This is a genomic window from Paenibacillus sp. sgz302190, from assembly GCF_059820445.1.
The window spans coordinates 1-57,671 of sequence record NZ_JBZYAO010000048.1; the positions used below are offsets into that span (position 1 = coordinate 1).

Here is a 57,671-nt window from a genome sequence, read left to right on the forward strand (position 1 = left end):
ACTTCCGCTGAAAATACCCGCGCCTTTCCCATCCGCCTCATCGAATTGATTCGCTTTTTTCGTGGTGAAGTCCTGGATTTGCTGCAGTTCGTAGCGCAGGTCCCGCAGCATCCGGTCAATCGATTGGTAGCCGCTATCCACATCGGACCGCTGCCGGCTGGACATCGTGAGCCCGTTCATCGCACTGCGGAGCTGGCTTTGGATGCGCTCCAGCGTCCCGATCGTCGCATGAAGCTCGCTTGCCGTGGCCCGCAGCGTCGACGTGTCTACACGTATTTGCACCTAGGTTCCCCTTTCGTTAGTGGATCGTAAACTCGTTTAATGCGTCACCCTGGCGCCAAAATCGTCATAACTGGATAAATCCCCATGATAGAACGCCACATCGCCGTCCATCAACGTGAACGTGTTGCCGTACTTATCCATCGTCGTATTGCTGAATCCTTCCATCTGCCACTGGTTGTCCAGCGGGACGCTCTCCCCGGGCAGCCGGTAATAGCGCAGAAAGGGATTGGCATAATCGGCGTTCTTGATGCTCTCCAAGTTGAAATTCACAATGATGTAGCCATCCTTCAAAAAGATCGGTGAATGATCGTCCAACCCGCCATGCGTTCTCCCGTATTCCGCGATGTTCGTACCCGCTGCTACCACATAAGGAGCCGCCGGCAAGCTGTACTCGCCATACCAATGCTGGATCGATGCCAGCGCCCGCTGCGGATCTACCGAACCGGGCACGCCGGTTTTCGGTCCGATCATCGTCCGCGTCAGCCATGGCGACGTGAACCATGCGTACGCATTGCCAACCCAAGACTTGCGCTTAGCCCGGTACAAAAAGTCGCTTACGCCATAGTTGTCGGCCACATACGCGGCCGTATCGGTAAGCTCTTCGCCCGGCACATTACGCATCGTGTCGTTCAGCAGCACATGCCGCTGCTGCTTGTCGTCCGCGGAGCCGATTTTTACAAAATACCTCACCGGTTTCTCCGAGTAGGCGTGGTAGTACAAATCCACCGGAATGCGCCCCGTGCCATCCTTATTCACAAAATAAAACGATGGCGTGATCCGAATCCCATCCCGGCGTCCGAACATATTTCCCTTCGTCTTCAAGTCGAATTTAAAATGATACCCGGTCTTGATCGACACGGTATGGTCATAGCCCGGAAACGGGTGGCTTCCCGGGTGAATCGGCAGCACATACGGATAGCTGTTGCCCCGCGGGCTTCCGTCGATATCGTTCGTGCCGGTCCAGTACGAAACGCCTGTCGGCGAGATGCCGTCGCTCGTGCGGAACACGTACTGCCAGTCGTAGTCGCCGATATCCGTGATATGAAAATCGTACAGCCTGCCGATCACCTCTACCGGGATCGTGTTCGTCGCTACGTGATTCGGCCAATCGAAATTGGCGCTCGTTTGTGTCGTAAAGTTCGTAGGCGCATTGATCGCAATCGACCGAAAATGAACTGTATAAAACCCTTCGTCGATCCACGTCGGCATGATGAACGTCATGTCCGGTTGATTCACCGGAATGTCGACCCATGTCCCCGCCACGATGTACGCCGACTTGTCCGCATTCCAGACGTCGAACTCGAAGCGGACTTGCTTGTTGGCGGTGTACTTGGCATAATCGCCGTAACCGCCCGTGACCCCGTACCCGCCGAAGCCGGGGTACGCGTCATGCTGGCCGGTCGTCGGCACGAACACCGTGAACGGCCGGTCCAAAATGACCGCCGCCCGGCCTGCGGTGGGCACGACTTTTTCGTTGTGCGCCTGATCGTCGGTCACAGACGGGTACATGACCACCGGTGTATGCACCGTCACCGGATTAATCCCGTCGATCGGATACGTTTTATCCGATCCGCCTTTGACATTCCCCGGGATCAGCGGGTAATAGATCGTGCCGGTCGTCGGCTGGTCCGCCCGGTTGACAAGCGAATTGCTGACGACGTAGCCATTGCCGTACAGCACATCCCGGCCGATCATCGTCGGCTGCGGGATCGTTCCCGGCGTCTGTCCCTGATCGGGGTGCCGGGCATTTTCCATAATCGTAACGCCGTTAAAAACGACCAGATCGTTGTTCACCTGGTTGCGACCCACGGCGTTCTCCGCCGCCGATTGAAACTCCGGCGGCGTACCTCCCGGTGGAGGGCCACCGCCTGTACCGAGATCGACGCTGTTACAGGAGGCCGGATGCACGTGCGTGGCTACATCGTCGTTGTTGCCGGACTGCAAAGTCGGCCCTGTATAGCCGGTGGCATCCAGCGTTACGGTCCCGCCGTACCCGCCTAGCGCATAATTGCTGACTGTGGCTTTTTCCAGTTCGTACACTTCCAGATTGTCGATTCGCCAGTACGAATACGGACGTGTCACGGTCATCGTTTGATTCACGGTTTGAGTCATGGTGACGGGTGGGGCCATCGGTCCCCCTGAAACCGTCCATACATATGTTTTCTTCACAGGAACAGAGTAGGTCACTTCACCGGTCATATTCGCGAATTGATTTTGAAATAAATAATTCAGCCCCAATGCGTTCGCATAGAGGCTTTCCGAAGTCGGGATGCCTTTTAATACATCAAATCTTTCTACATCCCGCATATCCGCGCGAAGCACGCCGCTGGCCGCAGGGTCCATGACGGCGTCCTGGTTGATCGTTCCTTTGATCGGGGGGCCGATCATGAAGGAACAGCTGTTGGGCGGTGTTGTCGGCGGTGCCCCATCTTCATCGTAATAAATAGAAAGATCTGGCACGTACCACAAAGAACCATGAAAAGTGATTTTCCAACCATCGTACCATTTAATAACCAAGCCATCAGGCCCATTTGAATCCTCTTGGTACTTGTTATTATCAAAAGAAGCCTTAATATGGAAGTTGAACGTACCAGAACTAAGATCAATAAAATCTGGCCCCTTATCAATAATACTAGATTCAGGTATCGCATGGTTTTGCCATGTTGGGTCTATCATTACAGAAGGGTCATAAACAATGTCCGATGGTCCCACCCTAACATTTACTGCCTTGTCAGAATCGATTATTACTGACTGATCTTCATCCATAACCAGCGAGGAGACTGAAATGTTTGCAGAATGATGTATAGTCGCAGTTGCACTATTAATATCTTTAGAGCGGACACCTGGATGTACCCCCGGTATATAATGGTAAGCACTATCCGTTGGATACATTTCTGGAACAGGACGATCAGTAATTAATGGGTAAGTTGAATAATAGGTACGTGAATTGTTATCATCATACATCCAGACATACCCTAATGTTTGTCCTGGATTTTGCGGATCAGGCCAACCCGGATCGCGGAACCATCCAAAGTAAGCACTCCATGGAATAGCCGAAGTGGTGAACGACTTCTCAATCCCTGTAATCGTTGGTATGTGCCAATTGTTCCCACTCGACTTTGTTAGATATTCATAAACATTCCCGTTTTTATCCTGCAACCAAGCGCTTTGCACGGTTTTTCCTGGTGATGGAATAATGGTCACGTCTGAATAATTGAAGTGATCATATGTAACAAGTTCTCCCGCTGGTTTCCCTGGCGGTGTATAAGCTTGCACAACACTAGTAGAGTAATCAATGTCACCTAGTTTTATTGGAGCTGCTGTAGCTATCTGTGGTAATATCGGAACCACTAAAAATGCAATAGTCAAAATTGCAACAAAGTGTAAACATAGTTTTTTCAATAACCTCACCCTACAGTTAGTTTAATCAGATAAAATGCCAGTGTAGATTAATGTTGGAGAATTAGCATTGATACTATTAAAGACAACTCTGGTTTGCCCGCCTGCCGCTGTAGGAGTTAGATTCCCTCTAGGTACGGCCTCAAAGAAATATCGTGTTTCGTTAATCATATCGCCTGTATTTCCTCTATAAGTGCTATCGTAAGTAATAAATGTAGCCTCATGACCTGCTTTTTTAAAGGGAATATTGATACCTGCAATTCTACTCAATGCCCCTTTTGAATTTAAGTCCCCAGTTGCATCATAAGCGCGATCCGGAATACCTGCGCTGCATCCAGTTACACTTGTTATATTAGCTGGAAAGCTATTAATCTTCATCGTAGCTTCAGTAACAATGATGTAATTATTACCTTTCAATTGCACCCATTCCCCCGTTTTAAAGTCCTTCCATTGAAACTCGCTTACATCACTTGGAACAAGATTTCGGTTCGGATCATTCGGATCGTCCAAATCGACTACAACGTATCTATTAACGCTGCATGACATATTTCCATCGGCAGTTGTCGTTGTAAGTAATTCATCATGAAATTTCTCGTCTTTCAACGTCTTTGCAAAATAACGGGGAAGCATCGTAATAACGTTGGTTTTATGCCATACAATCTCAGCCCTCGATACGGCATGTTTGTCAACAGAAAGCGTCTGGCCGCCCTTAATGGAAAGGATGCGCTCAATGGTTGCCGCCGCTTGGGCGCGGGTTGTCGTTTGATCCTCCCCTAGCGTGCCGGTGTCATCCATGCCTGTGATCAGACCGGCTTTGGTCCCAAGATACATCCACTTCTTGTCCTCCGTGTTCTTGTCGCCGGTTGCCGCCCGAACCGCTATGCGCGCCATTTCTTGGCGGGTCATCGGCGTATTCCAGTCCCCGATCGTAAAGTCGCTCCACTCATGAATCCCCGCGCTGACCGCCGCGTTAACGTAAGGCAAATACCAATCACTGCCGACGGTGGCACCCGAAACTGAAATATGAAGCGCGGAATCCGCCATTTTGATAAATTCTGCCCGCGTTACTTGTTCGTCCGGTTTGAAGGTATGATCCTGATAGCCGTCCACGTACCCTTTTTGAACCGCACCGGCGATGGTCGCCTCCGCCCAGTGCCCTTTCGTATCGCTGAAGCTGCCCGCAGAAACCGTGCCGGCAATATTCGTTGACTTTGTTGCCGGTGCGGCGGCGGTTGTATCGGCTTTGACATCGTGAATTGAACTTCCGAGCAGCACGATAACCGCTATTGTTGTAACTAATTGAACTTTCATTTTTATACCTCCACAGTAAAAAAGTTACTTTTTTCAAAACAAAAAAACCAACTGGTTTCGGTGACCCGGCTGCCGTTTCCTTGAGGGATGCCTTACGACATATCCCCGCAGAAGTAGGCCCGTGGCTTTGCGTCCCTGTCTTTCGAACAGGTTTGCCTTTTCATTTTCATTTGGTCATTTAGGTATTTGAAACTACAAATATAGTACATTGGATTCAATACAAGTTCCATATTAACCCATAATCTAACAGATTTCCACAAAAAACACACATCCCTCACAATATTGATTGCAAAACAACACATATATCATTAAAAAATGCAATTTAAACCCGCTTGTTTTGATCAATCTTATTTCATCCGATTTGCACAATCACGCAACACCATTTGCACAAACACGCAAAATATTTACGATGAAAACAAGCACAATTTTTCCATATAATAGTAGAATAAAACGGAATTTCAGGGTGTGTGTGGGATGGATGAAAAGCAATTTGAGCGACTGCTGATTGACACTATTAGGGCGCATTTCGCAGATGTGCCTACGCCTCCTGCTCCTGTCATTCATGCATCTTGGGAGAAGATGAAGCTAGTGCTTATGGAAGAATCCAAGCAGGTCTCGATTGATGTATCCAAACTCCCTCAATATGGCAACTGACTTATTATAATGGGGATCGAGACCAGGAGGATGTATGCTTAACTACTACAAAGACCTATTATTGAATGTATTCCTCGTTTTCCTCCCGATAGCGTTATATGTCCATGTCTTCAAAGCCGAACGTACGCATTTGTATAACCGGGTTGCCGTTTATATTATTTTTGGCTCCGCACTGGTTGCAACAATGTTTTTTCCTGCTATGATCCAAAAACTCACCTTCGATTTCCGCGGTATTCCGCTTATCATAGGCTCTTTATATGGAGGCGCTTACGTCTCCCTGCTGCTATTTGTCACCTTGATTGTTTGCCGGTTCTTCATGGGGAGCCCTCATCAAATCGAGTACATTCTTGCACTCATCCCCGCGTTTTGCGTGATGTTATTGTATATCAAAAATTTCCAAACGTTCTCGTTGTTGAAGAAAATCATTTCCTCAGTCGTTGTCTACTTCATCATTAGAATGCTGGCTCAAACCGTTTATTTGTATTTGATACAAAATAATCAGGCGTGGGCGGATTACGTGGCTCCGGGCGGTTATAGAACCATTTTGCTGCAATGTTTCGTTGCAGGGCTTTACGTCTACATGCTGGAAATTTTCAAAAAAAATGTGCGCCAGCGCGATGAAATTACGAATAATGAGAAATTCAAAGTCGCCAGCGAAATGGCCGCTTCCGTCGCCCATGAAGTCAGGAATCCGCTTACTTCGGTCAGGGGCTTCATTCAATTGATGGGGAGCGAAAAAATCAGCAACGAAAGCAGGCAGTATTATCAAAAAATTTGTCTGGATGAGCTGGATCGGGCCCAGCAAATTATTTCAGATTATTTGACTTTTGCCAAACCGGAGTCGGACAACGTCGAACTTATCGATTTGAAAAGCGAGATCGACTACATCACGAACGTTCTTGCCTCTTTTGCCAATTTTCAAAACGTACGCATACTGACGCAATCGCCGGATGGACAGCTGCTCGTTCACGGGGATAAAACCAAACTGCGCCAAGCTTTCTTGAATATCGGAAAAAACAGCATTGAAGCGATGCCGAGCGGCGGGCAATTAACGATTCATTTGCAAAAAATGAAGCGGCATGCCGTCATCTCCATTATCGATACCGGAACGGGGATGACAAAAGAGCAGGTCGACCGCCTGGGAACCCCTTATTATTCGACGAAAGAAAAAGGAACCGGGCTAGGGACCATGGTTTCTTTTAGCATTATTCGGAAAATGCAAGGTACGATAGAAGTCAAAAGCGAAAAAGGAAAAGGCACCACCTGTACGATTTCGCTGGACCTGGCTATTTGAAGGGTAGCAAAAAGACGCCTCCATCCCGTATACACGGTTGTTCGGGAGGCGTCTGTTCGTATTTTACTTTTGAACAGATAGTTGCTATGATAATTATAATTTTGTTTTGACCGGGTATTTATAACGAATGACAGGGAGCGAATTTCTATGATGGACCCGTTTCACCTAGATTTCAGTCGAATGCATCATGGCCGTTAAACTTCCGGATTCTAAGGCGGCCCGCTTTCTCTTGACCTGCCTCGTCTCCGCAGCCGGGGGATGCTTGTTCACGATTATTCGCATGCCGATTCCGTGGCTGCTGGGGCCGATGATAGCCGTGCTGCTGGCTTCCAAATGGGCCAAGCTGCCGCTCTACTGGCCTTCTTACGTGCGCGACGCAGGGATTGTGATCGTCGGCTATTCCATCGGATTGTCGCTGACGAAAGCGGCGCTCATCGAAATCGTGCATCAACTGCCTTCCATGCTGATGATGACCGTCGCATTGATTGCGCTATGCGCGATCATCGCCTTTTTTATATCCAAACTGTCGGGGATCGACTTCCCGACGATGATGACCGCGAGTATCCCCGGCGGGCTCACGCAGATGATTACGCTCGCAGAGGAGTTCAAGCAGATCGATTTGACCATCGTCACTTTTTTTCAAGTGACGCGGTTGATGATGATCGTTTTTTTCGTTCCGCTGCTGCTTTTCAGTCCGGTGCTGGGAGGCAACCATACAGGCGCCTCGGGCGCTGCTGCTACTTCGGAAGCTGCTTGGGCCGCACTATTCCCCAACATCTGGATATATGTGGCGGTATGCCTGATCTGCGCATGGGTAGGCAGTAAAATCAAACTGCCCACCGCGTATATGCTGGGGCCGATGGTCGGCACCGCAGTCGTTCACCTTGCGGGAGTTTACGGTCCCGAGCTGCCTTCCGCCCTGCTTAACATCTCCCAGTTTATGATCGGGAGCTATGTGGGATTGCTGCTGAAGCCGAACCAACTGGAGCGAAAAGTCCGGACGATCTCGCTGGCGATCGCCAGCGGAGCCATTCTGGTGCTCGGCTCGCTTGGCCTGAGCATGCTTCTGACCCGGCTGCACTCGGTATCCAGAGCAACCGGCTTTCTCAGCATGGCGCCCGGCGGCATGGACCAGATGGGCATCATGGCCCATGAGATCGGCGCCGAGCTGTCGGTCGTATCCGGCTATCAAACCTTCCGGATTTTGTTCATTTACTTCGTCGTTTCGTCCGTGCTTAAAGCGGCGTTCCGCTTCGCCGCCCAAAGGAAAACGAACCGCGCGGAACTGCAAAAATAACAAAACGGAGCCTGCCGCTGTGAGCGGGCTCCGTTTTTTTTCAATCCTATTTTTGAATCAGCTTAAAATCGTCATAGTGAAACCCCGGAGCGACCACGCAGGATACGAATACAGGCTCGCTGCCCAAAGGCTTTGCCGTTTGCCATACTTTGGCCGGCACGAGCGCTTGCGGCCGCTGCCCGTTCAACACGTCGGGGCCGAGAATGATTTCCTGCTGCGCTTGCGGCTGATCGGCGTCTCCGCCCAAAGAAAGCAGCAGCGGACTGCCCGAATGCCACAGCCACAGCTCATCCGACAAAACCGTATGCCATTCCGAAAACTCCTCCGGATGAAGCACAAAATAAATCGAACTCGCGGCAAAGCGCGGCCCGGAATAAGACTCGCCCAGAACAGGCTGCGGAATTTCAAAAGCAGCTTTCCAAAGCTCCTTATACCATCCTCCTTCCGGATGGGGCTTAAGGTCTAATGCCTGGACGAGCGGAGATAACTGCTTGGTAATCATATGGTTTCCCTCTCTCTCGGTAGTTCTTATTCTCTATTTTTATCTCTATGAAACAGTAATCTAGTGATAAATATGTCGCATATTTGTCGAAAAATCAAGCCCTTGGCCCGGGAGCGTCTGAGAGGCAAAAAGCAGCTGCCACAGGGCAGGTGGTAAAAAAAAGACCACAATACGGGCGGAACCTCGCATTGTGGTGTGCCGGACGTTCTCTCTCTTTGTCAGATTTTTGAATACTTTTAATCATTAATTATTTTTTTGACTACAGAGCCCTTTTTTATTTTCTCAACGTTCACTCTATCCTTAATATTTATTCCTATGAGAGGGCTATTTGAAATAGAAAAAGATACGCTGACATCTACTACCTCAAATTCGGAATCAGTTCCATCTACGTTACTAACAGTTATTTTCGAACCAACTAATTTCTTTAATTGAGCATTGTGTTGGGTATTATCTGAATCAACATTACTTCCAATTAGCACCATTCCGCGACCTGGTATATCAATTACATCATCTAGCTTCATGATCTCCAAAAAATTCTTCTCCCTTCTATCGCTGATCTATGAAAAGTGTTAGATAATTTTCCTACCGCACATACAAAAAAGGCTCATTCCTCCTTTTGTTCGAGTTGGAATAGGCCTATGAAAATTTATCAAGTGGTAAAATTCTTAGTCTCTACCATTGCTATATACTATCGAGCCATATTTTAAAAAGTCTACGTTTTCTGGGAATCCTACACAAATCCCAATATTTTTTTTATCAATTATTGAAGTGGATATTTGCGATGAAACCACATTGTAAATATGTTTGTTCCCTTCCAAATCAATAACTAAAATAGATTCCCCAATCAACTCCCTAATTTCCCCATGATTCAGTTTATCTAATTCTGGATTAGCCCCACCTATAATAATACCTTTATTCTTTATTTCAAAAGTTCCGCTAATTTTAAATAACTCCAAGGTAACCATTCCTTTCTACCTTTGGTCTGTATACAACAACTCTTTGACATCCTTTAATTTAATATTAGCATTTCGTAATCTGTTAATTGCATCTCTCAGAAGCATCATTCTTTCTGAATTTGTTAAATCAGGTGCAAACCTCGCTGCTCGAATACTAGTACAGCATCAGTCTTTAAATTGTGGATAGTGACGTTTTAATTTGATCCGGGCGTCAGAGGTAGTAAATTGCCAATCGACTCCCTTTTGACTCGCGTTGCGACCTTGCTCCCAGGCAGACAGCTCCCCGGATAATTTGTCGATAGAAGGAAAACGACGGCCTAGACACTGGCGGGTCATGACGCTGAGTTCAGTCTCCGCAATGTTGAGCCAACTTCCATGCTTGGGGGTGTAGTGAATCTCCAGTCGTTTCGCTAAACGACGTGCCGTTTCCGGCTCAAACGCCTGATACAGGAGTTAATTGGACGGTATACTCTCGTTTTTTCATAGTCGATTCCTCTTCTTTTCTTCGACTATATCATAGTTTCCATATCTTAACTATTTTAAATCTGATGCTGTACTAGCCTGAAACGTATCCTTTCCTTTTATGTTAACTGGTCGTCACCAGATTGCTCTTGCCAAGGTAATCATCGTTACAATAGTCAGTTTGGTTGCGGACAAAATGTCTGTCATTTGCCGCCCACAGTATAAAAAGTCGGGGTATCCCGCCGAACAGTTGCGGCACAGACGCCCATCGTCTATATCTCGCGGCGAGCGGTGGGGCGATTGCAGGGAATTTTACAGATTTCGATTCTTTCAGCGAAGCCGCGAGAAAACAAAGACAACAAAAAACAGGTCAATCATGGTGGTAACTGACCATAATCGACCTGTTCAATGTAACGGAATAGCGTTATTTAGGTTATAAATTCAAGCATTGACGTACGTACAACCGAATTGACGAAATCTTTATACGGGTATTACATAGGTTATATGTGTTATTGGTTGAATGATGGGTTCATTCGGCACTGGGTAGCCCCACCCCCAAAGTAAAAACCTTGAGAGGCAAGAAGCCGATCAAGGTTAATTTTGTTCATAGATATAAATAAGGTTTTTCCTCGATAAGTTTTGCCAAGACGCTACGCTTCTCCGATTCGATATTAAATACAATTTCCTCAAATTTTTTAACTGAGTGTTCCGTATCTAGCCAACTTAATGCTGCCAAAGCAAAGAAGGCATTATTGTATTGTCCTAAAACCTTAGGTTCTTCATCCGTCCTTTTAGCTAGTTGAACCAATTTTTCTAAAGCGATTTCATCATGTATTTTCAACTTAACTATTTGGAAAATAGCATTAGCTTTAATTAAAATATTTGAATTATCAAGGCAATTAATTAAGTCTTTTTTGGTAATGTCATTCTTTTTTATATTATTAATTATCTGTTGTACGTCATCCATGCTTTTACCTCCCAAGTATTTCTTGTCTCCTGGCCCTCATTTCTTGCAAGATGAATCTACCTGCATCAAAATCACGAATTTCCCTAGCTAATTTTATTTCTTCCATATAACCTCTGTATTCAAGACGCCAAAATAAGTCGCTATCCGCAATCACTCTCATGCCTGGATGACCTAAATCAAAATCGTCTAGCATATGCCTGTATTCATGTCGAACTGCACCGATTGAAGCCTCAGGGTCAAGAATCAATCGTCCTGGGCTACCGAAGGAAGGTTCATAAGCAAGTGTACCTGAACGATAATCAACTTTGACTCCTGATTCTTCTGCATGTCTTAAGATATTATTATACTCGTCTGCATGTGAATTGACGGCTGAACCAAGATTTTTACGAAGAGCATCACCAAAAGTATTAAGCCTACCTTCACCCATCCCTTCAGCTTGCTTCGTCAATGGAGCAAGCGGGCTCTCCGCCTCCACTGCAGTAGTTGCCTTACCTGCACTCGACGTGAGGACACTCAGTTCCTCCGCTCCCTTTGCACTTCGTACAACGGCTCCTAACGGTACAAAGACTTCTGCCGTTTTCTCGATGCCGTAGCCCAGCATTTCCGCTTTCCGGTTCGGATTCGCTTTTTCAAATTCCTTTATCGTACTCACGACTGCTTTCGTTACTTGCCCCGGCAGTTGCTTCACGTTCGCAATCCCGTTCTTGGCATCTTCTTGCAATGTATATAGCGGTTTTTCGTTGCGGATCGTCTTCAAGGCGTATTGTGTACTTCGCACTGCCGAGCTAAACGAATTGCCCTTCAGAGCTAATGATACCACACCAGATAGTGTCCCTATAACTCCTTTGGCCACTCCGGTTTTAAAATGCTCTTCCAGTTGAATGCGTTGGTCTACGGCGTCCAGTACGCTTGTTATGTAGCGGTTATCCAGTTTGCTTCCTTCGAGCAGCTTCTGGATGATTTCTCTTCCTTGTCCATTATAGGTGCTTGCATCCAGTGCTGCATAGACCCACTCTTCCCCTTGCTTGACTTTGTTGTCCAGCCAAGTGATTCCTGTCTCTACCGCATCCAGCCCACTTTCGAGAAAATCGAGTAACCTCGCTCCACTTCGTCCCGTCCACGTTGTACTCATGGTTTTTACTGCCGCTGCGTTTTTGACTTGAGGTAGGAAACTCCGCCCGGTCAGGACATCCTTCACCCATGATTTCCAACTTCCGCTGAAAATACCCGCGCCTTTCCCATCCGCCTCATCGAATTGATTCGCTTTTTTCGTGGTGAAGTCCTGGATTTGCTGCAGTTCGTAGCGCAGGTCCTGCAGCATCCGGTCAATCGATTGGTAGCCGCTGTCCACATCGGACCGCTGCCGGCTGGACATCGCGAGACCGTTCATCGCGCTGCGAAGCTGGCTTTGGATGCGCTCCAGCGTCCCGATCGTCGCATGAAGCTCGCTGGCCGTGGCTCGCAGCGTCGACGTGTCTACACGTATTTGCACCCAGGTTCCCCCTTTCGTTGTTAGTGGATCGCATGTTCTTTTAATGCGTTACCCTTGCACCAAAATCATCGTAACTGGATAAATCCCCGTGATAGAACGCCACGTCGCCGTCCATTAGCGTGAACGTGTTGCCGTACTTATCCATCGTCGTATTGCTGAATCCTTCCATCTGCCACTGGTTGTCCAGCGGGACGCTCTCCCCGGGCAGCCGGTAATAGCGCAAAAAGGGATTCGCATAGTCCGCGTTCTTAATGCTCTCCAGGTTGAAATTCACGATGATGTAGCCATCCTTCAAAAAGATCGGAGAATGATCGTCCAGCCCGCCATGCGTTCTCCCGTATTCCGGGATGTTCGTGCCCGCCGCTACCACATAAGGAGCGGCCGGCAAGCTGTACTCGCCGTACCAGTGCTGGATCGAAGCCAGCGCCCGCTGCGGATCCACCGAACTGGGCACGCCGGTTTTCGGCCCGATCATCGTCCGGGTCAGCCATGGCGACGTGAACCATGCGTACGCATTGCCAACCCAAGACTTGCGCTTAGCCCGGTACAAAAAGTCGCTGACCCCATAGTTGTCCGCCACATACGCGGCCGTATCGGTGAGCTCTTCGCCCGGCACATTGCGCATCGTGTCGTTCAGCAGTACATGCCGCTGCTGCTTGTCGTCCGCGGAGCCGATTTTCACAAAATACCTCACCGGTTTCTCCGAGTAGGCGTGGTAGTACAAATCCACCGGGATGCGCCCCGTTCCATCCTTGTTCACAAAATAAAAGGTCGGCGTGATCCGAATCCCATCCCGTCGTCCGAACATATTCCCCTTCGTCTTCAAATCGAATTTGAAATGATACCCGGTCTTGATCGACACGGTATGGTCATAGCCTGGGAACGGATGGCTTCCCGGGTGAATCGGCAGCACATACGGATAGCTGTTGCCCCGCGGGTTTCCGTCGATATCGTTCGTGCCGGTCCAGTACGAAACGCCTGTCGGCGAGATGCCGTCGCTCGTGCGGAACACGTACTGCCAGTCGTAGTCGCCGATATCCGTGATATGAAAATCGTACAGCCTGCCGATCACTTCCACCGGGATCGTGTTCGTCGCTACGTGATTCGGCCAATTGAAGTTGGCGCTCGTTTGCGTTGTAAAGTCCGTAGGCGCATTGATCGCAATCGACCGAAAATGAACCGTATAGAAGCCTTCGTCGATCCACGTCGGCATGATGAACGTCATGTCCGGCTGATTCACCGGAATGTCGACCCAGATGCCGGCCGTGATGTACGCCGACTTGTCCGCATTCCAGACGTCGAACTCGAAGCGGACTTGCTTGTTGGCGGTATACTTGGCGTAATCGCCGTAACCGCCCGTGACCCCGTACCCGCCAAAGCCGGGGTACGCGTCATGCTGGCCGGTCGTCGGCACGAACACCGTGAACGGCTGGTCCAAAATGACCGCCGCCCGGCCTGCGGTGGGCACGACTTTTTCGTTGTGCGCCTGATCGTCGGTCACAGACGGGTACATGACCACCGGTGTATGCACCGTCACCGGGTTGATGCCATTGATCGGATAATCTTTATCCGATCCGCCTTTGACATTCCCCGGGATCAGCGGGTAATAGATCGTGCCGGTCGTCGGCTGGTCCGCCCGGTTGACGAGTGAATTGCTGACGACGTAACCATTGCCGTACAGCACATCCCGGCCGATTTGCGTCGGCTGCGGAATCGTTCCCGGCGTCTGTCCCTGATCAGGGTGCCGGGAATTTTCCATAACGGTTACGCCGTTAAACACGACCAGGTCGTTGTTCACCTGGTTGCGGCCCACGGCGTTCTCCGCTGCCGATTGAAACTCCGGCGGCGTACCTCCGGGTGGCGGGCCGCCACCTGTCCCAAGGTCAACGGGATTACAAGCAGCTGGGTGTACGTGTGTATTGACATCATCTCTATTGTCAGATTGCAGGGTCGGCCCTGTATAGCCGGTGGCATCCAGCGTCACGGTCCCGCCGTATCCGCCCAGCGCATAATTGCTGACCGTAGCTTTTTCCAGTTCGTACACTTCCAGATTGTCGATTTGCCAGTACGAATACGGACGTGTCACGGTCATCGTTTGATTTACGGTTTCAGTCTTGGTAACAGGCGGAGCCATTGGACCTCCTGAGACCGTCCATACATACGTTTTCTTGACGGAAACGGAGTAGGTCACTTCCCCGGTCATATTCGCGAATTGATTTTGAAATAAATAATTCAGCCCCAACACGTTCGCATAGAGGCTTTCCGAAGTCGGGATCCCTTTTAACACATCGAATCTTTCCGCATCCCGCATATCCGCGAGAAGCACGCCGCTGGCCGCAGGATCTATGACGGCGTCCTGATTGATCGTTCCTTTAGTCGGTGGGCCGATTGTATAGGAGCAATTCCCTGTCGGCGGCGCCTCATCTTCGTCGTAATAAATTGACAGATCACGAACATACCAAAGTGATGCATGGAAGGTAAACTTCCAGCCATCATACCATTTCAAAACTAACCCGTTAGGCCCGTTAGATTCTTCTTGGCCTCCCGCATTATCGAAGGATGCCGTTACATGGAAATTAAAGGTTCCTGAAGCGAGATCAATTGAATCTGCTCCCTTGTCAATGATGTTAGATTCCAAAATTGGATGTCTGGTCCGTTGTTCACCTGACAATGCAGTAAGATCATAACGAATGTCAGAAGGATCAATATGTACATTAACCACCTTATCAGACGTAAGTATTACGGAATCATTTTCATCCATTTTAAACGACGGGATCGAAACGTTAGCGCTATGATGAATTGTCGCGACGGCACTATTGCTATCTGCCGAACCAACGCCCGGATCGACTCCGGGCTTATAATGATACGGACTATCTGTCGTATACATGCCGGATACCGGATAATTTGTAACTGACGGGTAGGTTGAATAATAAGTACGCGACCCGTTGTCATCATACATCCACACATACCCTAGCGTTTTCCCTGGATTTTGCGGATCAGGCCAACCCGGATCTCGGAACCAAGCAAAGTATCCGCTATAAGGAACTGCAGTTGCAGAAAATGGCTTCTCTTCACCCGTAATGGTTGGAATCTTCCATTTGTTACCTCCCGAATTTGTTAATACCCCTGCCTCATTTCCGTCTTTGTCTTGCAACCATACTCTCTGAACAGTCTTCCCCGGCGAGGGAGTGATCGTCACATCACTAAAATTAAAATGCTCCATGTTTACAAGCTCACCTGCAAGTCCGTTCGGAGGCGTATAGGCTTGCACGATACTGCTGCCATAATCGATATCTCCAAGCTTAATCGGCGCCGCTTGGGCAGTCTGCGGAATTAAGGGAATCATTAAAGATGCTATAGTCAAAATAATGAGGAAGCGAAAATATATACTTTTCAACAAAACCACCTACTGTTGATTGATTTGATCCTTTAAAAATCCTGTATATATTAAAGTTGGTGAACTGGTATCAATTCCGTTAAAGACAATACGGGTTTGCCGCATCCCATCAACAGGTGTCAAATTGCCTTTGGGGACAGCCTCAAAGGAATACCTCGTTTCATTAATCGAATCCCCTGCGTTACCGTAATAAGAATCTGAGTAAGTGATATACGTATATACGGATCCGGGCTTTTTATAGGGAATATTTACGCCGGACATTCTTGGAAGCATATTCTTGGCTTTCAATGTACCGCTTGCATCATAAGCCTTATCCGTAATACCCGCGCCACAACCAGTAATACTAGTTGCATCTGCAGGAAAACTTTTAATTTTCATCGTTTGTTCTGAAACAACGATATAGTTGTCACCTTTCAATGGCACAGATGCACCTGTATTAAAGTCCAACCACTCGAACTTGCTTACATCATCTGGAACAAGATTTCGGTAAGGATCATTAGGATCGTCCAAATCGACTACAACATATTTATTGACGCTGCAAGACATGTTGCCGTCGGCGGTTGTGGCGGTCAGTAACTCGTCGTGAAATCTCTCGCCGTTCGCTGTTTTTTCAAAGTAGCGCGGAAGCATTGTGATCACATTGGTCTTATGCCAAGCAACTTCCGCCCTCGATACGGCATGTTTGTCAACAGAAAGCGTCTGGCCGCCCTTCGAAGAAAGGATGCGTTCAATGGTTGCCGCCGCTTGGGCGCGGGTTGTCGTTTGGTCCTCTCCTAGCGTTCCGGTGTCATCCATGCCTGTGATCAGACCGGCTTTGGTCGCCAAGTACATCCACTTCTTGTCCTCCGTGTTCTTGTCGCCGGTTGCAGCCCGAACCGCTATGCGCGCCATTTCTTGGCGGGTCATCGGCGTATTCCAGTCCCCGCCCGTAAAATCGCTCCACTCATGAATCCCCGCGCTGACTGCCGCGTTAACGTAAGGCAGATACCAATCACTGCCTGTGGTGGCACCCGAAACTGAAATATGAAGCGCGGAATCCGCCATTTTGATAAACTCCGCCCGCGTTACTTGTTCGTCCGGTTTGAAAGTATGATCCTGGTAGCCGTCCACGTACCCTTTTTGAACCGCACCGGCGATGGTCGCCTCCGCCCAGTGCCCTTTCGTATCGCTGAAGCTGCCCGCAGAAACCGGGCCGGCAATATTCGTTGACTTCGTTGCTGGCGCAGCGGCGGTTGTATCGGCTTTGACATCGTGAATTGAACTTCCGAGCAGCACGATAACCGCTAGTGATGTAACTAATTGAACCCTCATTTATATACCTCCATAGTAAAAAAGTTACTTTTTCCAAAACAAAAAAACCAACTGCTTTCGGCAACCCGGCTGCCGTTTCCTTGAGGGATGTCTTACGACTTATCCCCGCAGAAGTAGGCCCGTGGCTTTGCGTCCCTGTCTTTCGAACAGGTTTGCCTTTTCGTGTTCAGTTGGTTCGTAGGTATTTAAAACTACAGGTATAGTACATTAGATATAATACAAAATCCATATTAACCCATAATCTAACATTTTTCCACAAGTATTTATTCAGCAACAGGCTCACCCAAACGCTTCAAACGGGCATGGACAACGAATCTTCCGGCCACCGGGTCGAGTGCATAATCGCAGGTCGATAGGGTAATAATCCGGTCTCCGGGAGCAACCTCCATATCAGTTGCATAAAGCGATTTTTGTTGAATTTTTTGTAAAAATGCGGCATAATCCTCATCGTCGGAAAATTCCGTCTCGATATAGTTAAACTCAGTTGTCGTATAATACGCTGAAAAAACTTCAGCGATGTAAGAAGCGTTCAAGGTGTCCAGCCGAAATTGCCGGTGCTTGTCGTAGTACGTCTGATTCACATACTGTTTCAAGTCGCCAAACATGGTGCCGTCCTTCATCCGATGGCCGTAAATAATCGTATGCCGCTGCTCCAGGTTTTTCGCATTGCGGTAATCCATAAAAATGCTGCCGGCGCGGGAATCTTCTCCTTTATAATTGCGGCTCAAATACTGCTCATTGTCGATTCCCTGCACTACGGGATAGTCGATGCGGCTGCCCTCCAGACGGATCCAACCGACTATATCCGGACCCAGCTCCAGCAAGGGGCGAAACAAATCGCGAGGCCGGCAGCCAAACATGTGTTCCCTATCGTAAGTAACAGCAGTCACTGACAGGGTTTGACCCATGTCCTTGAGCTGATCCTCCTTGAATAGTTTGCTTGCCTCAGCCAGATCTCTGCGGTTTTCATAGTATCCCCATCCGATCGCCGCCAAACGAAATGCCGCATACAGAAACACGGCTGCCGCCAAAACGGTCCAAACCCGACGCATAAGTCCCATAGGCAACGACTTCCTTTTCAACATATCTATCACGCTTAAAATACATTGCAAAACGAGGATGCTATCCAGCATCCTCGCTTGTTCCAACTGCAAGTTTATTTAGCTTCCTCGTACAAAGCAAGAATTAAAGCGATAGCTTCCGCCCGCGTGGTGCTCTCATTTGGCGCGAATTGATTGTTATCCCGCCCGTTTATGATGCCTCGTTTGTTGGCTGCCGCCACTTCCGCCTGCGCCCACGCCGGAATGCTTTCCGCGTCTTCGAAGATTGGCTTCGCATGCGCGTCGACATCCAGCTTGAGCGCCCGCGCCACGATCACCGCCACTTCCGACCGGCTGATGTTGCGGTCGGCGCGAAACGTCCCGTCTTCATAGCCGTTCATGATACCGGCTTTGCTGACAGCTCCCAGCTGCGGCTTCGCCCAATCCGGCATATCTCCCGCATCGCTGAAGCTTAGCTCTCCTTGGCCCGCGTCCAGCTTCAGCGCCCGACTCAGCAGCGCCGCAAATTCCGCGCGCGTGATCAGGTTATCCGGGCGGAATGTCCCGTCTTCATGCCCATTCGCCAAGCCTAGTTTAGCTGCACGCTCGATCAGCGCTTTTGCCCAGTGCTTATCCAGATCCGTGAACCGGTTTGCGGCCGTAGTCGGCTTCTCGTCAGGCTGCTTGCCGTCCGACTCCGTCTTAGGCTGCTCCTTGTAAGGCTTGAAGGTCGAGTCATCGAGCACAAATTCGACGTTATATTCACCGTTGTATTTGCCCGGCACCGCCATTACGAATTGAGCCAGCACTTTCGTCTTCGCGTCGTTGATCAAAAACTGCAGCGTTCTCTCATTGCCTTTTTCGTTCGTCGATACGATCTCCGCATCGGTTAAGTTGCCTTTGGCGTCTTCAATTTTCAGAGCCGTCACTTCTTTATTCGATACTGTTATTTGCAAGTAACTTTTGCCGTCTTTGATCACCACTTTTGCCGGGTGCAACACAAACTCGTCGGTCACCGACTTGTTCGAAGTCCCGCGAACGTTGAGCTCATAATCAATTACGTACTCGCCCGGTTCGTAGACTAGAGCGAGCGGCTTCACCGGCGCGGTAAGCCCCGCCTTCGTTCCGCTTGCTATAGATACCAGCGAGGACCTGTCAAATACCAAATGAACATCATAATTATGAACATAGCTCATTTCCGGCCAGTTGACATCGACCCACCCGTGCAGCTTCGCATCCAGGTTGTTAACCATGAATTTATAAGTCCGGGTATTGTTTGTGTCGTCAGTCTCCGATACTGAAGGAGTCGACAAACCGCTGCCGGTGTCTGCCTGGAAATCAGGAATTTGTTTGCTATGTTTCAGCGTGAATTCAAAATACATCTTGCCGCCGCTCACCGTAAGTTTGCCTGGCGTAATGACATACTCTTGCATAACGGAGGTCGTACTGGCATTATATTTCAAAAACTTATACGCGATACTGTAGGACCCGTCGGCGATGCCATGGACATTCACCGGCACCGTACCCGGCAATCCGGTTCCCGGGTCCGCTTTTACGGGCTGCAATTGCGCAAACGCGATTTCGAATGCCCGCTCCGCTTCATCGCTTCCGACCAATGTCAGCAGGTAACTGGCCGCGCGATCCAACTCGAAGCTGAACGAATTGTCTGCGCTCAGGATTGCAACCAAGTCCTCCCGCTTAGCGGCAGCCGCTACTTGCAGTTGTACGTCTTCCAGGCTGCCGTCGGCTTTTTTCTTTTGAAGCTTTTTGAGCGTGACGCCCGCATACGGTTCGAACGTCGCTATCTGCTGGTCGCCATTCACATTCAGCTTAACTTCGCTGGAAACGAAGTCGGTAATCGGCGCTCCCGTACTATCTGTAATCGTGGCCGGCAGGGTAAAGATATAGCCGGCGTCTTCCAAAATGACGGAAGCGTGAAATACGCTCAGCGCTTTTTGCAAAACGAGGACAGCCGCATCAACGGATTGCTGGGAAGCTGCCGCACTGGCTGCCGAAACTTTGGCCGCATCGATCGCCGCCTGCAGAGCCGTTTTGGCCGCCGCAGGGTATTGTCCGGCCTCCGTTCCTTCCGCCGCCGCATCCAAATTGCTTTGAGCCGAAGCTATTAACGCATTCAAGCTCGTTTTATCCGTCGCGGACAGCTTCAATCGGATCGCGTAGTCCATTTCATACGGCGTTCCGTTATAACTCGTCGACACATGCACTTGACCGTTCAGCAGCGTTGTCAGGTCCGCCGTCTCAAATTGTACGACCCGCGTGTTCTCTGCGGTATCCGTGCTGACAACCGTCGTTTCCTTCAGTACGCCGTTTTGCTCGACTTTAAAGCTCGGTATGGTCGTGCTGTCCTTCAGCGTAACGGTTACTTTTATTTTTCCATCCGCCACGCTGTACTTGCCCGGCTTCACGAAATATTTGTCCATCGCCGACAATTCCTCTTTGGTTGCATGAAGAACGCTGAAGTTCAGATCTTGCTTTTCCTCCGGAATGACCGGTTGGCCAAATCCCAGCTCCACTTCATACTCATGATCATACAAATTGATCGGTGGCGGGAGCAGCCAATAAATTTTTACCCATCCATTCAAACGGGCGTTCAGATCGCCGACCGGAAAACGGACAACGCGCGTATTGGCAGCCGTATCTTCGCTAACTTTATCCGTTTCCACCAGTACTCCGCCCCGCTCCGTCTTGAAGGACAAAATTTCCGCATTTTGTTTGAGGGTAAACGAAACGTATTTATGGCCGCCTTCCACAATCAGCTTGCCGCTGCTCTTATCTACGTAGTCATACATGACGGACGGGTCGGAAGCTCCTTTTTTGTAAATATAAAATGGGATAGGGTATTCACCGTCCTTAATCTGCCCGTCTCCTGAACCCGGATTCTCAACGATAGCTGTTGCCTTGAATGCAGCCACCGCCTGCGCCAATACGCTGCCGGCTGCGGCAATCTGCGGCCGGGTCGCTGCCAGATTGGCTGCCGTTTCCTTGGCTGCGGCGATCTTCGCTTGCAGCGCGGTCTTGGCAGCCGCAAAAGCTTGCTCGCTGCCGGTCAGAGCCGTTGCTTGATCGTACAGCCTCTGCGCCGTTTCAACCGCCGTGTTCAGCGCATCAAGCTGTTCTCCGTTGTAGCTGATGTAAACTTCTTTCGTTACACCGTTCAGCTTGTAGCGAAGATAGGAGCGGCCCTCCCATTTGGTATTGTCAACGGCGGCTCCGCGGATGAGCACCTGATACACTTTCTTTTGCGCATCGGAACTTTTGCTCAGCAGAAGTGCTTGATTGGCTTCATTCGCATAATCCAAGCCTTCGGCCAGGAAGCCGGCGCCATTGTTCTGGCTCGACTTCTGGGGAGTGGACTGCACCACCTCGGCAGGAGCCGCTCCGTTGAATGTAATATTCGCTCTTACGTACTCGTTGTTGTTGTTCCTCGGTTCAACGAGCACAGCCGTTCCGGCAATCTCCGGAGCGTTCTGCGACAGCCTCGTTGTCGGATTCAGCGAATCGAGGACGATGATCTTAACCGGAGCTGAGGCAACGAACTGATTGTCTGTGTATCCTTTAAGCTGATTGATCGCTTTGGTCACGTTGCTGGATGTCGCATAGACGTTCTGCAGCACGGTTTGCGCTCTGCCCAAATACAGCTGCAAGCTTTCTTTGGAGCCCTTGGTATATTCTCCGGGCGTAACGGGAGGATAATTATAACCTTCTTTACACTCCGCGTACCCAAGCTCATACATTGTTTCCTGATCTTTCATTGCCGTATCGACAAGCGAACGCAGAGCGGTTTTATCGACTTGCGAAATGACCCCGTACTGATACGTGTTCAATGCGGCTGTCAGTGAATGGTAGACGGACTTAATCAACTCGGGAGCCGTACTGCCCATAGCGATAAAATTGTCCGCAAGCACAATGTTTGTATACAACGGCTGCTTGGAGCCTGCCGGATAATTTCCATAATCGGTTCCTTCATACGTACTTGCATATACGGACTTGGAAACAGTAATCAAATCTTGCAGTTGTTGTATAGTAATCGGCTGCTCGGCATTCGTGCAGTTGCTGCCGCCGTCATTGCCCGGCAATCCGCTCGTGTCGATTTCCAACTGAACGTTATACCAGTTATCGTATACAAATCCCGGAGGATATTCAGGGTCGTTTTTGATGACCACATGCATAAGCACGTCCGGTTTCTTGGCAATATCTTCGATATCGATTGTCGTAATCCAGTTGCCCGACCCGTCGTTAGAGGCGCGGACCGGATAGTTTTGATAACCGTCCAAGCCTTGAACTTGCTGAGTGCCGGAATCGATTACCGCTTTGTCGGCTCCTGCTTTGCGAAAGCCGATGTATTGAAAATAGCTGTAGTACTTTGGCGTAATTTGATGCTCGAGCTTCATTTTCCCATCTTTCACGATGAGCTTGCCGGAGCCCTGTACGGACAAATAAATATTCGCAGCGGACGAATCGGCGGTCCCGTCTTTCAAGTACCTGTAGTTCACCGCGTACTCATTATCGGGAATCGCGCCGGCGGCCTCGGCCGTACCGGTATGGATATGCAATGCGGACAAAAGCGAGGATAGAAATACGGCCAGAGAAAGCCATATGGCCATGGATTGTTTCAATCGGCTCTTCAACTTTATGTACACTCCTTCTTTTTCGATCCTGGAGCAAACGCAAACGCCAAAGCGAAAAGCGGTCGTGGAGACCGGCTTTTCACCTCGGCAGATTGACTTTTCAGCGTGTCGCAGACACGATATTATTTCCAGTGAATGGTAAGATTGTAAGTCTGCGAATGAGGTCCGGCATTCACATAAAGCTGTGTGTCAATGTCTTCCGACGGATCGGAGTTAGTGAAAGTGAACACCGAGTTGCCGCTGGCATTAATCGTTTTAGAAGCAGTGACAAACGTGCCGGAGCCATTGTCAGCTTTCAAATCCCCATAGTTGTCGCCCGACAGCGTGATGGTAACTGTCGTTCCTGTTACGTCTGCAGAACCGACGATATATCCATCTACATGGGAATTATAAGGAGATGTGGCGCTTCCGTTGTAGTAGAATTGATACGATTTACTTGCAGCGAAAGCAGGAACTGCAAAAGCCAGCACTAGAACAAATACCAACATCATCATCGAGAAAGATTTTTTAATGGACAAATTCATTTAACAAACACTCCTTCATCATTTTATTATGTTTACTGCGGAATGACCCCGTGCAATTCTGTCGTTGCAAATCTCTTTCAAGCAATGTGGTTAACCAAGCCCCCTTCCACCGGGTACTCGTGAATGCCACGAAAACACTCGCTATCCAAAGATAATGATAATCATTATCAGTGATGTTGTAAAAAAAAAGCTTCTGTGGCTGAGACGATCCGATCAGGCCAATAATCGCTGTCTCTTCACTGTCAGAGCATCGAAGATGTGTGCACCATCTGCCGACACCCCTATATTACTATATACGACCCAAAACTTGTCAACCTCTTTTTATCATTTCTTCAAAATAATCCTATGTTAAATTTTACCTTAAATACCTATAGGGATGACGTTGAGCCCGGCTTCCTCATCCGCCCTGACGACAGACCTCACCCCATAGACAGACCGGATCGTTTCTGCCGTAATAATATCGCGAGGAGCGCCTTGCAAATGGACACGACCTTCCTTCATCACTACGATATCGTCGCTATACCGGATAGCCTGATTAATATCATGCAGCACCATCACGATCGTCAATCCGTGCGACGCGTTTAAACTCCGAATAAGCTCCAACACCTCGAGCTGGTAGTAAATGTCCAGAAATGTAGTGGGTTCGTCCAGAAATAAAACGGGTGTTTGCTGGGCGAGCGCCATCGCAATCCACACCCGCTGCTTCTCGCCGCCTGACAGCTGATCCAGGGCAGCTTCCCGCTTCTCAAGCAAATTGGTGCAGTGCAGCGCCCAGTCCACGGCCTTTTCATCCTCTTCCCCATGCATCGAGAACAGCCCTTTATGCGCACTACGGCCCAAATGAACCAGCTTCTCCACAGTCAAGTCGAGAGGCGCTTCATTTTGCTGATGGACCACAGCAAGCTTCCGGGCAAGTTCCCGTGGCTTATAGCCGGCAATCGCCTTGCCGTCCAAAATAACTTCTCCGCTGCACGGCTTATAGTTTTGGGACATCACGCCAAGCAGTGTCGATTTGCCGCAGCCGTTAGGTCCGATGATCGTCGTAATTTTGCCGTGCCGAAAACTGCAATTGATCTCTCGGAGTTGAAGCCGCCCAAGCTTCGGCTCATACGAGAAGCTTAGCTGCTTAATGTCCATAGACGCGATCACTCTTCCTGAGTAAAAATATTAAAAACGGCCCTCCGATAACGGCCATAATAATCGAGGCCGGAATTTCCGCAGGGGCAAGTACGGTGCGGCCCAGCGTGTCCGCCGTCAATATCAGAAGCGCTCCCGCCATTGCCGAAAACGGGATCAGCAGCTTATGATCCGAGCCGACGAGCAGACGGGCGATGTGAGGGACAAGCAAACCGACAAACACGATTAAACCGCCGATCGCGGTTGCAACAGCAGCGAGCAGCACAGCGACGGCTGATATCCACAGACGGGCTTTGGACACGTTGAGTCCCGCATTTTTGGCGGATTTGTCCTGCAAAGCGAGCAAATTGCACCAAGGGCTCACGATCCACGCTAACAAGAGCCCGATTACGCCATAAAACAGCATAATCCGGACATCTCCCCAATTTTTCATCGTGAAGATGGAGGTCACCGCCTGATTAATGCTGGTAACCGCATAGCTGCCACGATAGTTGAATGACTGCCCCAACCCGCTGAAAGTAGCATTAATGGCAATGCCGACGAGAATGATGCGAATCGGGTTCAAGCCGGACTTCCACGCGAATGAATAGACGAGAAAGCAAGCCAGAGCTCCACCCAAACAAGCGAATAAAGGCATCCAAAAAAACAGATTCGGAAAAATGGATACGGTGAGAATGGAAACAAAACCCGCTCCCGAGGAAATTCCGATCACGCCGGCATCCGCCAGTGAGCTGCGCATGACCGCCTGAAGCAGTACGCCGGAGACGGCCAGCGCCGCCCCTACAAGCGATGCCACAATTATGCGAGGCAGCCGCAGATCGCGTATGACCTCCACCTGCTTGTCAGTTCCCGTCAACAATCCATGGAGCAGCCGTGACCCGCTCACCTGAATGCTGCCCGTGCAGGCGGAATAGATCAAGACCGCGAGGAGGAGCACAATGACTCCCGATATACTCCATACTTTTTTATTCATCTCAGGCTTCCTTCGTTAGTAGTTGACGCATGTTCAGAGATTCGTTCAGGGAAACAACATTTTTACCGTTGCATCAAGTGCTTCCCCTACAGCAAAATTTCCCGTAGTTTGGAACAGTTCTTCCGGCAAGTCATACACCCTGTTATTTTGCACAGCGGAAAAATGCTTCCAAATATCGTTCTTCTTAAACTCCTTATCGAACATTTTGACGACTTCCTCCGGCATACCGTGGGCGGCACGCAGAATCACATCCGGGTTCGACTTCTGCAAATATTCCGTGTTGGAAGCCAAATATTCCACCTTTTCGCCTTCCACGACATTTTTCCCGCCCGCCAGCCTTACCAGGTCACCGATATAGGAGTTTTCCGTCGCAACGAGATAACTGCCCGGCACGCCAAGCAAAATAAGCACCTTCGGCTGCGGTTTGCCTTCGATTTGCTGTTTGATCTGTTCAACCTTGGCCTTGTACCCGTCTACCAGAGCACCCGCTTGATTTTGCCGCCCGTACCGCTCTCCCATATCGAGAATCGCTTTGTTCATTTTGTCCAGGCTGGTGAAATCCAGAAAGTTGGCTTCCAGGTTGGCATTTTTAAACATCGGAGCAAGGTCGTATTCAAGCGTTGTTACGGACAATATTTCCGTCGGCTCAAGCGATTTGACGATCTCCATATTGGGGGCCATCGGGTTTCCGACCTTGGTCACTCCATCGTAACGTTTGGGCAAAACCTTCGAGCTCGTAGGAATTCCGACCAAATCCAGATCCAGCGCATCGGTGAATTGGGCTGCCGCCACAGTCGTCGATACGATCCGGTGTTTCCCGGCGTCGGCCGCGGCCGGTTCCGCAGTCTGCGCGTTTGACGCAGCCGGCACTTCTCCGCTTGGCGGCTCGCCAGCTGCCGAATTGCCGGCGCAGCCCGACAAGAGTAGAGCCATCGCAAGGAATGAACCGCTCATCCATGTTTTCATATGCATGCTAACTGGACCGCTCCTTTCGATCATTTCGCGCCTTTGATCAGCGCCATGATCAGACTGACGGCCTCGGCCCTCGTCGCGCTTTCATCAGGAGCGAACAAATTGTTGTTCCTTCCGCTAATGACCCCCGCTTGATAGGCTGCTGCTACTTCCGCTTGCGCCCATTTCGGTATCAGATTCGCATCCGACAAGGGCGGAAGCGCATTGGCATCCACCTTCAGCTTCAACGCGCGAACGACGATGACCGCCAGCTCGGCCCGGCTTATTCTGCGGTCGGCACGGAACGAACCGTCATCGTATCCTCCGATAATGCCCGCTTCGACGACGGAGGCCAGATCAGGCTTAACCCATTCGGGAATGCTCGCCGCATCTGTAAAGCTGAGCGGCTGCCTCCCTGCTTCAAGCTTCAACGCCCGGCTCAGTATCGCTGTGAATTCCGCCCGGTTAATTTCGCCATCGGGGCGGAAAGTACCGTCTTCATACCCGTTTACGACATTGAGCCCTACAGCCTGCTCCACGGAAGCCCGCGCCCAATGATTGTCCAGATCCGGGATGCTCGCGACGGCCGGTTTCACTTCCTTGCTTGGCGGCTGGGCGGTGCTCCTCGGAACTGCCTTGAGCGTCGATTTATCGAAAGTCAGATCGATATCGTATTCGTGATCGTAGAGAAACTCGGAGCTGACCTGCCAATAAATTTTTACCCAGCCCTTAACCGTAGCCGTCAAGTCTTTGACCTCGAACTGCACGGTGCGCGTATTGCTCTGTTCGTCGGAAGCGACCACCTCCGGCGATGCCAAACTTCCTGCGGTTTCAAGTTTGAAACCCGTTATTTCCTTGCTTTGTTTCAGCGTAATCTGAACAAACATTTTCCCGCCCTTGACCAACAGCCGGCCGGGATTTACGACATATTGCTGCATGACCGATACTTGATCGGTATTGAACTTATGGAATTCGTAAGCCATGCTGTAGGTGCCGTCGGCAATGCCGTGCGGATTAGAAGCGACGGTAGTGGCGCTGACCGTTGAACTTCCTAGCCCGCCAGCAGGTTCCAGCGCATGGGCAAGCGGATTTTGAGCGGATGCGAGTAAAGTAAATATCACTGCCGAAGCGGATACGGTTTTTAAAAAGCGTGAGTTCAACTTGATCTCTCCTCCTTGGTTTTTTTAACTTTTAGCTGGTAGACAACAAACAAGCCCGAAACGGCTAACATGCCTGCCAAAAGCGCGATAGGGGCTTCGTCTCCGGTTTGCGGATTCGTGACTGCTGTATTTGCTTGGATGGAATTCGTTTTGTTGGAGTTCGTTTGGACGGATTCTGTTTTGACGGGGGGCGTTTTGCTACCGGATGTATCTTTATTTTTCGTTTCGCCCTGCGCAGCTCCGGACCCCTTAAGCGATTTTTGATCAAACATAAAGCGGATCGTATAATCGTGGTCATAATCGATCTCCGGCACCGTTACGTGAATTTTCGAAAGCAGCGGTTTGCCGAGGTCTTCGATCTTGAACTGAACTACACGCGTATCCTCGCCCTTATCGCTATGGATTACCTCTGCATCGGGAAAATCGCCGCCCTTCGCCGTTTTGAATGCGGTGATCCATTTGCTGTGATTCATTTGAATTTTGCCGGTAATTTCCCCGTTGTTCACCTGCAGCACAGCCGGCTTTTCAAAATAATCATTAGCCATGGAGACGGACTCGTTCTCGGCTTTTGTAATGACATAGTCGATCTTGTATGTGCCGTCCGACAGGCCGGAAGCCGCCTGGGCAAAGGGTGCAGTCGGCATGTGCAGCATCCACAACAGCGCTATGACATACAATGGTAAAGTCAACCTCTTCTTCATCGCCTTGCTTCTACCTCCAACTCTATTCTTAGAAAGATAATGATTATCATTCTCGACGGGTTGATAATATCCTACTCTTTTGGAAAATGTCAACTCCTTTTTATCATCACATCTGGGTAATCATTCCAAAAATATGTTGACAATGATATTCATTCTCATTTAAATTTAATGTTGAGAATGATTATCGATTTACTGCTTATGCCACCGGCGGCGTGGGGGCTTTTGGATCGACTAAACCGAGGGGGCCATGATTGAGGGGCGGAACAAGCAGCCGTTCATGAAGCGGCCCAGCGGGGCGAAAGCCTGTAAAAGTGCAGGCTGCCCGAAAAGTCGCGACACTCAGTTAGGGCTATGGGAAGCAGCGAGGGCCCTAATTGGAGGGACAGCCGCTTTTTCTGGGCGCACACCTCCTTGTGAGGTCGCGGAACTGAACAAATGGCCAGGAGGCATCGTGCTAGGGAAAAAACCTGCGAAAGTGCAGGTTTTTCCTCCGAACTTGGCTTATTTTAGCGAAAAGCCTGCAAAAGTGCAGGAATTTTTGCTGAAAGTGAGCCTGAGCCCCTGTCCCCGCTGAAAAGCCTGCACATTTGCAGGAATTGTTCGTGGCCAGCGATCAAGGACGCAGATTCCTGTATTTTTGCAGGTTTTCTTCGAGCAGCCGGGCAGATTGTAGTTATCGCCACTGACGCGGGGTTTTTCAACAGGCTTTTACAGCGTAAGCGGCAGAGTTGATGAGAAAGCCTGCAAAAGTGCAGGAATTTTCGCCCGAGATGGATCCGAGCCCGGGTTTAGGCGGCAAAGCCTGCGCATCTGCAGGAATATTATGCTGCAAGGCAATCAGTGGGCCAAAAAGCTGCACATTTGCAGGTTTTCTGCGGAATTGCCGAGCAGAAGCGCTAACTCTAGCGGGGCGAGTCGAACGGCCGATGCTGCTGATCGGCGAACTGCCCCGAAAATAACTGGCGATGCCCCCATTTTCATCCTCATGGGTGCCGCCCGGCGCCGGCGGATGGGGAGCTTTTGCAGCAATGACAGGAGGATTAGGTTCTTGAGAAATACGGCGTTTTTAAGTCCCCTATTAGCGTTCTTGCTCCTCTCGGGCTGCGGGCAGCCCTCCGGAGAAGGATCCGCAGCTGCGGCATCCTCCGCCTTGCAAGCGGTGACCGTCAAGGATTTTGCCGGGAGAAGCGTTTCATTTAGCGAGGTGCCGAAAAAAGTAGCTGCGCTGAGCAACGGCGAATTGGATATTGTATACGCGCTGGGGGCCGAAGTAGTCGGCAGACCTGCCTCCACCTCGCCCGTGTGGGTAAAAGAAGCGGAAAAAGCTTTGCCGATCGGCTCCGCCCACGGTATCGATCTGGAAAAAATCGCCCTGCTCAGCCCCGATGTCGTGCTCGGCAACAATCCGATGAACAGCAAGGATATACCGTCCGTCGAGTCTCTCGGCGCCAAAGTCGTGCTCTCGTCGGCCAATTCCATTGACGATATTAAGAAGCAGATTCAGCTTATCGGACAGCTGCTGCAAAAAGAAACCAAAGCGGCCGAACTCATCAAGGGAATGGATGAAAAGCTGCAAGCTTATGCGCCCAAGGATGGCGCTCCCAAGCCCCGGGTTCTGCTCGTCTACGGAGCTCCCGGCACGTATATGGCTGCGCTGAACAATTCGTTAAGCGGGGATATTTTGGCCAAGGCCGGCGGGGACAACATTGCGGCTGATTATCCGAAGTTGGAAAGCTATCCCCAGTACGCGCAGCTCAATACGGAAAAAATCGTAAAATCGAATCCGCAGCTCGTGCTGCTGATGAGCCATACGAACCCGGATCAGGTAAAAGAAGGCTTCATGAAGGAAATGTCGGAAAATGCAGCCTGGAGCAGCCTGGATGCGGTCAAAAACAGCCGGGTCGAGGTACTTCCCGCCGATCTGTTCGGAACGAACCCGGGAACGCGAGTGACAGAATCGCTTGAAATTTTGCATAAGCTGCTGCAGTCGGTGAAATAAACCTATGAATCTGGAGCAGCGCAGTTTTCGCCGAAAATGGGGGTTCGTTATCGCTCCCGTCCTCTTGCTTGCCGTTACTTTCTATGGCCTCACTTACGGCTCCGTCCCGATTTCGCTTCATGAAATTTGGGAGGTGTTTACCTCCGCCGGCGGGGCGCTTCAGCATAAAATCGTGATGAACCTCCGGCTTCCCCGCGTGCTGATCGGGCTGTTGGTCGGAGCCTGTCTTGCGGCATCAGGCGCGCTCTTGCAAGGCGTCATGAAAAACCCGCTCGCAGATCCGGGCATCATCGGAGTGTCCGCCGGCGGAGGACTGGCTGCGATCATGTCCATGATCGTATTTCCGCAGCTCAGCTTCCTGCTGCCTGCGCTTGCTTTTGCCGGAGCTTTCGCCACATCGGTGTTCATTTACTTATTGGCTTGGAGCAAAGGCTCTTCACCGCTGAAAATCGTGCTGGCCGGCGTTGCCATCAACGCGCTGCTGGGCGCCATCACCAACGGGTTCATGGTGATTTACAGCGACAGGGTGCAAGCTGTCCTCCCCTGGCTGTCCGGCGGTCTTAACGGCAAAAGCTGGCATCATTTATCGTTCATGGCCCCTTATGCGATTGCAGGCCTTGTGCTGTCCCTGTTCGCCATTAAACCGGCCAACCTGCTGCTGCTTGGAGACGATGCTTCCAAACTGCTCGGACAGAAGGTCGAATTTCAGCGGTTTTTGCTGATTCTGCTCTCCTCCCTGCTGGCAGGAGCCGCCGTCAGTGTCGCCGGCCTGGTCGGCTTCGTCGGTTTGGTGGTCCCTCACGCCGTCCGGCTTTTGGTCGGGGGCGATTACCGTTTTTTGCTCCCATTGTCCGTTGCGGGCGGGGCTGTTTTGGTCGTATTTGCCGATACGTTGGCCCGTTCGGCCTTTGACCCTATCGAGCTTCCGGTCGGTATTCTGCTGGCCGTGCTGGGTGCGCCATTCTTTTTATACTTGCTGAAGAAACGGGGAATGTCGGGATGAGCGCTGTCGAAACGAAGCAAATCGAATTAGCTCTCGGAGGTTTTGAGCTGCACGATCTGTCTGTGTCGTTCCCGGTCGGAAAAATGACGGCCATCGTCGGCCCGAACGGTTCCGGAAAATCCACACTGCTCAAAATCATCAGCCGGCTGCAGCAGCCGGACAGCGGAGATGTCGACGTATACGGCCGATCCATTAAAGCCTACAGCTCCTTGCAGTTCGCTCAAACGGTAGCCATGCTTACCCAATCCAAAGAGCAGCTGCCCGAACTAACGGTCAGGGAGCTGGTTGCATACGGACGCTCGCCCTACAAGCGGCTGTTTGACCGCATGAGCCGGGCCGATCATGAAATCGTGGACTGGGCGCTTCAAGCGACCGGCACCGCAAGAAATGAAAACCGCATGTTTCATACTTTATCGGGAGGTGAGCAGCAAAAAGTACGGATCGCCATGGCTTTGGCTCAACAAACAAATATTCTCCTGCTGGATGAACCGACGACTTATCTGGACATTGCCCATCAGTTGGATGTGATGGAGATGCTGCAGGCGGTTAACCGGGACTACAAGCTTACCATTGTAATGGTGCTCCACGATCTTCAGCAGGCGGCAGCTTACTGCCATTACATGATTGCCATGAAACGCGGCAAGGTCGTTCAAACGGGTGAACCGAAGGAAATGTTGACCAGCCGGTTTTTGCAGGAAGTCTATCACATTGATGCCAGGGTCAAGTTCGAAGACGACTACCCTGTTATTATTCCAATGAAACCCAAACCCAAGGAGGAATTATCCATGATTATCGTAACCAACACTTCGCAAATCAGGAAAGGCGAGGCTCACAAACTGATCGAGCGCTTCGACAAGGTAGGCAAGGTCGAATATATGGAAGGCTTTCTTGGCCTGGAAGTGCATTTGACGGAAAGCATGAAGGAATACGATGAAGTCAGCGTCGTGACGCGCTGGAACTCCAAGGAAGATTTTAACGCCTGGACGAAAAGCGATGCTTTCCGGGAATCCCACTCCCATCGGACCATACCTGAATACATCATTTCGAACAAAATTACATTTTATGAAGTGAAAATCGTCCGCAACCCGATCACAACAGGCGATGTTTCTTCATCCGCCAGCTAATCAACCGATCCTTTGGCCGTGCAGATCTGAACGCTGCACGGCCATTCCGCGCTTTTGTCCCGCTTCGGACCCGCCATAGAATTGACCAACCCCGTAAAAATTTGCCCCGTGGCTTTGCATCCTTCTCTTTTGAACAAGTTCGCCTTTTTCGCTTCGGTGGAACAAATTCCACCGTCTGCTCGGCGCCTATTTATCTCAATATTAAATATTTTAATTTTAAGATAATTGAGCAAAACTTGTGCCGAAGAGGTAAAATACAATCATGAACATGATTTCAATTGATCCGGCATGCCAAAGCGAAACGGGACACCTTCGCGCTGGGTGAAATATTTTCTCCGGAACGGCTACAATAATTAAGGAAGGAATTCATCAAAGGAGAGGACAAAACTATGGACGGGAAACAAGCTGCAGGCGAGAAAGCCGCGGAATACGTGCAAGACGGAATGCGGATCGGACTCGGTACAGGTTCAACCGCTTATTGGACTATTCGCCGAATCGGCGAAAGGGTGAAAGAAGGGCTGCGCATCCAGGCTGCGCCGACCTCGAAGCAAACCGAGCGGCTGGCCCGCGAATGGGGAATTCCCCTGCTGGAGCTTTCCGAAATTACCGCTCCGCTTGATATTACGATCGATGGCGCGGACGAGGTGAACCCTCGTTTCGATCTGATCAAAGGCGGCGGCGGCGCGCTGCTGCGGGAAAAAATGATCGCCTCGTACTCCGCCCGCTTCATTGTCGTCGTCGATGAGACGAAAATGGTCCAGGCTTTGGGGGCGTTCCCTTTGCCGGTTGAAGTCGTTCCCTTCGGCTGGGAGCTTACCGCCAAGAGAATCGCCGATATGGGCTGCACGCCTGTATTGCGGAAGTCGGATCAAGCTCCGTTCGTTACAGATAACGGAAACTATATTTTGGACTGCCGTTTTCCGGCGATCCATTCCCCTTCCGAATTGAACAGCCGGCTCAATATGCTCCCGGGAGTCGTTGAAAACGGTCTGTTCGTCCAAATGGCCGATCTGGTCATTGCCGGCCGTTCGGACGGTACGGCTCAGGTCAAAGAGAGCAGCGGAAAGCTGTAAGCGGGAGGGCTCAGTGCGCCTTTAATCGCAGGAATATGAACGGTGATTGATCATTTTCTTTGCTTTTATTGCGGCAGCATGTGATAATATAATGTTCATACTTTCGATCATGGAGGCACGGCCACAGTGGAGCGGTATCCTTTTACTTATGAGCATTCCAAGCCTTTCATTCAGCAGGTGGGCGAATGGGTTGCGGATGTGTTTTACGATATATTGCCGGAATCCGGCTTTGAGGTGCGCGACGAGCAGATTTATATGGCGTTCCAGTTGGAACGTGCGTTTGCCGAGAAGCAGACGATTTTCGCAGAAGCGGGAGTCGGGACGGGAAAAACGCTCGTATACTTGCTATATGCGATCTGCTACGCGCGCTATATGAAAAAACCGGCGGTTATCGCCTGCGCGGACGAGTCGCTGATCGAGCAGTTGGTCAAGCCGCAAGGCGACCTTGCCAAGCTGGCGCAGCATCTGAATTTGGCGGTTGACGCGCGGCTGGCCAAATCCCCCGATCAGTACGTATGCCTGCAAAAGCTTGACAGCGCAAGGTTCGGGTACGAGGATGTGGAGCTGTACAAAGACCTTTACGACCGTTTGCCGGATTTCGTTCATTCTTATGAGGCTCTGCAGTCGTTCTACGCCTACGGCGACCGGAAGGACTATCCGCATATGGACGATACCGCTTGGAACCGAATCGGCTGGGATTCCTTCCAGGATTGCTTCGTCTGCGACAAACGGCACCGCTGCGGGCAAACGTTGTCGCGCGACCATTACAGGCGTGCTGCGGACTTGATCGTCTGTTCGCATGATTTTTACATGGAGCATGTGTGGACGTATGAGGGACGGCGCCGGGAAGGCCAATTGCCGCTGCTGCCGGACCACTGCGCCGTCGTTTTCGACGAAGGCCACCTGCTGGAATCCGCCGCGCAAAAAGCGCTGACGTACAAGCTCAAGCATGCCGCTTTCGAAGAGCTGATCACCCGCCTGTTAAAAGGGGAGATCCGCGAGTCGTTGGCTATGCGGATCGACGAGGCGATCGAGCAAAGCGAGTCGCTGTTCGCTCTGCTGGAACGCCAGTGCAAGCCGATAGCCGGCTCGAATCTGCTGCAGATCGAGGTCAGCGATTCGCTGCTGCGCGAGATCGATTTGTTTTGCGCTTTGCTCGCGACCATCGAGGAGGAGCTTGTGTTTGAGAGCGAGCTTTTCACGCTCGACGACTATCAGCTTCGCATCGTCGAAGAGCATATGGAGATGATGCAGAAGGCGCTGCAGCTGTTCCGGCAGAAGGAAAATCCGATCTGCTGGGCGTCGAAAAGCATAACCGGCCTCACCCTCGTCATCATGCCGAGAACGGTAAAGGAAGTGCTGAAAGAACGGGTCTTCGCTTCCCGGATGCCGATCGTATTTTCTTCGGCTACGTTGTCTGTCGACGGCTCCTTCGACTTTGTCGTGAACAGCCTGGGCGTCAAGCGCTACCTGTCCTTCACCGTCGATTCGCCTTACGATTACCGGCAGCGAATGAGCGTCATCGCTCCCAAATGGCCTTCGGGCGCCGGGACGTTCGCGGAAAAAATGCAGGCAGCCGCACAATTGCTGGCACGGACGGAAGGCAGAGCTTTAATCCTGTTCCGGACACAGGAGGAATTGCAGCGTTTTAAAAAAGAAATCGCCTGCTTCCCGGAGTGTGCGGATATGCGCTTCCGGTTCGAGGGAGACGGCGAAATCAGCCATTTGATCGCGGCGTTTCAGCAAGACGAGCCCAGCATCCTGTGCGCGGTCAGCTTGTGGGAAGGGCTGGACGTGCCCGGGCCGTCGCTGTCCAATGTAATCGTGTGGTCGCTGCCTTTTCCGCCGCACGATCCGGTCTTTATGGCGAAGCGCCAGGCGGCGGCGGACCCTTTTGCAGAGGTGGATCTGCCCTATATGCTGCTGCGCCTGAAGCAGGGCATCGGCCGCCTGATCCGTACCCGCGAGGATAGCGGGATTATCGCGATACTAGGCGGGGAGCTGCACGAATCGGCAGCGCTGCGCGCTCACGTTGAAGCGCTGCTGCCGGAAGGCGTGCTTTTGCAGGAATCATTTTGAATAGAAGAGAGATGAACATTTATGCTGACCATTACCGGATATACGGTCGAATTTATTAAAGACCCATTCGGCATTTTGAACGGAAAGCGGTACGAGTTCCTGATCGATATCGAGGTTCCGGAAGACGACGAGCTGTATACGGACAAAGGCCTGTACGTGCGGGTCATTTACAGCGTGGAGGAAAACCGGGAGGGCATCGTGAAGCACGAGATTTTTGAAAAAAGCACGGAGCAGCTGCTTGATTTCGAGCTGGAAAACGACGAGGAAGCCGTCGTAGCCGCTTTTTGCAAGGAACACTTCTCCGAAGCGGAGGAGTGAAAGCCGCGTGCGGGGCGGCGACGATGCGAAGCCGCGCGCGGGGAGCTGCGGGCGGGGCAAGGCCGGCGGCATGCAGCGCAATACCGCGCGCGGGGAGCTGCGCGGCGCGGCAAAACCGGCGCGCGGCAACTTTTACGCAGCCGCGGCTTTGTGAAGAGGCCGGCTGGGCGACACGCCCACCCGCCGGGCAGCGCCGCAACGCGCGTCGTGAGAGGCGCGCATTGGGAAAAACCTGCAATTGTGCAGGTTTTTTCTATGTAAATGGCCCATTTGGAGAAAAAGCCTGCAATTGTGCAGGAATTTCCGATCAGGAGGGCCCCAGGTTCAATTATTTGCAGAAAAAACTGCAGATTTGCAGGAATATTTCGAAGCCGGCGCATCCAGGAGCAAAAAGATGTATTTTTGCAGGTTTTCTGCGCTTGGCCAGTGACTTTTGCGTTCTAGCATTGACATGATGGATTCATTATGCGGGATTGCTCTGCTTACGAACAGGTGTGATTGGTTTGACGCTTACATTCTTCAATCTCAAGGACATATTTATAGTATTTGGTTTTAAAGAGGCTCCGGATCAAGCCGCGGCACTATCGTTTGCTAGATTCGCATTTCAAAGGTTACATTTTTTCTTGACAGTCTCAAATTAATGCATTGTTTAACCATTTCTCATCCATGTAGAAAAAACTCTCCATGCTCACATATCTGCGAACATGGAGAATCAAATCTAAAGAAAGAATCGCAAAATTTTTTATGATAACCCCCGTATAATAAGTTCAATCAATAATTTAGGTTTATCAGCATTTAAAACCCGCATACCGTGAGTTTTGACAAATTCCTTCACAAAATCCCATTCCTCTTTTTCAAGCAACAACTCTACTTCCCTTAAAAGTCCTTTAATATGTTCTTCATCTTCAGTATTCTTATAGTTATTCACCACCTCGAGTGTTTCTTCAAAATTTACACCCGGAATTAAGTAACTTTCCCACGCTAATCCCACTTTCCCATAATATTGGAAAAGAAGTTAAAATATAAAAACCTACATCAATATTCGGATCTCTTTTTATGTCCTTTCAACTCGTGCAAATCAAGCATTGGATTAGGTCAAAAGAAAAGGGTGTTGATTAATATCCAACACCCACGAATTACAAACTATAGACTTTCGATTTCTAAGTTACACTTTCGTTGATTGGCTTGTTCTATGGCTTTAACCATAACTTCAAACAAGTTTTTCCCTTCGCTAGTAACGAAATAATCAGATAAATTTGTGATATCAGTACTTATCTTATCGCCCCAAGGGGGCTTTTTTGGATAAATCATCTATATCCCAAATTACTTTATCAGGAGCGTAGTTCTTTAACAAAATTCGTATCTCATTTCATTCGTCAGGGACTCTCGAAGAAGTATCATTGTAGTCTATCAGGTCCTCGTTTCTCCCATAATTTCTCTACTTCTTCTGGTATTTGTTTTTTCAGCTCTGAGTAAAGATCCCTATAAAAATTATTAATTTCTTCTACCAGATCATCATAAAAACAGTGTATATTTTGCCAGTAAGGATTTGATTTAGCGCCGGTAACATCGGACTTCAAAATTGAACTATAAATCATATTTCCTTGACGAGTAAAATGATATACTGGACCTCCTTGTTCTGGTACTTGATAAATGAAAGAGCTGAAATTTGAAACTTGCAATTCTTTCAACAGCATTTTAAATATGTCTGTCCAATCAAAAATATCTACATCATCTGGTCCGAAATAGCCCATACTAGGCATTTTTTTACCTTCCATAATCACTTCTAGTCTTCCCTTGACGTATATATTATTTTGACCATATTTTGATATCGGCAATCTGATTCTAGGATTATTCTTATCGGCAGTCCACAGTTCTGAAAATTTAAAAATCACTGATTTATCATTCATTTCTCCGTTCCTCCAAAAAATAATGGCTCCTCGCCATTTGAGGTGAGCTAATAGAAAAATAAAGTCTGCTTGACATGGAGCCCCTGCTGGCATGATTTTATGCGAAGAGCGAAGCCCCGTAAGGCTTCGCATGGCAGGCTAGCCTATCATGCCCGCCCCTCCATATAAAGCCTCCTAAACTCAAAACCCACATCGTTTAGCGAGGATACAAAATAATTAGGTTCATCGAATTAAACGTTTTATCATGGAAGTAAAGGGTAGGAAGTGCTGATGATAAACCCATGAATATTTGAAGAATCTTTCTTTATCCAGAAATAAAGAACACCCCATTTTTATATAACTATGCAAAGAATTCAACATTCATCATTATACCTATTTTGTATATTATTGTATTTGGCGAATTGTGTCGAAAATTACTGAATTGTTTGTACAATCTGTGAAAGATCCCCGCCCTCCCCTGCTCTCCCCGACCCTGCTTTGTCCCGCCTTGTCCTCCCGCTTTCCCCAAAACTATTTCACTCGCGTCGACTCGTTTCATGACAATAAAATCTTAACATCCCGAAAACACAGGGAAAACATAGCGGCTCATAATGAAGGAGGAAGGTTTTGGTTTTAAGCGAAGGAGGACGCGTGTGTGAATAAGTCATGGTACAAACAGTTGCTGCTCTCGTACTCCCCCATTTTATTCATCGCTCTGTCCGTCATGATTCTGATCACGGTTATTTGCGTCAGCGAAGTGTTCAAGCAGGAAGCCGAAAAAGCAAGCCGGATTTCCATGCAGGTCGTGACGGATACCATGCAGACGACGCTGAAAGAAATTGAATATAACGTTGCGGAAGAAGTGAACACGAACCAGCAGATTCAGCATTTTTTTGAGCGTACGCGAACGGGTAATTCCGGGTTTGTGCTTTACGATACATCCATGGAGCTTAAATCGTGGCTGCGCAAAAATTCTTTTATCGACTCGGTTTATTTGTACCGTGCGTCCGACGGACTCGTGCTGACTCCGGGCTTGACGGACAAGCTGTCCAGTTTTCCCGATCGCGCTTTTATTGAGGAAGCGGCTGCCAAGCCGTCTCTTGATGAACGTAAGTGGTCGCCTGTTCGGTTTTACAGGGAAAGCGAGCTGGACTCGGGGAAACAGGTCATTTCCCTTTACAAAAACGCCCTGCTTCCGTTCGGGAATGACGGGTTGTTCGTCGTCAATGTGCGGGCGGATTCGCTCATCGGCCTGGCCCAGCGCATGATCAATCATGACATTACGCATTTGGAAATTTGGAGCGACGGAGTGCGGATTGACGCACCACAACCAAACGGACTGCCGGGAGAGCAAAAGCTCAGCGGCAAAATCGTAACGAACTACCTCTCCGCTTATACCGGCTGGCGGTTCGTCAGCGGATTGAAAGCATGGCCGATGCTGGGCGGGCCTTCGTACGTATCGATCATCTGGATTGCCGCCGGGATCATTGTGTTTATCGGCAGCGGTATCCTTTTGGTCATCGCTACAAAACGAAACTACAAGCCGCTGGAGCAAATCGTAGAGCGCATGCAAACGATACATGCACCGGCTGCGGCTTCCGGCGGCAAGCAGGATGAATTCGATTTTATCGGCAAAGCGCTCGACAAGCTGATTGACCAGACCAACCTCTACGAGAAGCGCCATCTGGAAGACAGGGTCATTCGGAAAAAGCAGCTGTTCCAGGACCTGATTACGGGCGAACGGGCGATTGCCGCGCAGGAATGGCAGGAAAGCTTGACGGGGTACGGGATGAACCCGGATTTTGAGGGGTTTGCGGCCGCTATTATCGAAATCGATCACTATCCCGATGTACAAAAGCAGTACAACTCCCGGGAACGAAAGCTCGTGCGCTTTGAGCTGAGCCAAGTGCTTGGCGAGCAGGCCGAACGAGACGGGCTGAACGTCTGGACCGAATGGGTAACAAGCCGCCGTTTGGCCGTACTGCACTTGACCTCCGGGGAAGACGGCCATTTTCCGCATCTGCTGGAAGCTTTCCGTTCCTGGGCTTCGGAGCAGCCGGGGCTGACGGTTACTATCGGGCTGGGCAGTCAGGTGAAGGATTTGCCGGACATCCGCAGCACTTGGGACGAAGCGCAATTGGCGCTGCAATATAAGATGTCGTTCGGCGCGAACCGGATTATCGCCTACGATAGGCGGCTGCTTCAGCAGGATGATGAGGCGAGCTACCGCTATTACGAAATCATTCGAGAGATCGTACAGCAATTCAGGCTGACCGCGCTGGTGTGGGAACAGGAATTTGACCGTTTGTTCGACCACCTGACCCGCTATCCGTACCAGGATAATCAGATCATCGGCATCATGCGCCGCCTGACGCATATGTTCAAGCGGGAATTCGAGGACTTCTCGGGCGAGGGAAGAGAGGCTTGGTGCGAGCAATTTTACCCGCGGATGCTGACCGTCCTGGAAGAAGCGGAAACCGTCGATGAATTCCGCAGCGGCTTCCGTCTTGTTTTAACCGAATGGTACCAGGAGTACGCCTTGATTCGGGAGTCCGGCCGTTATGCCGCCATCATGCACGAGATGAAGGCTTTTATCGAAGCCCATTACGGCAATCCGGATTTGTCCCTTCATTATTTAAGCGACAAGTTCACGGTGAACAGCCGCTACTTCAGCCAGCGGTTCAAGGATGAATTCGGCGTCAAATTTGTCGATTATTTAGTCGGCCTGCGGATGGATCATGCCAAGCGGATGCTGACCGAAACCGATGATATGGTGCAAAACATTGCCCTGCAGGTAGGCTACACGCATGCCATTTCTTTCGGACGCACTTTCAAAAAAGTGGTCGGCATCACTCCCGGCGATTACCGCCGTATCATGCAAACACAGGCGCAGCCGTAAGGCCGCGCAAGTGGCCCGCCCCGCGCGGCCCATACACCGCTCTGAGTGCCAGAGCGGCGGTCGGATCGTTCGAGAAAGCCTAGGCACTCGGCTGAGTGTGCCGGAAGGAGCCACCCGGGTATTGCCGGGGTCTGACCCACCGCCGGGTGAGGCGCAACGTTGGGATAGAACACTGCTTAGCGGAGTTGCATGAGGCGGTTTGGCGGCAAGACCGAGGGGAAAACCTGCAAAAGTGCAGGAATTTTCCACGGAAAAGGCCCATTTTAGCGAAAAGCCTGCGAAAGTGCAGGAATCTTCGACGAAAATGAGTTTTGAGCCCATTCGTCAGTGAAAAGCCTGCACAATTGCAGGAATTTTACGCGGCCTGCGTATCTACATGCAAAAAACTGCACTTTTGCAGGCTTTCTTTGCCCAAAGCCAGTCAGTTTGTGCTTATTGGCTCTGGCGGGTGGGTTTGCTCGACTTCCTGACTTCTGCTGGCTTTCTTCGCGTAAAAACCAGTTTCAGTATTGTGCTATCGGATCTGGCGGGTGGGGAGGTTCTTGACAACCTAACCTTCGCTGGCTTTCTTCGCGTAAAAACAGTCAGCATTGGGCTACCGGATCAAGCGGGTGGGTTTTCGACAGCCCACCAAAAAAACCGCCGCTCTGTCTGCCAGAGCGGCGGTTTTCACATAATATGCAGGCTGCGGATTTCACTCAGCTGCTCCTGTATGCGCTGCGGAATTTCCGCAAGCAGTTCGGGCCACGAAACATAGTGCGCGTCCGACCATTCGCAGCGCTTAAACGTCATCGCCGGCCGGAAGGCCAGCGTCTTCAAGTAAGCTTCAACCATCCGGTTGATCCCCTCGTCAGTGTGCACAATGCCCGCTAAAAAGCCGGGTACAGTCAAGCCGTCTTTTCCGGCCTCTTCGTATGTGCATTGGTACAGCTTCGGGACGAGCTGGAACCAGTCCGCATCGGGCAGCATCGCATGCTTCCCCGGCTGGCTGAACAGCCGGACATGCGTACCGTCCTCAACATTGCTGCGGTCTGCCAGCAATCCTCGCAGAAATTTGCCGTGAAAGCTGGCTTCGCAGTCAAGCACCTCTCCGTCCTGGCCCACGAAAACCCACACATGCTCCAGCTCATACAGATGCTGAATGTCATAGTCCCAATAAATCGCATATTCAATAATAGTCTCGACGCGCCGGTCGTACGTATCTACCGTCCGGTTAAAGGAAGGGGAACGCTCACCCGGCTTCAACAAGGTAACGCCGACGCGTACCGGCAAGAACGGCTCGTTCCGGTCGAAATAAATAGCCGGCTCGTACTTGCGGATCCATGACAAATTGTTCATGCCTGCTCCTCCTCGTTCATCTATGGATGTTTGTATGATCGTCCTACAGCTCCGCGCAATGTCTTTCGCAGCAGGTTCGGTAGTCTGGGTCTTGATGCCGTACCGCCTTTTGCAGTGGGGAGGCAGCAGTCCGGGTTTTGATCCGGTTTTGTTGTCGTGCCAATCGGTGACAGGACGGGCCGAACCGCCCCGGCACCGCCCCAACGCCCCGCGCCCGCCGCACCGCCTCGGCCACGCCCCAGCGCCCGGCCCGGCTGCCGGCCTCCACTACTCCTTCACGGCGCCGAGCATCGTGCCGGAAATAAAATATCGCTGCAGCCACGGGTACACGATCAGGATCGGAACCGTGGCGAAAATGACGCTGGCGCCTTTCAGGCTATCCGGCAGTACTTGCACGAAATTCAGCCCCTCCATTTGCAGTTGATCGTTTATCATGCTGTTCTTGATCATTTGGTACAGCTTGAGCTGCAGCGGGTACAGCTTGGGGTTCGTAATATAAAATAGCGAATCCATGAATCCGTTCCAGCGGCCGACCGCATAAAACAGGCCGAGCGTTGCCAGCACCGGACCGGACAGCGGAAGCACGATCCGGGTCAGCATGACGATGGGGCTAGCCCCGTCTATTTGTGCGGATTCCTCCAGGCCTTTGGGGATCGACTGGAAGAACGAAATCATAATAATTAAGTAAAACGGGCTGACGAGCAGCGGCAAAATAAGCGACCACATCGAATCGAGCAAATGCAGCTCTTTCACCAGCAAATACTCCGGTATAAGCCCGCCGCTGAAAAACATCGTGAACACGATAAACAGCATCAGCGGACGCCGTCCCCACAGCCCGGTGCGGGTCAGCGGATAGGCTGCGCAAATGGTCATCAGCATGCTGATGCACGTATACAGCACCGTCAGCGCCGCCGTAAACGCAAGCGATCGCAGCATGAGCGAATCGGTTACTACCCGACGATACGCTTCCAGGTTCCATTCAACCGGGAACAGCGTCACCTGGCCGGACAAAATCGGGGCGTTGGAGCTTAATGAAATCGCTGCGATATGCAAAAACGGGGCCAGGCTGAACAGCAGCAGAAGCGCGATCGCCGCCGAATTTACGAGATCAAAGACGCGGTTCGCCGTTTTGGGGCTCATGCACATTCCTTCCCTCCGATTGTTCTCACTAAATAATACTTTGGTGCGTCAGTTTCTTCGCCGCGTAATTGGCCGACAAAATAAATACAAGCCCGACAACCGACTGGAACAGCCCGACCGCCGTCGCAATGGTGTAGCGTCCCGTCTCCAGACCGACTCTATAAACAAACGTGCTCAGCACGTCGGAAAATTCCTTTACCGTAACGTTCCCGATCACATAGGGGCGTTCGAATCCGATGGAAACCATGTCCCCCAGCTTCAATATGAGCAGCACTACAATCGTCGACCGAATTCCCGGCAGGGTTACATGCCAAATCCGGGCTAACCGCCCCGCCCCGTCCGCTTCGGCGGCTTCGTACAAATCCTTGTTGATCCCGGCGATAGCCGCAAGAAAAATAATGGTCCCCCAGCCTGCGCTATGCCAGACGCCGGTGCCCAAATAGGTGAGCAGCCAATAATATTTGTCCGATAAGAACGGATACGGGCCAAGCCCGAACCAGCTTAACGCTTCGTTCACCAACCCGGATTGGGTGGAAAATAATTGGTAAACCATGCCGCCGATGATGACCCAGGAAATAAAATGCGGCAAATACAATATGGATTGCGAGCTTTTTTTGAACCAGCCCGTCCGCAGCTCGTTGAGCATCAGAGCCAGCAGTATCGGGGCCGGGAAAGAAACGAGCAAATCAAGCCCGTTCAGCAAAAAGGTGTTGCGCAGCGCGACATAAAAATCATGCATGCGAAATATTTCCCGGAACGCCTTGAGCCCAATCCACGGGCTGTCGAACACGCCTCTGAAAAGGTTGTAATCCTTAAAGGCGATGATGACGCCATACATGGGCCCGTATTTAAACACGGTAAAATAAAGAATTGGCGGCAGCAGCAGCAAATACCACTGCCAATTGCGGCGAGCATACGCGATGGCTTTCATAAAAGGCCTCCCAGATGATGAACTTCACGGCAAAAAGAAAGCATGCGGGAAGCTGCAGTCCATGCATTCGCATCCTCCCTGCATGCGCAAATCAGGACGCGGGCAGCGCGCTCGGCAGCACATTGCCGCTTGTCCGCGCCGCCTGTTGTCCGTTCATTTACTTTCCTTTCTTCTCCGCCGCATAAGCCGCTTTGCGCTCGTCAACGATTTCCTGGCCGCCGCTGCTCATGTAATCTTTCAGCATCGCGTCATACGTTTTGTCAAACTCATCCGGTTTGACGAGCATACATTTTACGAGCAGCGTCTCGTACTTTTCCTGAAGCGTCTTGCCGTATTTCGCTTCCGAATCGATCGGAGTATTGAAGCGGATTTCATTAAAGCCATCGGTCATGGAAATTTTGAGCGATTGCGTATAATCGCTGCGGTACTCCTTGGGAGTGGCAATCGCCATGGCTTCCATATTTTTGTCCGCATTCTGGAAGTCTCTGCCGTTGGAGATAATCGCCATGTCCGACGAGTTATACATCAAATTTTTCGTTTCCTCGGAATCGATCCCAACAGGCAGCCCGTTTTCCAGCGTATAATTTTTGCCTTCGAACCCGTTCATTAGCGTAAACAGGTTGTCCTTCTGGGACATCCAATTCAAATATTTGATCGCCTCCGCCTGATGCTTGCTCGACTTCGGAATCATGATGAACATCCCCGCCGGGCGATAAAGCGCCTTGGCATATTTCCCTTCCGCGTTGGAAATCGTGTCGATCGGCAGCAGCTTCGCGCCAGGCGTATTTTTTTGCAGCGTTTTATAGATGCCCGGCGTATCACCGAAGCTGCTTCCGACATCCTCCGTATAGAAGCCGACCTTCCCGGTCATAATGTCCTGTTGCAGCTTCTTCTTATCCTTGTCCAGCGCAAAATCCGGGCTGACCAAGCCTTCATTATAGAGCTTGTTCATAAAGCGGACGGCATCCTTATGGCCCGGCAGCAGCAGCGGGAACTCGCGCCCCGACAATTGCTGGGTGAGCGTCGCCTTTTCTTCCTCGGTTGCGCCTTTTACGCCTGACCATACGAGCAGGTCATAGGAAGCGGCTGAAAGCGCCATTCCCATCGGAATCGTTTTGCCGCCGGTATTGCCGGGATCTTTTTCCTTAAACGCTTTGAGCGTGGTGTACAGCTCCTCGGTCGTCTTCGGCGCCGGGAGTCCCAGCTTGTCCAGCCAGTCCTGGCGGATAAACGAGGAATAACGGCCTTGAAACACCCGTTTCGCCGGAATGGTGTATTGTTTATTTTTGTATAGACCGTAGGAGAGCGTATCTTTGCCGAGGAAGCCGGTCAAGTTCGCGCCATGCTCCTTCAGCGTGTCGTCCAGCTCCGCCAGACCCCCTTGGTCCGCATATTTTTGAACGGTTTTAATATCGTACGTAAACACAATATCCGGCGCATCGCCGCTGGCCATCATGATGTTCAGCTTGTCCACCTCTTGGCTGCGGGGCACAGGAATGTATTCCATCTTGATGTTGTTCGGGCTGCCGAACTTGTCCTGAACCCATTTCGTCCATGGATTGTCCGTTACGGTAACCCCGGTCGGCGAATTCCCCCGGTCGAACACTTCCACTTTCAACGTGACCGGCTCTTTCTTCCCTGCAGTTTCCGCTGCTTGCTTAGCGCCTTCAGATGGCGTATCTTTCGCACAGCCGGTGATCGATGCCGTCATGACGGCCGCTGCCAACAACAGACTTGCCTTCTTTCTCACTTTGTTCAGCTCCTCTCCTTTTTTGCGGTGCGCGCTGCTGTGATATCGTTCAGCGAGCCCCTCCTTTTTTATACTAGAAGCGGGGGATTCGGGGCAATGAACATGTTTTCAGACGTTAAACCAGGCTGCATTTCAATCGCGCTCAGCGTGCTAAACCAAATGTCAGACGGCCAACTTGACGCGCAAAAAGCGGATAAACCCGCATGCTGAAGCCGGCGCCGGAATGCCGGGAATGACGCCGGCCCTGCAATAATCGTTTATACTCATTATATCTGCTTGTTCATTTGGGCGCTGAACTTCTCCGGCCCGGCTTGCTTATATTGTTCTCAATTGTGAGCGCCAGATGACGATATATGAAGTATGAGGAATTGGAGGAGGCTTTTTTCATGAAATTATCGCTGCATATCAAAATGATGATCATGCTGATGGCGGGAACTACGCTCTCCCTTTGCCTGGTCGGTTTTACGAACTATCGGCTGTCGACCGCCAAAATCAACGACCAACTGGTCGAGCAAACCCTTAACACCGTAGAGGTCGCCTCCCAGAACCTGGATAACTATTTTTCCGTCCGAACCGACGAAATTGAAATCATTAGCCGTACCACTGTGATGCGCATCGGTTCGTTGCAGCAAAGACTCGATTACTTGTCCCGGGAATTGCAGCAGGGCAAGCTGAAAAACTTTTCCAATTTCGGCATTGCGGACACGAACGGGACGTTGACGGCAACAGACGGAAAGACGGCCGACATTTCCGGTCTTCCGGTTTTTCAAAAAGCTTTGCAGGGCAGATCCGCCGTTTCCGATCCCTATATCGGGCTGATCAATCACCAGTACATCGTGACGATCATGGTTCCCGTATTTGACGATCTCGACCGGGTAACGTGCATAATCGGAGTCGCCCTGGACGCCCAAAAAGTGTTTGCCCAACAGCTGCGGGTCGACAATCAGACCGGGGACCGCCGCTTTATTCTCGTCAACCGGGAAGGACGCGGCCTGTACAACTCATCTTCGAGCAGTATCCCGAATCCGAATACCAACTATTTGCAGGATTTCCCCAACGCCACAGCCGACATTCAAGAAGCCCTGAGGCATGAAAAGGGCCATTTCGAAGTGGACATCAACGACCGGAAAAGTCTCGTTTTTTATGCAAACGTCCCCAATACAAGCTGGCATCTGGCGCTTTCCATCGCTACTTCCACCTTTGATGCTCCCGTCAAAAGCGTATTATGGAATACCATCGTCATCGTGCTTGTGACCGAAGCGGTTCTGCTCACGGGCATATACCTGGCGGTCAATTCGCTCGTGACCCGGAGGGTCAAGCCTATCGTCAGCGCGACCGAGGCAATAGCCGGCGGCAACTTTTATATCGAACCGCTGGAATCCCCGTCGCATGACGAGCTTGGCGTGCTGTCCGAATCCGTCAACGAAATGATGGAGAAGCTGCGGGACTTGTTTGAGCCTTTCGAAACGTTTTTCCGGCAAAATCAATATGCGATGATCGTCACGGACCTTGATTTCCGCATTACCTATTTTGACCGTCGCGCGGAAGAAATGCTCGGGTACGATTCCGCGAAAGTGCTGTTCAAGAAAACGCCGCTGCTCTGGCTGGACCGGAAGCAATTGGAGCGGCGCGCCCGCGCCTATTCGGAGGAATTGAAGGAAAAAGTCGCCGCCGACTGCTCGGTGCTTGTGATCAAAGCGCTGCGCAATCTGGAAACGGATACAGAATGGACCTGGATCAAGCAAAGCGGCGAACGTCTGCCCGTCAACGCCAATGTCACCATCATGACCGATAAGGACAATTCACCCAAGGGCTTCGTATTTATTGCAAAAGACATCACCGTTGACAAGGAAAGCGTAGAAACCCGCAACCGCCTGCTCAGCATACTGGCTTCCGCGCACGATTGCATCGCCTCTTTCGATATGAAAGGCCATATGTTTTTCATCAACCAGGCGGGCATCCGTCTGTTCGAAATCAACGAGCGGGAGCCGCTCGACACCAACATCAACAGCTACATGAGCGCATATCAAATGGCGCAGTTCACCGAAGGCTTGCTGAAAGCGCAGCAAGAAGGCTATTGGGAGCACGAAATCGAAGTGATCACATCTACCGGGAAACGTCTGACGACACACCAGACGATCGTCGCTCATCCGACGGCCGGGGAAGATTTTTATTACTCCACGATCGTTCGCGATGTGACCGGACAAAAAAAGATGCAGATCGAGGTGCTCCAGGCCAAAGAAGAGGCCGAACTGGCCAATCAGGCCAAAAGCATGTTTCTGGCCCGGATGAGCCACGAAATCCGCACGCCTCTAAACGGCATTATCGGCCTTTCCCACCTGATGCGAAAATCCAGCTTATCCGAAATTCAAATCGATTATATGGAAAAAATCATCACCTCTTCCCAATCCTTGCTGCAAATTATTAACGACATTTTGGATTTTTCCAAAATCGAAGCCAACAAGATGAACATGGAGTCCGTACCGTTCTCACTCGGGGAAACCGTGCAAAAACTGTCCAGCACATTGAGCGTGCTGCTCGGGCATAAGCCGGTCGATATGATTATCGATATCGATGGCTGTCTGTCCGAACGCTATATCGGAGATCCGTTCCGGCTGAATCAAATTTTGCTCAATCTGACCAGCAATGCGGTTAAATTTACGGAAAAAGGCCTCATCGAGCTGCGCATCCGCAAGCTGGAGGAGGACGGAGACACCGTATGGCTGCAGGGCTCCGTGCGGGACAGCGGCGTCGGCATGACGCAGGAGCAGCTGCGCCAGCTCTTCCAGCCGTTCGTTCAGGTCGACGGCTCGAAAAGCCGGAAATACAGCGGCACCGGGCTCGGACTCGTCATTGTCCAAAGCATCCTGGAGCGGCTGAACGGCACGCTGAACGTAGAAAGCGAAGTAGGACAAGGCAGCTTGTTCACCTTCACGCTTCCATTGCAAAAAGACGAGGCCAAAGACCCGGCCGTCCACCTGCAGCAGCGTGTCCTCGTTGTCGAAGACCACGATCAAATGCGGGAGCATCTGATCGCGCTGCTGCAAACTTTGGGATGCGCTGCGACGGGAACGGATTCGTGGGAGCGCTCGATGCAGCTGCTGGATGAGCTGCCGCTGGATATGCTCATGCTCGATATGGAAGCCGGCGATATGCACGGCGAAGAGACTTGGCAAAGCATGAAGCGCGAAGCGGACCGCAAAGACCTGCGGACGCTCGTCTACACTTCTTTGGCCGGCCGGGACGCCATCCAGGCTTTGCCGGAAGAGTCCAGGCCGGATCGAATTTTGATCAAGCCGATCAGCCTCATCGATCTGCGCGACTCGATCCAGCATCTGCTCTCCGCGCCGGTTGAGGACTATGCGGCCCTGCTTGGCCCGAAAGTTCCCGAAGCGGGCCGGGGAACGCCGATACTGCTCGTCGAAGACCACTTGATCAACCAGACCGTCGGCCGCGAAATCCTGATCGGCCAAGGCTACACGGTAACTACGGCCAACAACGGTTATGAAGCTTTGCTGGCTTTGAACGAAGCATCCTTCCAGCTTGTATTGATGGATGTGCACATGCCGGAGCTGGACGGCATCGAAACGACGCTGCGCATTCGCGCCGACGCCAGGTTCAAAGACCTGCCGATTCTTGCGCTGACGGCAGATACGACGAAGCAGCAGCATCAGTCCTGCCTAGATGCGGGCATGAACGGCATCATCATGAAACCGCTCGATCCGGAGCAGTTCATCTCGATGGTCCGCCAGTGGGACCGTTCCGCTCGTCCCCTTGCCGCCGCAGCCCGGGAAGAACGGCAGGAGCACGCCAGCAGGCAGCCTCTGGACGCGGACGAAGCTTTACGGCGGCTGGACGGCAAAAAAGAGCTGTTTATTACGCTGCTGGAAGCGCTTATTGCCGAGTGCTCGGGAATTTCGGCCGAGATCGAACAGGCCCTGGAAGAGCAGGACCGCGATTCGGCGGGGCGGATCACGCACAGGCTGCGGGGCGCTGCGGCCACTTTGTCCGCTCACGGCGTATTTCAGGCGGCCAGCGAACTGGAGCAGGCTTTTCTAGAGGAAGAGCGGATCGAGCCTTTTATGCAGGAATTGAAAAATCAAATTGAATTATTAATCGAAACTGCGAACTTATGGATGAAACGACATAAACAATAATAGACTTACAAATTTCGTCAATATATAATGAATACTAGGCAAATTGTTAGCAAAATATGAGCAAAACTAACAGTTTTTTAACGTACCTGTCTTATGAAACGGGGGGAATCACATTGGTTAAGGTCCTTATCATTGAGGATGACAATATCATTGGCGAGATGCTGCGGCTTTATTTGGAAGAAGAGGGATACCTTGTAGAGCGTGCCGATACGGCGCAAGCGGGCTTTTCTTCATTAAAAACATATACGCCGGATATCATTTTGCTGGATTTGATTTTGCCGGATGCCCAGGACATCGATCTTTGCTCGGCGATCCGGGCGCAAACGGCAACCCCGATCATCGTTATTTCCATGAAAAATGAAACCAATACCCGCATTCAGGCTCTGCAAGTCGGCGCGGACGATTATCTCAGCAAGCCCTTCAGCATGCAGGAGCTGAAAGCGAGAATTCAAGCGGTTCTGCGAAGAGTGCAAATGATGCCCACTCCTCCTGCCGTCGAGCCCGCCGCGAAAAAAGAAGCCGCCATTTATTTGGACGAGGAACGCAGAGTCATCATGATGGCCGGAACGGCTATCGAAACGACTTATTCGGAATACGAGATCATGAAGCTGTTCGTGAAATCGCCCGAAAAAGTGTTTAGCCGCGATGAGCTGATTAACGCGATCCGCGGCATCGATTCGTTCATTAACGACCGGTCGATCGACGTCCACGTCACCAATCTGCGAAAAAAAATCGAGGAAGACCCCAAATCCCCCCGTTATATTAAAACGGTCTGGGGAGTCGGCTACAAATTTATTCAATGAAAAGAGAAGTCCAATGCGGACTTCTCTTTTTTTCGGGATAATTTAATATTTTGCTAATATCCATCTCTCAAGTTCCTAAAAACTTTTTTTCCATAATGAGGACAGCATCCAACGAACGATCGGAGGTCCGCGTATTGTCCTCTTCACAAATCGCCTTCAATCTGCTCAAAAATTTAGGCGATATCGCCTTATTCATCATTCTCGTCAATCATCTGCTCCCCCTCGCCATCCATTGGAAAAAATGGGCCAAACACGCTGTCTGCGGATGCATCTTCGGCTGCGCGGCTCTCCTGTCGATGAACATGCCGATTCATCTCGCGGATGGCGTTATGCTGGATATGCGCAGCATCCTTGTCGCGCTCGGAAGCTTTTACGGCGGAGCCCTTGCTGCCGCCATCGGCTTCGTGCTGACCGGAGGATTCCGCCTGTGGCTCGGAGGGGCCGGAGCGTTCTCGGGCGTCATGATGGCGGCTACAGCAGCGGCCATCGGGCTTATGTACCGCACGATCCATATGAAATACGGCGCGTCCGGCAAATTTGCGTTTCCAACGTTGTTCGGGCTCTCGGTCCTGGGCGCCAATGTGGGATGGGTCTTCCTGCTGCCGCCGCCTTCGGCGAAGCTGCTCATTTCGGAAGCCCTGGTCCCTATTCTGCTGCTCAATCCCCTGGCGGCATGCTCCATTATGCACTTCATTCAAGCCGAGTCGCAGCGCAAAACGGCCAGGCTGATCGACCCGGAAAGCGGGCTTCCGAACAAGCAGTGGCTTAAGCTCAAGGTTCGGCGGCTGATTCGAAAGCGCATCCCGTTTTCTTTCATCGCGCTTCGCCTGGACAATCTGTCCGCCATCGGCGCCGTTTACGGCCATGGCTTCCGCAGGCGCATTTTGCAGGAGATGAGCTTTCGCCTTCAGGACGAGCGTCCGGTGTTCGTCGGAGAGCAGGAATTCATCCTGTGCCTCACGGAACAGGAGCTTAAGCGCGGAATCGATGCTTATGCCGACAAACTCAGGCTCGTCATCACCAAGCCGTACAAGATCAACCATATGCCTCTTTGCCTTTTTGTCGACACGGCGACCTTCAAGCATCAGGGCGAGGAAGCCGAAACGTTTATCGAATCGGCGCTGCAAGCCTTTCGGCAAAAAGGCGGAATACCGGCCGCGGTCCCTTCCGAAGCGGCTTTGCTTCAGCGGTACAAGCTTCAAGACGCGCTGTACCATGCGCTTCGCAAAGATCAGCTTTCTCTGCATTATCAGCCGCAGTTCGATCTTCTTACCGGCGAACTGCGCGGTTTTGAGGCACTGCTCCGGTGGAAGCATCCGGTCATGGGCTTCATTCCGCCCGCCGAATTCATTCCCATTGCCGAAGAAACGGGACTCATCAAGCCGATCGGCTTATGGGTGCTGGAACAGGCGTGCGCGGCCCATCTGCAAATTATCCGCTCGTTCCCGGACGCGACGATGTCGGTCAACATTTCCGCCGCGCAGCTGTCCGATAGCTCTTTTCCCGGCGAAGTGAACCATATTCTTCAAAACGCCGGTCTTCAGCCGCAATCGATCGAGCTGGAAATTACGGAAAGCATGCTGATTTCCTCGTTCGAATTCGCCGAGCGGCAGCTCCGCCTGTTGGAAACGATCGGCGTCCTGCTTGCGCTCGACGACTTCGGCACAGGCTATTCCTCGCTCAATTATTTGAAACGGTTGCCCCTCCACACCTTGAAAATCGACCGTTCCTTCACCCAGGACGTTGTAAATCCGCGCGAATCGATCATTATGCAGTCCATCGTCCAGCTCGCCAAACAACTGGATTATGTGGTCGTCGCGGAAGGGCTTGAAACGGACGAACAGCTGTCGGAGCTGAAAAAATTAAATTGCGATATCGCTCAAGGCTATTTGTTGAGCCGTCCGCTGCCCGAAGATCAACTGCCCGGCTTTATCGCCGAGCTGCTGCAAAATAACAACGAGGAGACGGCCCCATGCACATCGTGAACCTGAACGAAATCGCCCCCGGCATCTGCCGGCTTGTGCGTCCCGTATTCGATGAAAACGGAACGTGCCTGTACGCATCCGGCGAGCAGCTCGACTGCTGCCTTTTGCGGCAATTAACCGAGCTGCGGATTGAAAAAATTGTAGTCGAGGATGAAATGACCCGGGAAGTACGTTTTCCCGAATTGATCGCTTCGCCCGTCTGGATAGATTGGGTTCGTCAAACGCGCGACATTTACAAGACGGCCGCCGGCGGGCGGCTGGACATGCAAAAGATCGAAGAAATCGTGACAGCCATGCTAAACATGTGCGCGAAAAAAAAAGTGATCGTCCCTCTGCCCTCCGGTTCCGTGCCGGAGCGCTTACGGCTATACGCCCACGCGGTCAACGTCGCGCTGTGGTCGCTGCAAATCGGCTTGCGGTTTCCGTATACGAGCCGGCAACTGTTCGAGCTCGGCGTCGGAGGGCTGCTGCACGACATCGGCAAAGAGCGGGCCGCGAGCCGCAGAGAGCACCCGCAGGCGGGTTACGAGATGCTGCAGGGGCACCCGGAAATAAGCGCAATGTCGGCAATGATAGCGCTTCAGCATCACGAGGCTTTGAATGGAACCGGTTACCCGCAGGAGCTGCGCGGGGAAGCGTTTGGGGAGCAGCCGCAAATATGCGGAATCGCGAACCTGTTTGAAAAGTTTGCCGAGACGTGCCGCTCCATGTACGCGGAAGCACTCGATATCGTCCAGGCTTTTCAAAGCACCTGCTATCACGCCACCGTCGTAGCCGCCGCTGTCCGCACGATTCCCCGGTATTTGCCCGGCTGCACGATCCGCATTCACAACAGCGAGCCGGCGATCGTCCTGTCGTTGTCGGACAGGCATCAGCCTCTGCTGCGCTTCGTCCATACCGGGCGGTACTATACGCCAAGCTTAAGCAACAGCCTGGTTTACGAATTTGTCAAATCATAAAAAAGAGCCCAAAAACGCAGCCCGCTTGACGGACTTCGCGCAGCTCACAGCGCGCGGTGCTGCGCTGCATGGCGGCGGTCGGTCGATCACAAACGAACTTCGCCTTCGGGCCCGAACGGCCCCGGTCTTATTGGTTGAAATAAACCGCCTGCCCTGTGCGGGACGATTCGTACAGCGCTTCAAGAATTTGCGATACGACGTATGCCTGCTCCGGGGTGACCACCGGTTCCCGGTCGTTGTCGATCGCGTCCAGCCACAGCCTCATCTCCAGATCGGGCGCGCTATCCTTGGCCCCGTCGTAAAACGCGACGCCGCCGGCGTTCATCTCCACCTCCGTCGTAAACAAACGGCTGTTCTTTTCGCCGTTGATGCTCAGGCCGCCCTTCATATCGGCGCCGCCTTCCGTGCCGCACAGCGTGCACTTGGCTTCGTCGACTTCAAGCGAGTTCAGCGCCCAGCTCGATTCGATCACGATGCTCGCGCCGTTCTCCATCACGACCATGCCGAATGCGGAATCTTCCACCGTGAACTTGGCAGGGTCCCACGGCCCCCAGGCGTTAGCTGCATTCTCGCGCTGCGATAACTTGTGGTATGCGGTGCCCAGCACGACCCGAGGCTTGTAATTGTCCATCATCCACAATGTCAGATCGAGCGCATGTGTGCCGATATCGATAAGCGGACCCCCTCCCTGCTTCTCTTCATCCAGAAAAACGCCCCAGGTCGGCACCGCACGTCTGCGGATCGCGTGAGCTTTGGCGTAATAAATATCGCCCAGCTCCCCGGCGGCGCAAAGCTCCTTCAGGTGCTGGCTGTCCGGGCGAAAACGATTGTTGTAGCCGATCGTCAGCTTTTTGCCGGTACGGCGGGCGGCTTCCGCCATCCGCTTCGCGTCTGCGGCGGTTTTGGCCATCGGCTTTTCGCACATGACGTGCTTGCCCGCTTCCAGCGCCGCAATCGTAATATCCGCATGGGAATCGTTCGGCGTGCATACATGTACGATATCGATAGTTTCGTCCTGCAGCAATTCCGCATAATCCGTATAAACCTTCGCGGCTTCCGGGCCGTACGTTTTGGCCGCTTCCTCGGCCCTTTCCCTTACAATATCGCAAAATGCCGCGATCACGACGTTTTGCAGCTTGCTCAGGCTCGGCAAATGCTTGCCGTTCGCGATACCTCCGCAGCCGATAATGCCTATCCGATACACTCGTGTCATCGTTGACTCCTCCTTTTAAAATGTTAAGCTTTCTGTGCGCACGTCTCTCCCGGAGCGCGTTGCAGCGCTTCAACGCACATCTTCCACCGATCCGCCGGGCAGTGCTGCAACCCACATCCTCCACCGACCCGCCGGGCAGCACTGCAACCCACATCCTCCACCGATCCGCCGGGCAGTGCTGCAACCCACATCCTCCACCGACCCGCCGGGCGGCACTGCAACCCACTTCCCCCATCGATCCGCCGAGCAGTGCTGCAACCCACATCCTCCATCGATCCGCCGTACAGTGCCGCAACTCACATCCTCCACCAACCCGCCGTACAGTGCTGCAAGGCAGGCCGTCATGGTCAGACCCCGTGCCCGTTGCGCATACGGTATTCCTGGGGCGTAATGCCGAAACGTTTGCGAAATACCGTGTGCAAATAATTCGCGTTTGCAAAACCTTCGAGCATGGCGATTTTGTCGATCGACAGCTCGCTTTCCTCCAGCTTCCGGCATACGGCTTCAAGCCTGACATCTTCCACGATGCCTACAAAAGTGCGCTCGCCGTGGTGCGCCTTGAGAATGCGCTGCAGTTGACGCGAGCTGATGTTCAGCTTCTCGGCGACATCCTCCAGAGTCAACGTCCCCGCATAGTTCGCGCGGATGTATTGCAGTGCAAACCGGTAGCGGTTGACGCTCAAATCGCGGGAAGGAAGCTCGGGCCGGGCGCGGTCGGCTCCATAGGCGCGGGCCGCGCGGAGCAAAATTTGCACGATGCACTGCTTGATCGTCGTGTACGAGCCGAGAACATTTTCGCAGCATGCGGTGTACGCCTCCAGGAAGAACGGCATCGCTTCGTACATGTCCTCGGCCGGGGCAAGCGGTGCGCCCTGCAGCTGGTCCACGCAGTTTTTCGCTTCGGCAATCTCCCAGGGGTCCGCCCCGTATTCGCTCGCGTTCGCATACACCGAGCTCCTGTCGACGATATCGATATGCAAGCACAGCTCATCCATCGCTTCCTGCGCGTCCGCTTCCTGAAAATGCATGACGCCCGGACCCGTCAAATAAAACTGCCCGCCCGTCAGGTCGAAACACCGGTCGACGAGGATCACTTTCCCTTTGCCGCGCGGGATAAAATGGAACTCGAACTCGGAATGCTTGTGAAAAGCTACCGTCTTCCCGGGAGCAAAGGAGGTCAGATGAAACCGGAGCACCCTGATCTCGTAATGCCCCCAACGAACGGTAAGATCGAGTCGCTCCAAAGCGTCCTGGCGCTCCCGCATCGCTTCGTAAGAGATTCCAGTGTGCAAACCGGCTTCCTCCTTGTCAGCCTTGGAGCTCATCCAGTCGGACAGCGCGGTTCTCGCGTGCCGACCGGTTAGACGCCTCCATCAGCTTGGTCAGCTCCACGGCCAGACGAATATTTTCTTCGGCCGACGTACCGCTGCGGATGTGCTCCACCCATTGTTCGAAAGCGCTTGCCCTTCTGTCGGGGAGAGGAACCTCATGCCACGCATCCGAGAACCGCCCGCCTGTGCCGCCCGTTCTCAGCAACAGCTTGTTCTCCGGCGTTCCGTACAGCAAAGTGCCTTCGGTGCCGTGAATCTCGATAGTAAAAGGCGATTGACTGTTCACAAACCCCGCTTCGACGATCCCCAGCGCGCCGGACCCGGTCGAAAGCATCGCAACCGCGTTGTCCTCCACCTGCTTGCCGGTCACATAGCCGAACCGCGCCGTAATATCGACGGGAGCCTCGCCCAGAAACAGGCGCGTCAGGTACATCGGATGGCAGCCGAGATCGATTAAAGCGCCTCCACAGCACTGTTCCGCATTAAAAAAATGTTCCGGCAGCCAGCCGGCCGTCGCCCCGTTATGCGACAGCCGCGCACGCACGAGCGTAACGTCTCCGAGCAGCCCCTGCGCCAAAATATCGCGGATCGCCAGCGTATATCCGTCGTTAAGGCGCGGCAGCGAGACGGTCAACTTCACGCCGCTGCTGTCAGCCGCGGCTACAATTTCATTCGCTTCGCGCAGGGTGGGCGCCAGCACCTTTTCCGTGAAAATGTGCTTGCCCGCTCTCGCCGCCGCCAACATAACTTCGCTGTGCCGGTTTGTCGGCGCGTCGACAATGACCGCGTCGATGCCGCTGGACAACAGCTCGTCGAGCGATGCGAAGAACGGCACCCCCTGCCGGTCGGCCGCTTCCTTGCCGCGGACCGGATCTTCGTCCCACACTCCGGTAATTTCCGTATCCGGATGCTCCTGGGCTTGCTTCGTATAATCCCATGCATGTACGTGCCAATAGCTGATTTTGCCAATACGCAGAGTCATCGCAATCGCTCCTCCATGTATAAAATTTAGACATCCTCTGCTAAATGTAGCACAGTATTCGCTTTATTTTTAGTTCAATTTAACGACATTGACGTATAAATTTACGACATCATGCACAGGCGCTCGTTTCCCGAGCAACATAAAAGAAATTACCGTGGAAACTCAGCGGCGGCAAAAATTTGCATGGCTCCGCGGGGAGTTGAAGGAAACGGTGCGCGACTCCAGCAAGCTCAGCACAG

At 51.6% G+C, this 57,671-nt stretch carries 43 protein-coding genes, 1 pseudogene and 2 riboswitches; of the genes and pseudogenes, 14 read left to right on the forward strand and 30 right to left on the reverse strand.

The window, feature by feature from the left end; translation table 11 throughout:
- The 3 genes from AC6RNO_RS32550 to AC6RNO_RS32560 all read right to left on the reverse strand — a co-directional run.
- Positions 1 to 282: WXG100 family type VII secretion target (locus tag AC6RNO_RS32550; protein WP_497107958.1), on the reverse strand; the 282-nt coding region annotated here is incomplete at its 3' end.
- Between the two features lie 36 nt (positions 283 to 318).
- A complete protein-coding gene (locus tag AC6RNO_RS32555; RefSeq protein WP_497107959.1) occupies positions 319 to 2,799 on the reverse strand; it encodes a DUF5704 domain-containing protein in 2,481 nt (826 codons plus the stop codon).
- A gap of 906 nt (positions 2,800 to 3,705) precedes the next feature.
- On the reverse strand, positions 3,706 to 4,992 hold the full coding sequence (locus tag AC6RNO_RS32560; RefSeq protein WP_497107960.1) for an S-layer homology domain-containing protein: 1,287 nt from the start codon (positions 4,990 to 4,992) through the stop codon (positions 3,706 to 3,708).
- A gap of 56 nt (positions 4,993 to 5,048) precedes the next feature.
- Positions 5,049 to 5,159: riboswitch (cyclic di-GMP riboswitch) on the reverse strand.
- 307 nt (positions 5,160 to 5,466) lie between these two features.
- Here AC6RNO_RS32560 and AC6RNO_RS32565 point away from each other — a divergent pair.
- From AC6RNO_RS32565 to AC6RNO_RS32575, 3 genes are all read left to right on the forward strand, one after another.
- A complete protein-coding gene (locus tag AC6RNO_RS32565; protein ID WP_497107961.1) occupies positions 5,467 to 5,646 on the forward strand; it encodes a hypothetical protein in 180 nt (59 codons plus the stop codon).
- A gap of 34 nt (positions 5,647 to 5,680) precedes the next feature.
- Positions 5,681 to 6,940, forward strand: a complete 1,260-nt coding sequence (locus AC6RNO_RS32570) for an ATP-binding protein (RefSeq protein WP_497107962.1) — start codon at positions 5,681 to 5,683, stop codon at positions 6,938 to 6,940.
- Positions 6,941 to 7,127: 187 nt separating this feature from the next.
- The gene (locus AC6RNO_RS32575) at positions 7,128 to 8,237 is read left to right on the forward strand and encodes an AbrB family transcriptional regulator (protein WP_497107963.1); all 1,110 of its coding nucleotides are present in this window, start codon (positions 7,128 to 7,130) and stop codon (positions 8,235 to 8,237) included.
- A gap of 46 nt (positions 8,238 to 8,283) precedes the next feature.
- Here the strand turns inward: AC6RNO_RS32575 and AC6RNO_RS32580 are convergent, their stop codons facing one another.
- From AC6RNO_RS32580 to isdC, 16 genes and pseudogenes are all read right to left on the reverse strand, one after another.
- Positions 8,284 to 8,736, reverse strand: a complete 453-nt coding sequence (locus tag AC6RNO_RS32580; protein WP_497107993.1) for a cupin domain-containing protein — start codon at positions 8,734 to 8,736, stop codon at positions 8,284 to 8,286.
- Positions 8,737 to 8,975: 239 nt separating this feature from the next.
- A complete protein-coding gene (locus AC6RNO_RS32585; RefSeq protein WP_497107994.1) occupies positions 8,976 to 9,260 on the reverse strand; it encodes a hypothetical protein in 285 nt (94 codons plus the stop codon).
- Between the two features lie 144 nt (positions 9,261 to 9,404).
- Positions 9,405 to 9,704: a hypothetical protein gene (locus tag AC6RNO_RS32590; RefSeq protein ID WP_497107964.1), complete on the reverse strand. Its 300-nt coding sequence runs from the start codon at positions 9,702 to 9,704 to the stop codon at positions 9,405 to 9,407.
- 156 nt (positions 9,705 to 9,860) lie between these two features.
- A pseudogene (locus tag AC6RNO_RS32595) lies at positions 9,861 to 10,145 on the reverse strand (transposase); the annotation flags it as partial.
- Positions 10,146 to 10,761: 616 nt separating this feature from the next.
- A complete protein-coding gene (locus AC6RNO_RS32600; RefSeq protein ID WP_497107965.1) occupies positions 10,762 to 11,124 on the reverse strand; it encodes a hypothetical protein in 363 nt (120 codons plus the stop codon).
- A 4-nt stretch (positions 11,125 to 11,128) separates the two neighbouring features.
- Complete coding sequence (locus AC6RNO_RS32605; protein WP_497107966.1) at positions 11,129 to 12,616, reverse strand: WXG100 family type VII secretion target; 1,488 nt, start codon at positions 12,614 to 12,616, stop codon at positions 11,129 to 11,131.
- A 40-nt stretch (positions 12,617 to 12,656) separates the two neighbouring features.
- Positions 12,657 to 16,013: a DUF5704 domain-containing protein gene (locus AC6RNO_RS32610; RefSeq protein WP_497107967.1), complete on the reverse strand. Its 3,357-nt coding sequence runs from the start codon at positions 16,011 to 16,013 to the stop codon at positions 12,657 to 12,659.
- A gap of 9 nt (positions 16,014 to 16,022) precedes the next feature.
- Positions 16,023 to 17,324 (reverse strand): S-layer homology domain-containing protein, encoded by a 1,302-nt coding sequence (locus AC6RNO_RS32615; protein WP_497107968.1) that lies wholly within the window; start codon positions 17,322 to 17,324, stop codon positions 16,023 to 16,025.
- Between the two features lie 56 nt (positions 17,325 to 17,380).
- Positions 17,381 to 17,491, reverse strand: a riboswitch (cyclic di-GMP riboswitch).
- A gap of 96 nt (positions 17,492 to 17,587) precedes the next feature.
- Positions 17,588 to 18,385 carry a class B sortase gene (gene srtB, locus AC6RNO_RS32620; protein WP_497107969.1) on the reverse strand — a complete coding sequence of 266 codons (798 nt, stop codon included), beginning with the start codon at positions 18,383 to 18,385 and terminating at the stop codon, positions 17,588 to 17,590.
- A 95-nt stretch (positions 18,386 to 18,480) separates the two neighbouring features.
- On the reverse strand, positions 18,481 to 23,013 hold the full coding sequence (locus AC6RNO_RS32625) for an NEAT domain-containing protein (protein ID WP_497107970.1): 4,533 nt from the start codon (positions 23,011 to 23,013) through the stop codon (positions 18,481 to 18,483).
- A 122-nt stretch (positions 23,014 to 23,135) separates the two neighbouring features.
- Complete coding sequence (locus tag AC6RNO_RS32630; protein ID WP_474682980.1) at positions 23,136 to 23,537, reverse strand: hypothetical protein; 402 nt, start codon at positions 23,535 to 23,537, stop codon at positions 23,136 to 23,138.
- A 360-nt stretch (positions 23,538 to 23,897) separates the two neighbouring features.
- On the reverse strand, positions 23,898 to 24,674 hold the full coding sequence (locus tag AC6RNO_RS32635; RefSeq protein ID WP_497107971.1) for an ATP-binding cassette domain-containing protein: 777 nt from the start codon (positions 24,672 to 24,674) through the stop codon (positions 23,898 to 23,900).
- Positions 24,664 to 25,647, reverse strand: a complete 984-nt coding sequence (locus tag AC6RNO_RS32640; protein ID WP_497107972.1) for an iron chelate uptake ABC transporter family permease subunit — start codon at positions 25,645 to 25,647, stop codon at positions 24,664 to 24,666. The genes AC6RNO_RS32635 and AC6RNO_RS32640 overlap by 11 nt, the downstream gene beginning before the upstream one ends.
- Before the next feature lie 45 nt (positions 25,648 to 25,692).
- Entirely contained in the window at positions 25,693 to 26,613 is a 921-nt protein-coding gene (isdE, locus tag AC6RNO_RS32645) for a heme ABC transporter substrate-binding protein IsdE (RefSeq protein ID WP_474683035.1), read from the reverse strand.
- A gap of 29 nt (positions 26,614 to 26,642) precedes the next feature.
- Positions 26,643 to 27,758 carry an S-layer homology domain-containing protein gene (locus AC6RNO_RS32650; RefSeq protein WP_497107973.1) on the reverse strand — a complete coding sequence of 372 codons (1,116 nt, stop codon included), beginning with the start codon at positions 27,756 to 27,758 and terminating at the stop codon, positions 26,643 to 26,645.
- A complete protein-coding gene (gene isdC, locus AC6RNO_RS32655; protein ID WP_497107974.1) occupies positions 27,755 to 28,459 on the reverse strand; it encodes a heme uptake protein IsdC in 705 nt (234 codons plus the stop codon). Before isdC ends, AC6RNO_RS32650 begins: the two co-directional genes overlap by 4 nt.
- A gap of 1,048 nt (positions 28,460 to 29,507) precedes the next feature.
- Between isdC and AC6RNO_RS32660 the strand changes: the two genes are divergently transcribed.
- The 6 genes from AC6RNO_RS32660 to AC6RNO_RS32685 all read left to right on the forward strand — a co-directional run bounded on the left by AC6RNO_RS32660 (position 29,508) and on the right by AC6RNO_RS32685 (position 36,055).
- A complete protein-coding gene (locus AC6RNO_RS32660) occupies positions 29,508 to 30,458 on the forward strand; it encodes an ABC transporter substrate-binding protein (protein ID WP_497107975.1) in 951 nt (316 codons plus the stop codon).
- 4 nt (positions 30,459 to 30,462) lie between these two features.
- Entirely contained in the window at positions 30,463 to 31,461 is a 999-nt protein-coding gene (locus AC6RNO_RS32665; RefSeq protein ID WP_488435649.1) for a FecCD family ABC transporter permease, read from the forward strand.
- Positions 31,458 to 32,585 (forward strand): heme oxygenase, encoded by a 1,128-nt coding sequence (gene isdG / locus AC6RNO_RS32670; protein WP_474682973.1) that lies wholly within the window; start codon positions 31,458 to 31,460, stop codon positions 32,583 to 32,585. Before AC6RNO_RS32665 ends, isdG begins: the two co-directional genes overlap by 4 nt.
- Positions 32,586 to 32,974: 389 nt before the next feature.
- Positions 32,975 to 33,658 carry a ribose-5-phosphate isomerase RpiA gene (rpiA, locus tag AC6RNO_RS32675; RefSeq protein ID WP_497107976.1) on the forward strand — a complete coding sequence of 228 codons (684 nt, stop codon included), beginning with the start codon at positions 32,975 to 32,977 and terminating at the stop codon, positions 33,656 to 33,658.
- 126 nt (positions 33,659 to 33,784) lie between these two features.
- Positions 33,785 to 35,737, forward strand: coding sequence for a helicase C-terminal domain-containing protein (locus AC6RNO_RS32680; RefSeq protein WP_497107977.1), 1,953 nt, complete (start codon positions 33,785 to 33,787; stop codon positions 35,735 to 35,737).
- 21 nt (positions 35,738 to 35,758) lie between these two features.
- The gene (locus AC6RNO_RS32685; RefSeq protein WP_497107978.1) at positions 35,759 to 36,055 is read left to right on the forward strand and encodes a DUF6509 family protein; all 297 of its coding nucleotides are present in this window, start codon (positions 35,759 to 35,761) and stop codon (positions 36,053 to 36,055) included.
- A 742-nt stretch (positions 36,056 to 36,797) separates the two neighbouring features.
- Here AC6RNO_RS32685 and AC6RNO_RS32690 read toward each other — a convergent pair.
- The 4 genes from AC6RNO_RS32690 to AC6RNO_RS32705 form a co-directional block, all read right to left on the reverse strand.
- Positions 36,798 to 37,046 carry a hypothetical protein gene (locus AC6RNO_RS32690; RefSeq protein ID WP_497107979.1) on the reverse strand — a complete coding sequence of 83 codons (249 nt, stop codon included), beginning with the start codon at positions 37,044 to 37,046 and terminating at the stop codon, positions 36,798 to 36,800.
- Positions 37,047 to 37,198: 152 nt separating this feature from the next.
- Entirely contained in the window at positions 37,199 to 37,366 is a 168-nt protein-coding gene (locus AC6RNO_RS32695) for an Imm70 family immunity protein (RefSeq protein ID WP_497107980.1), read from the reverse strand.
- Positions 37,332 to 37,409 (reverse strand): hypothetical protein, encoded by a 78-nt coding sequence (locus AC6RNO_RS32700; protein WP_497107995.1) that lies wholly within the window; start codon positions 37,407 to 37,409, stop codon positions 37,332 to 37,334. Before AC6RNO_RS32700 ends, AC6RNO_RS32695 begins: the two co-directional genes overlap by 35 nt.
- Positions 37,410 to 37,452: 43 nt before the next feature.
- Positions 37,453 to 37,965, reverse strand: a complete 513-nt coding sequence (locus AC6RNO_RS32705) for a hypothetical protein (protein ID WP_497107981.1) — start codon at positions 37,963 to 37,965, stop codon at positions 37,453 to 37,455.
- Between the two features lie 634 nt (positions 37,966 to 38,599).
- Here AC6RNO_RS32705 and AC6RNO_RS32710 point away from each other — a divergent pair.
- Positions 38,600 to 40,843, forward strand: coding sequence for a helix-turn-helix domain-containing protein (locus AC6RNO_RS32710; protein ID WP_497107982.1), 2,244 nt, complete (start codon positions 38,600 to 38,602; stop codon positions 40,841 to 40,843).
- 669 nt (positions 40,844 to 41,512) lie between these two features.
- On the opposite strand, the gene AC6RNO_RS32715 is transcribed toward AC6RNO_RS32710, so the two are convergent.
- The 4 genes from AC6RNO_RS32715 to AC6RNO_RS32730 form a co-directional block, all read right to left on the reverse strand.
- Positions 41,513 to 42,181 (reverse strand): hypothetical protein, encoded by a 669-nt coding sequence (locus AC6RNO_RS32715; RefSeq protein WP_497107983.1) that lies wholly within the window; start codon positions 42,179 to 42,181, stop codon positions 41,513 to 41,515.
- A gap of 267 nt (positions 42,182 to 42,448) precedes the next feature.
- Positions 42,449 to 43,321 carry an ABC transporter permease subunit gene (locus tag AC6RNO_RS32720; RefSeq protein ID WP_497107984.1) on the reverse strand — a complete coding sequence of 291 codons (873 nt, stop codon included), beginning with the start codon at positions 43,319 to 43,321 and terminating at the stop codon, positions 42,449 to 42,451.
- Positions 43,322 to 43,349: 28 nt separating this feature from the next.
- Positions 43,350 to 44,252, reverse strand: a complete 903-nt coding sequence (locus tag AC6RNO_RS32725) for an ABC transporter permease (protein ID WP_474682959.1) — start codon at positions 44,250 to 44,252, stop codon at positions 43,350 to 43,352.
- Between the two features lie 157 nt (positions 44,253 to 44,409).
- The gene (locus AC6RNO_RS32730) at positions 44,410 to 46,002 is read right to left on the reverse strand and encodes an extracellular solute-binding protein (RefSeq protein WP_497107985.1); all 1,593 of its coding nucleotides are present in this window, start codon (positions 46,000 to 46,002) and stop codon (positions 44,410 to 44,412) included.
- A gap of 386 nt (positions 46,003 to 46,388) precedes the next feature.
- On the opposite strand from AC6RNO_RS32730, the gene AC6RNO_RS32735 reads away from it, so the two are divergent.
- The 4 genes from AC6RNO_RS32735 to AC6RNO_RS32750 all read left to right on the forward strand — a co-directional run bounded on the left by AC6RNO_RS32735 (position 46,389) and on the right by AC6RNO_RS32750 (position 53,906).
- Positions 46,389 to 50,159, forward strand: a complete 3,771-nt coding sequence (locus AC6RNO_RS32735) for a response regulator (protein ID WP_497107986.1) — start codon at positions 46,389 to 46,391, stop codon at positions 50,157 to 50,159.
- Positions 50,160 to 50,272: 113 nt separating this feature from the next.
- The gene (locus AC6RNO_RS32740) at positions 50,273 to 50,962 is read left to right on the forward strand and encodes a response regulator (RefSeq protein ID WP_497107987.1); all 690 of its coding nucleotides are present in this window, start codon (positions 50,273 to 50,275) and stop codon (positions 50,960 to 50,962) included.
- 134 nt (positions 50,963 to 51,096) lie between these two features.
- On the forward strand, positions 51,097 to 52,947 hold the full coding sequence (locus tag AC6RNO_RS32745) for an EAL domain-containing protein (RefSeq protein ID WP_497107988.1): 1,851 nt from the start codon (positions 51,097 to 51,099) through the stop codon (positions 52,945 to 52,947).
- Positions 52,935 to 53,906: an HD domain-containing phosphohydrolase gene (locus AC6RNO_RS32750; protein WP_497107989.1), complete on the forward strand. Its 972-nt coding sequence runs from the start codon at positions 52,935 to 52,937 to the stop codon at positions 53,904 to 53,906. Before AC6RNO_RS32745 ends, AC6RNO_RS32750 begins: the two co-directional genes overlap by 13 nt.
- Before the next feature lie 127 nt (positions 53,907 to 54,033).
- On the opposite strand, the gene AC6RNO_RS32755 is transcribed toward AC6RNO_RS32750, so the two are convergent.
- The 3 genes from AC6RNO_RS32755 to AC6RNO_RS32765 all read right to left on the reverse strand — a co-directional run bounded on the left by AC6RNO_RS32755 (position 54,034) and on the right by AC6RNO_RS32765 (position 57,432).
- Positions 54,034 to 55,119, reverse strand: coding sequence for a Gfo/Idh/MocA family oxidoreductase (locus AC6RNO_RS32755; protein ID WP_497107990.1), 1,086 nt, complete (start codon positions 55,117 to 55,119; stop codon positions 54,034 to 54,036).
- A 347-nt stretch (positions 55,120 to 55,466) separates the two neighbouring features.
- Positions 55,467 to 56,411, reverse strand: a complete 945-nt coding sequence (locus AC6RNO_RS32760; RefSeq protein ID WP_497107991.1) for a helix-turn-helix domain-containing protein — start codon at positions 56,409 to 56,411, stop codon at positions 55,467 to 55,469.
- A 16-nt stretch (positions 56,412 to 56,427) separates the two neighbouring features.
- Positions 56,428 to 57,432 (reverse strand): Gfo/Idh/MocA family protein, encoded by a 1,005-nt coding sequence (locus tag AC6RNO_RS32765; protein WP_497107992.1) that lies wholly within the window; start codon positions 57,430 to 57,432, stop codon positions 56,428 to 56,430.
- Positions 57,433 to 57,671 lie beyond the last annotated feature (239 nt).

Excerpts from the sequence above, each read along its gene's own strand:
- AC6RNO_RS32685 (WP_497107978.1), top strand. The coding sequence starts at position 35,759 with ATGCTGACCATTACCGGATATACGGTCGAATTTATTAAAGACCCATTC.
- AC6RNO_RS32590 (WP_497107964.1), bottom strand. The coding sequence starts at position 9,704 with ATGGTTACCTTGGAGTTATTTAAAATTAGCGGAACTTTTGAAATAAAG.
- AC6RNO_RS32635 (WP_497107971.1), bottom strand. The coding sequence starts at position 24,674 with ATGGACATTAAGCAGCTAAGCTTCTCGTATGAGCCGAAGCTTGGGCGG.
- AC6RNO_RS32765 (WP_497107992.1), bottom strand. The coding sequence starts at position 57,432 with ATGACTCTGCGTATTGGCAAAATCAGCTATTGGCACGTACATGCATGG.
- isdC (WP_497107974.1), bottom strand. The coding sequence starts at position 28,459 with ATGAAGAAGAGGTTGACTTTACCATTGTATGTCATAGCGCTGTTGTGG.
- AC6RNO_RS32750 (WP_497107989.1), top strand. The coding sequence starts at position 52,935 with ATGCACATCGTGAACCTGAACGAAATCGCCCCCGGCATCTGCCGGCTT.
- AC6RNO_RS32715 (WP_497107983.1), bottom strand. The coding sequence starts at position 42,181 with ATGAACAATTTGTCATGGATCCGCAAGTACGAGCCGGCTATTTATTTC.
- AC6RNO_RS32640 (WP_497107972.1), bottom strand. The coding sequence starts at position 25,647 with ATGAATAAAAAAGTATGGAGTATATCGGGAGTCATTGTGCTCCTCCTC.
- AC6RNO_RS32735 (WP_497107986.1), top strand. The coding sequence starts at position 46,389 with ATGAAATTATCGCTGCATATCAAAATGATGATCATGCTGATGGCGGGA.
- AC6RNO_RS32560 (WP_497107960.1), bottom strand. The coding sequence starts at position 4,992 with ATGAAAGTTCAATTAGTTACAACAATAGCGGTTATCGTGCTGCTCGGA.
- srtB (WP_497107969.1), bottom strand. The coding sequence starts at position 18,385 with ATGGGACTTATGCGTCGGGTTTGGACCGTTTTGGCGGCAGCCGTGTTT.
- isdE (WP_474683035.1), bottom strand. The coding sequence starts at position 26,613 with ATGAAAACATGGATGAGCGGTTCATTCCTTGCGATGGCTCTACTCTTG.
- AC6RNO_RS32755 (WP_497107990.1), bottom strand. The coding sequence starts at position 55,119 with ATGACACGAGTGTATCGGATAGGCATTATCGGCTGCGGAGGTATCGCG.
- AC6RNO_RS32600 (WP_497107965.1), bottom strand. The coding sequence starts at position 11,124 with ATGGATGACGTACAACAGATAATTAATAATATAAAAAAGAATGACATT.
- AC6RNO_RS32615 (WP_497107968.1), bottom strand. The coding sequence starts at position 17,324 with ATGAGGGTTCAATTAGTTACATCACTAGCGGTTATCGTGCTGCTCGGA.
- AC6RNO_RS32585 (WP_497107994.1), bottom strand. The coding sequence starts at position 9,260 with ATGAAGCTAGATGATGTAATTGATATACCAGGTCGCGGAATGGTGCTA.
- AC6RNO_RS32725 (WP_474682959.1), bottom strand. The coding sequence starts at position 44,252 with ATGAAAGCCATCGCGTATGCTCGCCGCAATTGGCAGTGGTATTTGCTG.
- AC6RNO_RS32575 (WP_497107963.1), top strand. The coding sequence starts at position 7,128 with ATGGCCGTTAAACTTCCGGATTCTAAGGCGGCCCGCTTTCTCTTGACC.
- rpiA (WP_497107976.1), top strand. The coding sequence starts at position 32,975 with ATGGACGGGAAACAAGCTGCAGGCGAGAAAGCCGCGGAATACGTGCAA.
- isdG (WP_474682973.1), top strand. The coding sequence starts at position 31,458 with ATGAGCGCTGTCGAAACGAAGCAAATCGAATTAGCTCTCGGAGGTTTT.
- AC6RNO_RS32665 (WP_488435649.1), top strand. The coding sequence starts at position 30,463 with ATGAATCTGGAGCAGCGCAGTTTTCGCCGAAAATGGGGGTTCGTTATC.
- AC6RNO_RS32695 (WP_497107980.1), bottom strand. The coding sequence starts at position 37,366 with ATGATTTATCCAAAAAAGCCCCCTTGGGGCGATAAGATAAGTACTGAT.
- AC6RNO_RS32565 (WP_497107961.1), top strand. The coding sequence starts at position 5,467 with ATGGATGAAAAGCAATTTGAGCGACTGCTGATTGACACTATTAGGGCG.
- AC6RNO_RS32720 (WP_497107984.1), bottom strand. The coding sequence starts at position 43,321 with ATGAGCCCCAAAACGGCGAACCGCGTCTTTGATCTCGTAAATTCGGCG.
- AC6RNO_RS32705 (WP_497107981.1), bottom strand. The coding sequence starts at position 37,965 with ATGAATGATAAATCAGTGATTTTTAAATTTTCAGAACTGTGGACTGCC.
- AC6RNO_RS32570 (WP_497107962.1), top strand. The coding sequence starts at position 5,681 with ATGCTTAACTACTACAAAGACCTATTATTGAATGTATTCCTCGTTTTC.
- AC6RNO_RS32630 (WP_474682980.1), bottom strand. The coding sequence starts at position 23,537 with ATGAATTTGTCCATTAAAAAATCTTTCTCGATGATGATGTTGGTATTT.